Raw genomic sequence first — 57,671 nt, 5'->3', positions numbered from 1 at the left:
TTCACCGTCGTCGTCGGCCTCAAGGAGGTTGTCGATGACGTCGGCCATGCGCCGGCGTTCGGCGGCGACGGAGGCCTCCTGCCGACGCCTGCGGCGGGACGCCTCCGGGTCGCCGAGCCGCTGCCGCGCCGCGTCCAGGAGCGGCAGGTCGGACACCGTCCATGCCTGGGCGTCCTTGCGCCGCAGCCTCCGGACCTCGTCGGGGCCGAGCCAGGGGGCGCACATCCGCAGGTAGGCGGGGACCGACCACAGATCTCCGACGAGGTCGGCGGCCTCGATCAGCGGCCATGCGCGGTTGAAGGCCGTGAGCAGCTCCCTGTTCCGCAGCAGCGACCTGCGGAGCAGGTCGGCCGGGACGTCGACGTCGTCGTGCTTGTCCATCAGGATCGTGAGCAGCTCCTCCCAGATCCGGTCGCGCGCCTCGTTGTGCGGTGTGCCGGGTTCCGGTGACCCGAACGCCTCGGCCCAGTCCTCGGGGCCCAGCCAGACGTCGGACCAGTGGGTCGTGACCACCATCCCCTCGGTGGGCGGGTTCTCGTAGAACCTGACGGCCGTCTCGATCGCCTTCACCAGGTTCGCGGACGACTTCAGCAGGGCCACGTCCGGGTCGTCCTCGATCGTCGCCGCGGCCCCTTCGGCGACGAGGTCCCGCAGGGTGCAGGTCTGCACGCCCTCCTCCCCGAGGCTCGGAAGGACGTCGGAGACGTAGGCCAGGTAGGGCTGGTGCGGGCCGACGAACAGCACACCGCCCCGCCGGTGGCCGAGGCGGGGGTCGGAGTAGAGGAGGTAGGCGGAGCGGTGCAGGGCGACGACGGTCTTGCCGGTGCCCGGTCCGCCGTCGACGACCAGAGCCCCGCGGGAGCCCGCGCGGATGATCGCGTCCTGGTCGGCCTGGATGGTGCCGAGCACGTCGCGCATCCGGGCCGACCGGTTGCCGCCCAGGCTGGCGATGAACGCGGACTGGTCGTCGAGCGCGGCGTGCCCGACGAACCCGTCCGCGGTGAACACCTCGTCCCAGTAGTCGCTGATCCGGCCGCGGGTCCAGCGATACCTGCGGCGGCTCGCCAGCCCCATCGGGTTGGCGTGGGTCGCCCCGAAGAACGGCTCGGCCGCGGGCGAACGCCAGTCGAGCAGCAGCCGGCGACCCGTGCTGTCGGTGAGGCCGAGCCGTCCGATGTACACGGGCTCGGGGTCGTCTTCGCCGACCATGCGCCCGAGACACAGGTCCAGGCCGAAGCGGCGCAGGGTGCGCAGGCGGGAGGTCAGCCGGTGGATCTCCATGTCCCGGTCCAACGCCTTCTGGCCCATGCCGCCGGGCGCCTTGCGCTCGGCGTCGAGACGGTCGGACAGGTCGGCGATCGACCGTTCGAGGCTCTGCGCGATGGCCGCGAAGTGCTGCTCGTCGTCGGCGATCAACGCCGGGTCGGCCTTGGCGGAAAGGTGGTCGGGAAGATCGAAAACGCTGGCGGTCAAAGGATGCACGTCATCGGCTCCGTTCTGGGTTCGGTCGCGACCGTTGCGCACGACCAGGCGTCTGAGGTGGGTTCGCGTGGCTCACGCGGTCATGGGCCGGATCTCCCGGCCGACCGCGCTGAGTAGCGTCCTCGCCCTCGTGTGATCCATGCGTCGACAACGACACCCGCACTGCACTCCCCCCGTTACCGCAGGCTCTGGCCTCGGCCTGCGATTCTGCGGCACGACCCGGGCCTTGCCGCAAGCCCCCCGGTGCGCTATACGTTGAGAGTGGAAAGGAGCGGGTACTCCCCTTTCCCCTCATCGTCCGCGGTGGACGGACGACCCCCTCACGAAGCGCCCCTCACGAAGCGGCGGCGCGCCGCGTACGGCGGCCCCAGGGCGACATGACGGCTGAGGCAACGCCCGTTCGTCCCTGGTGACACCCTTGGGATCCGGCTCACCCTCAGTAAGATCCAGAACGCCGCCGACGAGCCAACGCCCGCTCCCGCACCCGAGCCGGGACAATGGGCGTCGCGGACGGTGCGCACGCGGCACCCGTTCTCACCATCCAGGAGGTCGACGCGATGACGAATCCGGACCAGCCGACCACCAGGGATGCTCGGGTCATCGTCGGCACGGCCGCGGTGCCGCTCGCGCGGGAGGCCGCCCAGCCGCACCCGCGGGAGGACCCCTTCGTCCAGGCCGTCGCGTTGCTGCCCGCCCTTCTGGCCGACGCCCCCGGCGACCGTTACGGCGTGCGGACGTTGACCGCGGCCTGGCTGCGCACCCTGAAGAGCGAGGCGACCCGCCGCGCCTACTACGGTGATCTGGCCGGTTGGCTCGGCTACTGCGACCGCACCCGGCTGGACCCGTTGGCCGCCCGGCGCGCGGACGTCGACGACTGGTCGGCGACGATGACGGTGTCCACCCGGACCGGAGGCACCCGGCCTCCCAGCACCTCGACCCGGGCACGGCGGCTCGCCGCCGTGTCGTCCTGGTACACCTACCTGCAGTCCAACGAGGTCACCGACCGCAATCCGATGCGGCTGGTCGAACGCCCCTCCAGCGCCGAGATCGCCGCGGCCGCCCGCAGGGCGCCCACGCTCAGCCCGGCGGAGACGGCTCTGCTGCTGGACACCTGCGAGTCCCGCGCCGTCGAACGCGACACCGAGGCCGCCTGGCGTGACGCGGCGGTGGTCGCGCTGCTCTTCTACACCGCGCTGCGCGTCTCGGCGATCACCGGAGCCGACGTCACGGACCTGGACAGCGAGGCCGGTTACCGGATCCTGTGGCACGGGCTGAAGGGCAGGGGACCCCACGGCCGCGACTACGTCCGCCTGGACGGCGAGCTGTGCCGGGTCCTGGACGCCTACCTGGCCGTCCGCGCCCGCCGCTCCCCCGACGGCGCTCCCCCGTCCGGGCCCCTGCTCGTGACCACCCCCCACCCCTACGACCCGGCCAAACCCGGCGGAAAGCGCCTCACCCAGCGCGACGTCACCAACATCCTGCGCCGCCAGGCCGAACTCGCCGGGCTGCCCGCCGCGGCCCGGCTCACCCCGCACAGCGGCCGCCGCACCGTCATCACCACCCTGCTGGGCAACGATGTCCCCCTGCCCAAGGTCCAGGACCTCGCCGGTCACGCCGACCCGCGCACGACCCGCCGCTACGACGACACCAACCACAAGCTCGCGGCCTCACCCGTCACCGATCTCACCCGTATCCTCGCCCGCCATCGCACCGCCACCGGCGAACCCGGATCGAGATGACGACGTCGTTCAGAAGGAAGGTTCCGTCGCCGCGCCGTCCGGCACTCGGAGCACTCGGAGCAGGCGTCCATCCCGCGCCGTGATCGGTGAAGTCGCGTTCCGGCAGACCGCACGGGGGCAGACCCCCATATCCCGCCGCGTGACACCGATAGGGCGAGCCGCCGCAGACCCCATCCCAGCGGAGGTTCGGCGGGGCGGCAGAAAGTCGTTGTTCCCTACGGCCGTCGGGTGGCGCTCCGGCCGGGGTCCGGCCGCGCCGGGAGGCGACGCCGGTCCGGGCGTTACCTCGCCGGCGTGTGATGCGTCCTGGTAGTAAGCACCCAGGACGTCAAGGAGAACCGTGACCCAAGAGGAAGAGCTCGCGGCGGAGTTCGAGACCCGGCGTTCCCACCTCCACGCGATCGCCTTTCGCATGCTCGGCTCGCACGCCGACGCGGACGACGCCGTCCAGGAGGCGTGGCTGCGGCTGGCGCGGACCGGCGGTGAGGGCATCGACGAGCTACGAGGCTGGCTCACCACCGTGACCAGCCGGATCTGCCTGGACGCGCTGCGCAGGCGCGGGGTGCGAGGTGAGCAGCCGCTCGAACTCAACGTCGGCGCGCTCCCGCCGGAGACGGTCGGGGGCTCCCGGATCGATCCCGAGGAGGAGGCCGTCCGCACCGACTCCGTCGGCCTCGCGCTGTACGTCGTCATGGACGCCCTCACTCCGGCGGAACGGGTCGCGTTCGTGCTCCACGACGTCTTCGCGGTCCCGTTCGACACGATCGCGGCCGTCCTCGGCCGGAGCACCGCGGCCACCAAGATGCTCGCCAGCCGGGCCCGGGGGCGGCTGCGGCTGGACGCGCCCACGGCCGGTGCCGACGCCGCGGCCCGGGGCGTCATCGACGCGTTCTTCGCGGCGACCGGCAGGGGCGACATCACCGAACTCCTGACCGTGCTCGCGCCCGAGGTCGAACTGCGGGCGCAGGGCCTCAAGGACGTCGCCGTCGTCCGCGGCGCGCGCGAGGTCGCGGCCCAGGCGACGATGTTCGCGCGGCTGGACGCGCTGGCGCACCCGGCGCTCGTGGACGGTGTTCCGGGCGTTCTCATCACCGTCGGCGGACGGCCGGTCACGGTCATGGCCTTCACGGTCGCGGACGGTGCCGTCACCGCGATCCGCGTGCTGACCGCCCCGGCCCACCTGGGCCAGATCGTTCCGTCATGGGTCGCGTGACCGTGCGCGAGAGCCGCAGGTCCTGGCCCGGGGAACGTCAGCCGGCCTGGACATACCGGCCGAATACAACAGACCGGCAAGGGCCGTAGCGGATAGCGCCCACCCGGAAAACCAATGTGCGCGCGGCGGGCCGGCCAGTACGATCGCGGACGTTTGATCATCGCGGCGGGGAAGCGCCGTCCACGGCCGTTCAGGGAAAGGGGCCCCCGACGATGCGGGTTCCACAGCAGCGATCCGACCATCCCGAACTGCTGGAGCGGGGGCATCCTTTCCGGCAGTGGAAGACATGGCGGATCCCCGGCACCGAGTTGACCCTCACCGGCTACTCCCGCGCGAACGACAAGACCTTCTTCCACATCCCCGAGCTGCGATGCGGCCTGGACGCGGGGCTCTGTGAAGGGCGGCAGGTGGACACGGTCTTCCTGACCCACACCCACCACGATCACTCCAAGGACCTCGACTACCTGGCTTCCAAGGCCTCGGGCACGGACATCTACCTGCCCGTCCAGGCCGTGCCGTACGTGGAGTCCTACCTGCGGGCGTCCGCCGAGTTGAACCACGGGGCGGGGTTCGACCCGGCCCTGGCGGGGGGCTACCGCCTGCATGGCGTGCGCCAGGACGACGAGTTCGTCTTCGGGCGCCGCGGACACCACGTGCGGGTGGTGGAGTGCGAGCACAAGGTTCCCTGCGTGGGATATGCCTTCTCGGAACGGCGCAAGGCGCTGCGGCCGGAGTTCGAGGAACTGCGGCGGTCCATGGCGCGAGAGGGACGCGGCGGGGAATTCGGCCGGATCATGGCTCAGCGGCGCAAGGAGGGAATCGAGGTCAACGCCGAGGTCGTCCGGCCGCTGTTCGCCTTTCTCGGCGACACGCACGCGAACGTCTTCGACCGGAACCCGTGGCTTTTCGAGTACCCGGTCATCATCACGGAGTGCACCTTCCTCGACGACGCCGAGGTGGACCGCGCGAACCGGGTCGGGCACACGGTGTGGAGCCATCTGAAGCCCGTGGTCGAGGCGCACCCGGAGACCCTGTTCGTTCTGATCCACTTCAGCCTGCGCTACTCGGACCGGGAAGTCCTCGCGTTCTTCCGGCGGGAGTGGGAGGTTGCGAAGGACGCGCGGCCGGACAACGTGCTGTTGTGGGCGCATCCGGCCAGCCGCCTGCCCGAGCAGCACCAGCACAGCGGGACCTGAACGGGCGGCGGGCGCGCGGCCGGGTCGCGGCGGGCGGTCAGTCCGCCATCCGCCAGGTTCGCCGGGGCTTGCCGTGCATCCGTCCGGGGACGCCGGGGCGTCGCTGCCATGGGTGCGGCCCGCCGGGCGGGCGGTAGCCGACGCCCAGCGCGTCCAGGCGGGCGTAGTGCGCCGCGTTCATCCGGCGCTCGAAGTCGCCGAAATCGCGCTCGTCCGGGTCCGGCAGTTCCGACCAGACCGCCTCGGCGAACGCGACGAGCCGGGGGAACGCCTGGTAGTCCACCCGGCCGCGGTTCTCGACGACCTCGGTCCACAGGTTGGCCTGCGCGCCGATGATGTTGGCCGCGTGGGGCGTCCCGGCCAGCCGGGGCGGTACGGGTTCGAACCGGTAGACGTCCTCCAGGGTGTGCACCCACCCGAACGGCACCGGCTCCTCGGGACCGTGCGCCTGGGCATGGTCGAGGTAGACCTCCTGTTGCGGGCACATCACCACGCTGTGGCCTGCCTCCGCGGCGGCGATCCCGCCCCTGTACCACCGCCAGCACATGACGGCGGCCCCCTCCGCCAGGCCGCCCTCCAGGATCTCGTCCCAGCCGATGAGGCGCCGTCCGCGCGCGGCGAGCCAGCGGTCGAAGTGACGGATCATCCAGGCCTGGAGCCCGTCCTCGTCCCGCAGCCCCAGTTCGCGGATGCGCGCCTGGGCCGTGGGCGATCCGCGCCACTGCTCCTTGGAGCACTCGTCACCGCCGATGTGGACGAACCGGCTGGGGAAGATCGCCAGTACCTCCTCCATGACGCCCTCGTAGAAACGCAGCACCGCGTCGGTGGGAGCCAGCACGTTGCGGTTGACGCCCCAGTCGGTCATCACCTCCAGCGCGGCGGTGTCGACGACGTCGGTGTTTCCCAGCTCGGGGTAGGCGGCGATGGCCGCCTGCGAGTGGCCCGGCAGGTCGATCTCGGGGACGACCGTGACGTGCCGATCCGCCGCGTACGCGACGATCTCGCGCAGGTCGTCCTGGGTGTAGAAGCCGCCGTGCGGTCGCTCGTCCCACAGAACCGGCTCGCCCCAGCCCATGCGGGTCCGCTTCCGCCAGGCGCCGACCCCGGTCAGCCTGGGATGTCGCCGGATCTCGATCCGCCACCCCTGGTCGTCGGTGAGATGCAGGTGCAGCACGTTCAGCTTGTGGGCGGCCAGCAGGTCGACATAGCGCAGCACGTCGTCCTTGGGCAGGAAGTGCCGGGCGACGTCGAGCATGAAGCCTCGCCAGGCGAAACGCGGCTTGTCCTCGATGGTCACGTAGGGCACCGTGACCGGCCCCCGCCCGATGGGGGCACGGCGGAAGGCGTCCAGGCCCATCATCTGCCGCAAGGTCTGGCGGCCCCAGAAGACACCGGCCTCATCACCGCCCACGATCTCGGCGCCGTCGGACGACACGACCAGCCGATACGCCTCCGGTCCGGCTGACGGGTCGACACGGGTGCGCACGTCCCCGCCGAACGGCCCGGAGCCTCCGGTCCGCTCGAACCGGCGCGGAGCGGGAATCAGGTTCACCTCAGCCGTCACACGCCCAGTCTCATCACAGAACCCATCGCCCCGCCAGCCCCGCCCGGACCGACCCGACCAAATGTTCTCATCTCAGATGGTTTGACGTCAGAACAAGTCTCCCATAATCTCCTCATGTCAGACGATCTGAACTCAGAACATTTGGAGTGATCCAGCATGGACGCAGCAACCGACGCGGCGCTCGCCGAGTCCCTGGAGGGCGGCTTCTCCAGCCACCTGGCGGAGGTCAACGGGATTCGCCTGCACTACGTGGAGGGCGGGCAGGGTGACCCGCTGGTGCTGCTGGGCGGCTGGCCGCAGACCTGGTGGCAGTTCAACAAGGTCATGCCCGCGCTGGCGCGCGACCACCGGGTGATCGCGGTCGACCTTCGCGGCATGGGCGGCTCGGACAAGCCCGAAACCGGATACGACAAGAAGACGATGGCCCGGGACATCTACGAGCTGGTGCGCCACCTCGGCCACGACCGGGTCTACGTCGCCGGACACGACATCGGCGCCATGGTCGCCCAGTCCATGGCGGCCAACCACCCGGAGGCCGTGAAGAAGCTCGCGCTGCTGGACGTGCACCACCCCGACGAGACCTTCACCGGACTCACGCTGCTCCCGCAGCCCGACCAGCATGTCGACGGTGATCTCACCGCCGGATCCCGTGTCTACCTGTGGTGGTTCGCCTTCAACCAGGTCCGCGGCCTGCCGGAGAAGCTCCTGGCCGGCCGCGAGCGGGACTGGATCGACGCGCTGTTCGACTCCATGCTCCTGGACCCCCGTTCGATCGGCGACCGCGACCGCGACCTGTACGCGCGGGCCTACTCCTCGCCGGACGCGGTCCGGGCGGGCAACGCCTGGTACCAGACGTTCATGCAGGACATCGAGGACGGGAAGAACCACGGGCCGCTGAGCATGCCGGTCCTGGCGCTGGGTGGCGACCACAGCAACCACTCCTTCCTGGCCTCCGTGCTGCCGGGCAAGGGGACCGACGTGCGGGTGGAGGCGATCAAGGACAGCGGCCACTACCTCCCCGAGGAGCAGCCCGAGGCCGTCGTCCGGTCCCTCACCGAGTTCTTCGCCTGAGCCGGCCCGGGCCGCCCCGCCGTGCCACGGCTCGCAGGCGGGGCGGCCCGGCCTGGACCGACGTTCAGGTAAGGGCCCGTCACCGTCCGACGGGACCGCCACTCGCCCCTGTCCTCCTGGCACGCGCTCCCGTTCGCCCGTCGCGGCCGGTCGGATGTGCGCCCGATCGTGCGGTGTGCGGCGAAGGCGCCGCGCCTACGGTCGTTGACACCGTGTTCCCGCGACAGAACAGGTGGCAGCGATGCGTATCGCGATGCTCGCGTCCGGCACCCGTGGCGACGTCCAGCCCATGGTGGCGATCGGCGACGAGCTGGCACGGCGTGGCCACGAGGTAGTGGTCGCCGTCAACTCCGACCTCGCGGACTGGGTGACGCGGGCCGGGCTGCGGGCCGTGCCGACCGGGGTGGACTTCAAGCGCTTCCTCAACTCGGCCGAGTCGCGGCGCATGCTCGCCCACGGCAAGGTGGACACGACCATCAGGCGCATCGTCGCGGACGAACACCGCGTCAACCAGCAGATCGTGAACGCCTGCGTGCGGGCCGCCGAGAACGCCGACGTGATCCTCACGACGGTGACCATGTCGCTGCGGGGCCTCTGCCTGGAGAAGGCGACCGGCGTGCCGAGCAGGATCCTCTACTCCTTCCCCATCCTGCCGACCGGCGACTTCTCCGGCATCATGCCCCGCGTCCGGGACTTCCGGATGGCGTGGGCCAACCGCGGCGGTTCCCGCCTGCTGAACCAGCTGTACTGGATGCGGAACAAGGCGAACCTCGACGAGATGAGCGACCTCATGGGCGCGCCCCGGGTGTCGAGGATGCCCCGGCAGGAGGAGCGGCCCGGCCTCCACCTGTACAGCCCGCGGGTCGTGCCGGAGCCGAGCGACCTGCCCGGCGGCCACGAGCTGATCGGCTTCCCGGTCCTGTCGGACGGCCTGCGCGACCGGCTCGGGGAACGGACCGTCCCCGCCGAACTCGACCGGTGGCTCGACGCCGGGCCCGAGCCCGTCTACTTCGGGTTCGGCAGCATGCCGGTCCTGGACCCCGAGCGCACGCTGCGCGAGCTCATCGACGTCACGGCGCGGCGCGGCATCCGCGGCCTGGTCGGAGCCGGCTGGAGCGAGCTGGGCAGGTACGCCGACGGCCTGCCCGACCACCTGTTCCTCGCCCGGTCGGAGTTCGACCACGACCGGGTCCTGCCCCGCTGCCGGGCGGCGGTGCACCACGGCGGCGCGGGGACGACGGCGGCGGCACTGCGGGCCGGCCTTCCGTCGGTGGTGGCCAGCTTCTTCGCCGACCAGCCGTTCTGGGGCTGGCGGACCGAACAGCTGCGCGTCGGGACCGCCCTGCCGTTCCGCGGCCTGACGCCCGCGCGGCTGGGACGTGCGCTCGACCGGGTGCTGGACCCGGCGTACCGGACCCGCGCGCGGGCGGTCGGCGCCGACCTGCGCCGGGAGGACCCGGCGAGCCGGGCGGGCGATGTCATCGAGCAGTGGCTTTCCCCTCGGCGCCCCCAGGTGAAGGGGATCTCATGACGCCGTCCGTCGGGCCCGAGGCCGAACCCATGCCGGACGCCGCGGAGGTCCCGCGCGTGTACCGGCAGGAGTGGAACGGCCTGGAGACACCTGAGATCGCACCCGGCCGGTCCGTGAGCATCGAGGCCCTCGGCGCCCGAGGAGGGCCGGTAGGCGCCTCGCCGGTCGTTCGAGCCTGAGCCGGCCCTCGGTTTCATCCCCGCTGAAGCCGCCGGAACGCAGGGCGACGCCGTCCGCGTCGTCCCCGTCGTCGTGAGGATGTGAGCCGTTTGGAAACCCCCCGGAACCCGGAAGCCTCCCCGAGGCCGCGGCCGGCCGACGAGCCGGTGGCGGTGGTGTCGATGGCCTGCCGCCTGCCGGGCGGCGTCACCGACCCGGAACGGTTGTGGCGGTTGCTGGACGAGGGCCGGGACGCGGTCGGCGCGTTCCCGGCCGACCGCTGGGACCTCGGGCCGCTCTACGACCCGGACCCGCAGGCGGTGGGCACCACGTACACGCGCGAGGGCGGCTTCGTCGACGACATCGACGCGTTCGACCCCCGGTTCTTCGGGATCACCACGCGGGAGGCCGCGGCGATGGACCCCCAGCAGCGGCTGCTGCTGGAGACGGCCTGGGAGGCGCTGGAGCGCGCCGGGACCGTGCCCGCCCGGCTCGCCGGGACCCCGACCGGCGTCTACGTCGGCATGCTCGGCAGCGACTACCTGTCCGGGCTGAGCCTCGACCAGTTCAACGGCTATGTCGGGACGGGCTCGGCGCTGAGCGTCGCCTCGGGCCGCCTGGCGTTCACGCTCGGCCTGGTCGGCCCCGCGATCACCGTGGACACCGCCTGCTCCTCGTCGCTGCTGGCGGTGCACCTGGCGGCCACCGCGCTGCGGCGGGGCGAGTGCGGCGCCGCGCTGGTCGGCGGGGCGACGGTGATGACCACGCCGCAGACGTTCGTGGAGTTCAGCCGGTTGCGGGCGCTGTCGCCGAGCGGCCGGTGCCGGTCGTTCTCCGACGACGCCGACGGGACCGGGTTCTCCGAGGGCGTCGTGATGATGGTGCTGAAGCGGCTCGGCGACGCGCGGCGGGACGGCGACCGGGTGCTGGCCGTCCTGCGCGGCACGGCCGCCAACCAGGACGGGCGCAGCCAGGCGCTGCTGGTGCCGCGCGGGTCGTCCCAGGAGGCGCTGATCCGCCGCGCCCTGGAGGCGTCGGCGCTGGACCCGGCCGACATCGACCACGTGGAGGCGCACGGCACCGGCACCAGGGTGGGCGACCGCATCGAGGCGAACGCGCTGTCGCGGGTGTTCGGCGAAGGCCGTCCGGCGGACCGTCCGCTGCTGCTGGGCTCGCTCAAGTCCAACCTCGGGCACACCCAGGCGGCCAGCGGGCTGGCCGCGTTGATGAAGGTGGTGCTGTCGCTGCGGCACGAGCGGCTGCCGCGCACCCTGCACGTCGAGAGGCCGAGCCGCCGGGTCGACTGGGACGGCGGCGGCCTGCGGCTGCTCCGGGAGCCGGTGCCCTGGCGGCGGGGCGGGCGGGTGCGCCGCGCTGGGGTGAACTCGTACGGGATCAGCGGCACGAACGTGCACGTGATCGTCGAGGAGGCCCCGGAGGAGCCGCCCGCGTCCGCGCCGCCGTCCGGTCCGGGGACGGGCCGGCGGATGTTCGTGGTGTCCGCACGCGGTCCCGCGGCGTTGCGCCGCCAGGCGGAGCGCCTCGCCGCGCACCTGGCCGACGACCCCGCCGCCGCGTTGCCCGATGTCGCCCACACCCTCGCGCTGCGCCGGACGCACTTCGACCGCCGGGCGGTCGTGCTGGCCGCGGACCGGGACGAGCTGCTGTCCGGCCTGGGCGCCGTCGCGGCCGACCGGCGGTCCCCGGCCGTGGCGCCCGCGTCCCACGAGCCGCTGGGCGGCAAGGTGGCGTTCGTCTTCCCCGGTCACAGCACGCGCTGGGTCGGGATGGGCACCGACCTGCTGGACCGGTCCCCCGCGTTCGCCGAGGAACTCACGCGGTGCGACGAGGCGATCGGGCGCCATGCGGGCTGGTCGGTGCTGTCGGTGCTGCGCGGCGAGGACGGGGCTCCCGGCCTCGACCAGGTCGAGGTGGTGCAGCCGGTGCTGTTCGCCCTGCACTGCGCGCTGACCGCGATGTGGCGTTCGCTCGGGGTGGAGCCCGGCGCGGTGGTCGGGCACAGCCTCGGTGAGGTCGCCGCCGCGTACACGGCGGGCATGCTCACCCTGGACCAGGCGGCCGCCGTCGTGACCCGGCGCGGCCTCGCCATGCGGGCGGTCGCGGGCCGGGGCGGCGCGGTGTCGGTGGGGCTGCCCGCCGACAGCGTCCGGGAACTGCTGGCCGACTTCGGAACCCGGCTTGAGATCGCGGCCGTCAACAGCGGCCGGTCCGTCACGGTCTCCGGCGACCTGAACGCGTTGTCGGAGCTCAGGGTGACGTTGCAGCAGGGGCAGGTGCCCATGTGGGACGTCCCGGTCGGCTTCGCCGCGCACAGCTTCCACATGGACGCCATCGCCGACGACCTGCGGACCGACCTGGCCGACGTCACCGGCGCCCCCGCCACGACGCCGCTCTACTCGACGGTGCTGGCCGAGCCGCTGCCCGGCGATGCCCTGGACGCCGGCTACTGGGCGCGGAACGCGCGCGAGCCGGTCCGGTTCGCCGACACCGTACGCCGCATGCTCGACGACGGGTTCCGGTACTTCGTGGAGGTCGGGCCGAACCCGACGCTCCTGTCGGCGATCAGGGCCGTCACCGCGGAGGCGGGGACGGCCGCCGTGGCGGTGGGCTCCCTGGCCCGCGGCGAGGACGGCCACGACGCGGTCCTCGGCAACCTCGCGCTCCTGGTCGCCGCCGGTCACGACATCGACTGGTCGAAGGCCGCTCCGGCGGGCTCCCTGGTGGACCTGCCGACCTACGCGTTCGAGCGCGACCGGTACTGGACCTCCCCCACGCCCGCCGCCCGGCCCCGCCCGGACGACCCGCCCCTGCTGCACCGCCGTGTCGAGGACGGCCGCGCTCCCGGTCGCCATCTCTTCGAGGCCGAGATCGACCTGCGCGACGACCGGTTCGCCTACCTCTCCGACCACCGCGTGGGCGGGGAGGTCTGGCTGCCCGGCGCCGTGTACGTGGAGATGGCGCTGGAGGCGTCCGGCGCGCTGGCGCCCGACGGGGACCTGGGCCTGTCCAGGGTGCGGTTCGAACGGCCGCTCCCGCTGGCCGAGGACGAACCGGTCGTCCTGCAACTGGACGTCCAGCCCCTCAACGCCGCCGGAACCCGTGTCTTCACGGTGTCGTCCCGGCCGGCCGGCGACCCGGACGCGGCGTGGACGCGCCACGCCTCCGGCCGGTTCGAGGCCGTCGCGGGCGAGGCGGCGGACGCGCCCGGACCGCTGGGCGAACTGCGGGACCGGTGCGCCGAACCCGTCGCGATCTCCGCGCTCGACGCCGCGATGGCGGAGACCGGGCTCGACTACGGCGAGGCCTTCCAGCTCCTCGAAGCCGGATGGACGGGGCCGGACATGGCGCTGGGGCGTCTGGCCGAGCCGCCTCCGTCGTCCCACGTCCTGCATCCGGCGGTGCTGGACGCGGCCTTCCGCGCGACGGCGCTGCCGGGCGGGGGCCCGGCCGGGGTGACGCTCGTCCCCGCCGGGGCACGGCGCGTACGGCTCAGCGGCCAGCGCACCCGCCCGGCCTGGGTGGCCTGCCGCGTCCGGTCGCTGTCCGCCCGAGGCGCCCTCATGGACCTGTGGCTGCTCGACGAAGCCGGACGCCTCGTCCTCACCGTCGAAGGCTTCGCCCTGGCGGCGCTGCCGCCCCAGGCCCGGCCCGAGGAGTCGCTGTTCGAAGTGGAGTGGCGGCACCGGCCCCCGGCCGAGGGCCCCGCGGGCACCGGCGCCTGGCTGGTGCTGGCCGACGAGTCGGGCGTGGGAGCCGACCTCGCCGGGCGGCTCGGCGCCGGTCCGCACGTGATCGTCCGGCGCGGGGACTCGTTCGAGGCCGAGGCGCCCGGCCGCTACCGGATCGACCCGGCGGACGCCGCGCAGTTCGCGCGCCTGCTCGACGAGGCGTTCCCCGGCGGGCGGCCGGAACGGGTCGTCCAGCTCTTCGGCCTGGACGCGCCGCCCATCACCTCGGCCGAGACCATGGCGGAGGCCGCGCTCCTGTGCTGCGCCTCCACGCTGCACCTGGTCACCGCGCTCCGCGAGCGGTCGTGGAGCCCGCGCCTGTTCCTCGTCGGCCGCGGCGGCCAGGCCGCCGGCGGCAGCGGTGGGGTGACGCATCCACAGACGGCGCTGGGCTGGGGCTTCGGCACCACGGTGACCCATGAGTGCCCCGAGCTGCGGACCACCCTGGTCGACCTCCCGTCCAGCGGCGGGACCGACGCGCTCTGGGAACAACTGCGCCGCGCGGACGACGAGCCGTGGGTCGCGCTCCGCGAGAAGGGCCGCATGGTCCCCCGGCTGCGCAGGGCCCGCGCCGAGACCGCCGAGTCCCCGGTCCGCGCCGACCGGACGTACCTGGTCACGGGCGGCCTCGGCGGTCTCGGCCGGGTGGCGGCCGAACGCCTCGCCGAGCAGGGCGCGCGCCACCTGGCCCTGCTCGGCCGCCGTGAGCCGGACGCCGGGGCCAAGGAGTGGATCGGCACGCTGGAAGGCCGGGGCGTCGAGGTCCACGTCCTGCGCGGGGACGTGGCCGACCGGGCCGAACTGGCGGCGGCGCTCGACGGCCTGCGCGCCCAGGCGCCCCCGGTCGGCGGGATCGTGCACACGGCGGGCGTCCTCGACGACGCGACGCTGCTGACGCTGACCCCCGACCGGATCGGCACCGTCCTGGCGCCCAAGGTGCTGGGCGCGGTGCTGCTCACCGCGCTGGTGCCCGAGGCGGAGTTCCTGGTCCTGTTCTCGTCGGCCGCGGGCCTGCTGGGCTCGGTCGGGCAGAGCTCCTACGCCGCCGCGAACGCCTTCCTCGACGCATGGGCGCACTCGCTGCACGCCGCGCGGCGCCCGGCGCTGAGCCTGGACTGGGGAGCGTGGTCGCAGGTCGGCATGGCGGCGGCCGCCGACCCGACCGGCACGGCGGGCGCGGCCACGCGGACCGGCCTCGGCGCCTTCTCCCCCGACGAGGGCGGCGCCCTGTTCGCGCGGCTCCTCGGCACGGCCCGGCGCCAGCTCGCGCCGATCGTCGTCGACCGGGCGGCACTGGCCCGGCACGCCACGGCGCTCGCGTCGCATCCGCTGCTGTCGGAGCTGGTGCCCAGGCGGGCCGCCCCGCCTCCCAGCCGGCTCGCCGACCGGATCCGGGCCGCGGCCCCGGCGGAACGGACCGGCCTCGCCGAGACGTACCTGCGCGGCGCGGTCGGCGAGATCACCGGCGACGACGCGGCCGAGGTGCCGTCCGGGCGGCCGCTGAAGGAGCTCGGCTTCGACTCGCACACGCTGGTCACGCTGTACACGTCGATCATCCGCGACCTCGGGGTCGAGATGTCCCTCACGGCGCTCGCCGCCTCCGACCTCCGCGAGCTCACCGGACTCGTCCTCCAGGCCCTCGCCGGGACGGACGGCGCGGCGGGCGCGGCCGGCCAGGCGCCCGAGACGGAGGAAGAGGTGCCGGAGGTGACCACGCGGCCCGTGCCGGGCGACGTGACGCGCCTGCTGCGGACCGCGCAGCGGGGAACCCCGGCCGCCGCGCACCACATCGGCCTGGCCGTCCGGCTCGCCTCGCCCGTGACCCGCGAACGGCTGACCGGGATCCTGACCCGGATCGCCGACCGCCACGCCGCCCTGCGCACGGCGATCGTCCAGGACGCCGGGCACGGGCAGATGCTCGAAGTGCGGCGCCGTACCGCCGAGCCGCTCCTTCGCTGGTCGGCCGTCCCCGAGGACGTCGATCCCGGCGAGCGGCTGCGGAGTCTGATGGAGCCCCCGTTCGACCTCGCCACCGCTCCGCTGTGGCGGTTCGAGATGCTGGAGACGCCGTCCGGGGCGCAGTCCCTGCTCTACGGCGCGCACCACGCCGTGAGCGACCTGCAGTCGCTGATGCTGGTGATGGGCGAGATCGGCGCCGAGCTGGCGGGCGCGCCGCCGGACTCCACGCCGTCCAACCGGGACATCGACCTGCTGGTCGAAGCGCAGTCCTCGCGGACGCCCCGCGAACGCGGTGAGGCGATGCGGCGGTGGCGCCGGGAGATCGCCGGTTCCCGGCGCCTCGAACTGACGCTGACGCGCCCGCGACCGGCGGAACGCACCTTCCGCGCCGGAACCGTGGCGGTCGACATCCCCGACGGCCTCATCGACCGGGTGGCCGAGCAGGCGCGGCGGCTCTCCATCACCCCGGCCGCCTTCTGCCTCGGCGCGCTGACGGTGTTCCTCGCCCGGCTCCGGCGCCGCGACCGGTTCGCCCTGGCCGTTCCGGTGGACACGCGCATGCACGCCGGCGCCCTCGGCGCGCTCGGGTTCTTCGGCGTCCCGGTCCCGTTCGCGGCCGAGGTCGCGCCGGACGAACCGATCGCCGACGTGCTCCGCCGCACCGACGACCGGCTCGGCGGTGTCCTGGAGAAGGGCGCCTCGTTCTTCGACGCGATGGCGGCGCTCGCCGAAGAGGGCCTGTACCGGCCGGACGCGCCGCTCGTCGAGGTGTACTTCAACTTCATCAGGGCGCAGGCGCCCCTGGGCGACGCGCTGGAGTTCCTGCCGGTCGGCACCGGCCACTCCGACCTGGACCTGATGGTCACGATGGCCCCCGATCTGAACCTCCTGCGGCTGGACCACAGCCTCGACATCATCGACGAGCCGACCTGCGAGCGCCTCGGGCGGGACTACCTCGACCTGCTGGCCGGGCTCGCCGCGGGTCCGGAGGCGACCGCGGCGTCGACCTCGGTCCCGGTGGAGGCGGACGGGACCGGCGGGCCCGCATCGCGGGTCCCGGCCGTGGCCCGCCCGTCGGTCGCGGTGGCGGCCACGTTCGCCCTCGGCAACCTGCCCGCGCTGCTCGGCGCCGCGCTGGACGACGGGTTCGACATCACCGAGGCGCCGTACCACCAGGTCCTGGCGGGCCTGCGGGATCCGGGCGGCGCCTTCGCGCTGCCCACGGCCGTCGCGGGGGTCGTCCTGCTGAGGGCCGCGGACCTGGCCCGGTTCGGGCCGGTGAGCGACGAGACCCTCGCCGAGCTGGCCGACGACTACCCCGACGCGCTGCGATCGCTCCACGAGCGGACGGGCAACCCCGTCGTCGTCGCGTTCCTCCCCGCCCGGTCCACGGACGAACGCCTCGAACGGTGGGAACGGGAGCTGGCGGCCCGGATGGCGGCGGTTCCCGGAGTCGCCGTCCTGTCCCCCGACGATTGGGCACGCCACCATCCCGGCGGCGACCTGTTCGACGACGAGACCGACGCCCTCGCCCACCTGCCGTTCCGGCCCGAGTTCCAGGCGGCGGCCGCCCTCGCGGCGGCCGAGGTGGTCCAGGCCGCGCGCCGTACCCCGCCCAAGGTGATCGTGGTGGACGGCGACGACACCCTCTGGGGCGGCGTGGCGGCCGAGACCGGCCCCGGCGGCGTCGACCTGGCCGGGCCCTACGCGACCCTGGCCCGGCGGTTGCTGGAGTGGCGCGCCGCGGGCGTCCTGCTGGTGCTGGTCACCAACAACGACGAGGCCACGGTGCGGGAGGTCCTGGCCAGGCCGGACGGCACGCTCCGCGCCGAGCACTTCAGTGTCGTCTCGGCGGACTGGGGGCCCAAGCCCCGGCGGATCGAGGCGGCCGCGGCCGACCTCGGCCTGGGCCTGGACTCCTTCCTGTTCCTCGACGACAACCCCGTCCAGATCGCGGCGGTCCGCGCGGAGCTGCCCGAGGTCCTCTCGGTCACCTGCCCGGCGGCGCACGAGCTGGAGGCGTTCCTGACGCGGCTCTGGCCGGTCACGCCCCGGCCCGCGACCCGTGAGGACGCCGGACGGGCCGACTTCTACCGGCAGGAGCGCGTCCGCCGCCGCGAACGCGAACGCGCCGGCTTCGCCGCGTTCCTCGAACGGCTGGAGCTGGAGGTGGACGTCGTGCCGCTCGACGGGGCCACGGTCGGGCGCACCCTCCAGCTCGGCCGCCGCACCAACCAGTTCAACCTCCGCCCGGCGGCGCTGGACGAGGCCGTGCTGGACGGCTGGCGGCGCGACGGCGAGGTCTGGACGGCCTCGGCCCGCGACCGGTTCGGCGACTACGGGCAGGTCGGCGTCCTGGCCGTCCGGCCGGAGGGCGGCACGCTCGAGGTCGTCGCCTGGATGCTCAGCTGCCGCGCGCTCGGCCGTGGCGTCGAGGAGCGGCTGCTCGGCTGGCTGGCCGACCGCGCGGACGCGCTGGGCTGCGCGAACGTCCGGCTGGTCGCCGGGCACACGGCCCGGAACGTCCCCGCGCGGCGGCTGGTCGCCGCCCTCGGAGGGGTGGGCGCCGACGATCCGGTGCTCGACGTGACGGTGGAACCCTCGCGACTCCGGGCCTACCGCTCATGGGCCGAGGACTCCGGCCCGCAGGACACAGCGACACAGGGAACAGCGACACAGGACACGGCGACACAGGGCATGGCGGCACACGGGGAGGCGCACGGTGACTGACTCCACAGTGGACGAAGCGGGCAGCGGCCCGCCGGCCCGCGGCACCGACCGCGGCCGCGAGGCCGAGCTGATCGAACGCCGCGGCGGGGACGGGTCCGGTGCCGCCGACCTGCTGGCCCGCTTCCGGGAACGGAGCGCCCGAGACGCTCCACCGGTCACCGGCGCCGGGTCCTGGGACCTGGAGCGGCTGGCCGCCGCCATCGCCGAGCGGGCGGGCCGTTTCCTGCGCGGCGCGCGCGTCGACGCCGACACCGACCTCTTCGACGCCGGAGCGACGTCGGTGGACGCCGTGGAGCTGATCGCGGTGCTCGCCCGGGAACTGGGCGTGCGGATCAGCCTCGACGACGTTTTCCTCGACGGACGGCCGCGCCGCCTGGCACAGCTCTGGCTCACCCGCGAGGCGCCCGCGCCGACCGCCGCGCCTCCCGTCCCCCCTCCCGCGACGCCCGTTCCGGCGCCCGACGACGAGCTCGGCTGGGTCAAGGCCGACCTGGCCCGCGCCGACGACCTGCCCTGGGTCGAGCCGCCCGAGACGGCCGAACCCCGCCGGATCCTGCTCACCGGCGCCACCGGCTTCCTCGGCGGCCACCTGCTGCTCGACCTGCTGCGGCGCGGGGACGCGCACGTCGTCTGCCTCGTCCGCGCCGCCGATGAGCGGGAGGGCGAACGGCGGCTCGCCGAGGCGCTGGCCGGCTACCACCTCCCCTGGTCCGCCGAGGTCGCCCGGCGGGTGACCGTGCTGCCCGGCGACGTCCGGCGGCCGAGGCTCGGCCTGGACGAGGACCGCTGGCAGGCCCTGGCCGGCGAGGTGGACGCGATCGTCAGCGTCGCGGCGGCGGTGGACTTCCTGCGCGGCTACCCCTCGCTGCGGCAGACCAACGTGCTCGGCCCGCTGACCCTCGCGGAGCTGGCGACCACCGGCCCGGTCAAGCCGCTGCACCACATCTCGTCGATCGCGGTGTTCAACGAGACCGGTATCGCGGCGATGGACGAGGACAGTCCGCTCGGGCGTGTCGACCGGCTGTTCACCGGCTACGACAAGACCAAGTGGGCGTCGGAGGTGGCGCTGCGCCGCGCCCGTGAGCACGGCCTGACGGTGACCCTCATGCGGCCCGGCGGCATCGGCGGGCACACCCGTACGGGCGCCCACAACCCCAAGGACCTCGGCAGCGGGCTGCTGTCGGCGTTCTCGCGGTTCCGCGCGGTGCCCGCCTTCCGGTACATCAACGTCTCCCCGGTGGACTGGGTGAGCCAGGTGGCGGCCGCGATCGTGTACGAGCCGAGCGCCTGGGGCGCCACGTACAACCTCACCGGCGAGCCGAACGCGTTCCAGGACGTGCTGCGCGACATGCGCCTGGGCGGCATGAACGTCCCGGTGCTGGGCTGGGAGGAGTGGCGGAGCGCCTTTCTGGCCTTCATGGAGGCCGACCCGGTGCCCGAGCTCGAGTTCCTGGTGCAGATCCTGCGCAGCCCCACCGCCGTGAAGCTGTGCGAGGCGGCGCTGCTGAGCCCGGCGGCGTCGGGCCGACGCACCGAGGCGTTCGTGGCCCGCCACGGCCTGCCCGCGCCGGTCCGGTACGGGGCGCGGGCGCAGCTGAAGACCTACGAGCGGCTCGCCGAGGGCGGGCTGGCCCGCCTGCCGGACAAGGACGACCCGCCGTTCCTGTGGTTCCACGAGACGATGCGGGGCGTTCTCGAGGACACCCCGTGCGAGCTGTCGCTGCGGCCGTCCATCGCCAGCATGTACCAGCTGGCCAGGGAACGCAGGCTCGACGTCACCGGCGAGGTGAGGTGTGCCCTGCTGCACCCCGAACCGCTGACCGTCGAGGCCGGGGACATCTGGGTCCGCCCCCTGGACGGGATCCCGCACCGCCACGGCCTGGACCATCCCTTGCTGCGCTACCGGCTGCGGCTGCGCGACGCCGCCGGGCGACGATGGTGGCTGGAGGGGCTGAAGACCGCCCGTGCCCGCCGCGACCTCTGGCGCCAGTCGCGCACGCTGGCGATCCAGGTCGGACGCGAAGGAGAACCGGCGCACCTGGCGGGCGAGGTCGTGGTGCCCCCCGACAGCTACGTCCGCGACCAGATCGACGGCATCGGGGTGAACCCGGCGCTGCCCGCGCCGGAGCAGCGCCTGGCCAAGCTGATGTGGCTCGGCTGGTTCTTCGCCCAGATGGGCTGGGGCCTGCTGGAGCCGTCGCTGCGCGCGGGCGCGGAACTGCTGGACCTGCGCCGCGACGCCACCCGCACCAAGGAGATCCGCTGATGCCCCGACCGATGCCCCGGACACCGCCGCGGCCGCTGCACGCCCGGCTCGACGACGCCACGGTCGAGCAGGTCCCGCTCCGCGTCTCCGACGGGACCGAACTCGCCCTGCACCGGGTGTACCGGGTGGACGACGACCGGCCCGCGGTCCTGCTCCTGCACGGCCACACCGCGTCGGCGGACATGTTCGTCCTGCCCGAGACCCGCAACCTCGTCGAGGCCCTGCTCGACGCCGGGTACGAGCCGTGGCTGCTGGACTGGCGGGGAAGCTGCCGCCTCCCCTACAACGAGGACGGCACGACCTACACCTTCGACGACGTCGCGCTCTACGACATCCCCGAGGCGGTGTCCCTCGTACGGGCCCGCATCGGGACGCGACGCCTGTTCGTCGTCGCGCACTGCCTCGGCGCGCTGTCCCTGTCGATGAGCATGGCGGCGGGTCTCGTGCCGGGGCTGGCGGGCGTGGTGGCGCAGGGCGTCTTCATGACGCCCAAGGTGACCGTGCCGACCCGGTTCCGGATGCACCTCAGCTTCGAGCTGCTGCGCAAACGCGTCCACCACCTTCCGGTGGACTTCCGCAAGGCCGGGTTCCGCTCGAAGTACACCCCGCTGTTCGCGCTGGCGTCCCTGGGCGCGGACTGCCCGGACCCCACCTGCCAGATGCTGCACAACTCCGCGTGGAGCACCGGCGCGTCGCTGTTCGTGCACGACAACCTGCACCCCCGCACCCACGACCGCCTGGCCGACCTGTTCGGGACGGTGCCGCTGTGCGTGCTGCCGCACCTGCGGCGGGTCGAGCTGGCGCACACGGTGGTCCGCTGGAACCTCAGCGACCACCGTTACCGGGCGCTGCCGGAGAACGCCCTGGACAACGCCGACCGCATCGACTGCCCGGTGCTGCTGCTGTCGGGCAGCGAGAACCGGCTCTGGCCGGACGCCAACAGGCTGTGCCATGACGTGCTGAAGGCCCGCCACCCGCGGCTCGACGTCCGGTACGTCGAGGTCCCCGGCTACGGGCACGTCGATCCGTTCATCGGACGCGGCGCAGCACTGGACGTGTTCGGCCACATCATCGACTTCCTCGACGGGCGGAGGTAGGAACGGACGCCGGAAGGAGCCACCGGGTCACGCCTTGACGTTCGGGGACGGCGTCCCCTCGGTCCGTCCCCCCGCCTCTTCCAGCAGGAAGGCGAGGCGTTCGAGCTGGTCGAACTGGTCGTCGGCGTCCAGCGCGGCCAGGCGCAGCAGGATGTGCCGCGCGCCCGCGTCCACGAAGGCGCGCAGCCGCTCGACGACCTGCTCCTCGGTGCCGGTCACGTAGAGCTGGAAGGTCTCCAGGTACGACAGGGGGCGGCCGTAGAAGGCGTCGCAGTAGGCGTCCAGGCGTTCGCGGGCGCGTCCGGGCGACGGCTCCACCAGCACGGTCGCCATCAGCGCCGGGGTCACCTCGCGTTCTCCCGCGTACTCGCCGATCACCGCGAGGCCGTCGGCGAACTCGGCGGGGTCCGGCGGGTAGGGCAGCCATCCGTCGTAGAGGCGGGCGGTACGGCGCAGGGCCGAGGGTGTCGCGCCCGCGAGCCAGACGGGCGGGCCGCCCGGCGTGTGCGGCGGCGGCAGCTCGGGCAGGTCGTCGTAGGAGACGACCCGGCCGTGGAACGATCCGGCGCGCGGCCGCGACCACAGCGTCCGCCACAGGGCCACGACCTCGTCCAGCCAGGCGAAACGCCCCTTCATGGGGACGCCCGCCATCGCGAACTCGCGGTCGGCCGCGCGGGGGAAGCCCCCGCCGACGGTGACGATCAGCCGTCCCCGCGACAGCAGGTCGAGCGAGGCGAGGGTGTGCGCCGCGTTGAGCGGGTCGCGGTAGGCGGGGATCAGCGCGCCCGTACCGAGCCGCAGCCGCGAGGTGACGCTGGCCGCCGCGGCCAGCATGCTCAACGGCTCCACCCGCGTGCTCGCGAGCGAGTCGGTCACCCACGCCGACGCGTAGCCGAGCCGTTCGGCGCGGACGGCGAAGTCGATGAGTCGTCGCGGCGTCCAGCCTTCGCCCACCATGGCTTCGCGGGTGGGGAGGTAGACGCCGATGTCCGGTGTTGTGATCATGGCCGCACTCTCCGGCCGCCGAGGGCGTCGCGGCAATTCCCCGGAGGGAATGGCCACGTCGTGGACAATCGCCCCATGACCTTCGGTGACACGCTCCGCCGGCACCGGCGGCGGCGCAGGTTGAGCCAGCTGGAGTTGGCGATCAGGGCGAACACCACGCAGCGGCATCTGAGCTTCGTCGAGAGCGGCCGTTCGGTCCCGGGACGCGACCTGGTGGTCCGCCTCGCCATGGCGCTGGAGCTGCCCGTGCGGGAGCAGAACGCACTGCTGCTCGCCGCCGGGTTCGCGCCACTCGTCCCGGAGAGCGATCCCGAGGGGCCGGAACTGGAGGCGGTGCGCGACGCGCTACGGCGGCTGCTCCACGGACACCGCCCCTATCCGGCGTTGGTCATCGACCGGTACGGCGACGTGCTCGCCACCAACGACGCGATCGGCGTGCTGACCGACGGGGCGGCCCCCGAGCTGACCGAGGGCCGCTGGAACGCGTACCGGATGGCCCTGCATCCCAAGGGGATGATGCCGCGCGTCCGCAACCCGGCGCACTGGTCGCGGCACGTGCTCGGCAACCTGCGCGCCGAGCTGGACCGCACCCCCGGCGAACGGCTCGCCGCGTTGATCACGGAGCTGGAGTCCTACGCCCCGCCGGTCGCCGACCTCCCGCACCTGGGCCTGGCGGTGCCGCTGGAGCTGTCCTCTCCCCACGGCGACCTGCGCCTTCTCGCGATGATCGCCACCTTCGCCACAGCGCACGACGTCACCGTCGCCGAGCTGCGTCTGGAGACCTTCCTCCCCGCCGACGACGACACCGCCGCCCGGCTGGGCCGCTACTCCCGATCGAAGGGGGCGGCGGTGGGGCCGAGGGGCTGACCGCCGACGCTCACCACATGGTCTAAATTGAGAAGATCTGAACTCATACCTTCACGAGGAGGAGAGGCCATGGCGGTCCGCCCGCTGCGCGACGACCTCATCCTGTTGCTGGCGGTCACCGCACACGTCTCCAAGGAGACCCTGGAGGAGCACCTGGCGACGATGGACCTGAGCGTGCGCGAACACGTCGTCCTCAACGCCATCGCCGAGGGCGCGCCCACCCAGCTCGCCATCGCCCGCAAGGCCGGCCTCGACAAGAGCACCCTCATCCCGGTGCTCGACCAGCTCGAACGCAAAGCGCTCATCGAAAGACACCCCGACCCCGCGGACCGCCGCGCCCGCGTCGTCACCATGACCGACGCCGGACGGCGCTCCCTGATCCGCTCCACCCGGACCGTCACCAAGACCGAGACCGACCTCCTCGCCGACCTGACCCCGGCCGAGCGGACGCAGTTCCTCACCATGCTGCAACGCATCACCGAGGGGCGCATGGCCGACCTGAGCGTTCCCGGATCCTGCCTCTAGCCACCGGCGTCACAGCAAGCTCCCGGGGACGGAAGCCGCGCCTCGCCACGAGCTGAAACGATGGCGATCATGATCAATGACGAGCTCCCCCGTCATCGGACCCTGTACGCCGATCCCGACTGGCTGGACGATCCAATCGCCTCCGAGCTGCCGGACGTCGACACCGAGAACCAGCCGGACTTCAGCTCGGGCATCGAAGCCATCGGGGCGGCCTCGGATCTGGCCCGGTTCGCGCTGACGACCCTGTCCCAGGGAAACACCGAAAGCGGCCGGCTGTGCCTGTTCGACGTGGCGACCGGGACGTGGCACTGGCGCGAGCTGGAGCAGCGTCGCCGCTTCATCGGCGGTGGCCACGAGATCGCGTTCTCTCCCGACGGTTCGCTGGTCGCGGTCGCGACCTCGACGGATCTGAAGGCCGTCGTCTGGCGAACCGAGGACATGACCATGGCCTGGTCCGCCGGCGCGGCCGCCGCCTGGGGTGAGGACAGGCTGTTCACCCACATCAGCTTCAGCGGCGACGGGCGCCTGGTCGTCGCGGTGAGCGCGAACCCGTGGGAGCCCGAACCGGAGCGAGTCCCCTGCGAACGCGTCGTCGTGGCCGACGCCGGGACAGGAGAGATCGTCTTCGCGGAGAACCTCCCGATTCACGGCAGCGCCGGACTGGACCATTCCGGGAAGAGCCTCGCCCGTCTGGCGGCCGACAACCAGGTCGTCATCCACGGCCTGCCTTCGGGTGAGGTCCTCACCCGTCACCGCAGCGGAGTGCCCAACGCCCGCCTCCTCGACTACGCGCCCGACGGTGACGCGGTGGCCGTCGCGGGCGATGGCGCGGTGGAGGTGATCCAGCCCTTGGCCGGGTCCTCGTACAGTTTCCCGATCGGCGGGACATGCCAGGCCATGAACTGGTCCCGGAACGGGTTGCGCGTGCTGGCCACCGATGACGGGCACGCCACCGTGCTGGACGACGATGGCCGCATCCTGTGGACCAGGGAGATGGAAGACGCGCACTTCCTCCTCGGGGCCTTCACCCGCGACGGCCGTGCGCTGGTCACGCTGGATCCTGATACGTACGAGATCGTCGCCTGGTTCCTCACCCCTCCCCAGTGATCCTGTGCGCCTTGGGCCCGTCCGGGTATCGGTGCTGGTCGCGGAACCGCAGGTGGGGTAAGTCAGTGGCGGGCGCGGGCGGCGGTTGCTTGTATGTCCGGGTGGGAAGAGTGGGACCCGGCCTTGGCGGTGCGGGCGTCGGGCGGATGCGGCTGCGCGCCGTCGTCCGGGCGGCGCCGAGCGCGCGGCGGCCGTGGCGTGTCCTCTCGCCCCGGAGGCGACCGAACGGACTTTGGATCTGCCCGCTGGATTCCCACTTCGTCGGCCAGATCGTGGGAACGCGGGAAGCGCTGCTGCATCTCGGCGCCTGGTTCCGGATGGCGGGGATCAGTCCGCACAGCGTGGTCCACGTGCCGGCGGGCGGGCCGCGTCCCTGCGGGGTCCCGTGGTACGGGCCGTCCGAGACCTCGGTGGATCTGGTGGTCATGCGCCGGGACGTCGGGATGCGGGCTTCCGCCTGGTCCGGTATCCGGCGGAGCCTGGCGGGCGGCCGCCCTGTCACGCTCCGACCTCCGCAGGCCCGGCCGGTCCTGACCTATGAGCCGCTCCCGCCCGGCACCGACGGCCTGGTGCTGGCGGAGCACGGTCGGACACTGCTGGTCAGCGGTCCGGCGCCGGCACTGCTGCGCGCCGGGGACGTGATCAGCGCCGTCGGGGAGGCGATCGCGTCCGACCGGCACGTCCACCGGCGGGGATACGCGCACCTCGGCGCGCTGACTCCCCTGCTCCGCGAGCCCGGGACGACCAGGCGGGGACTTGAACTGCTCGTGATGGGCGCAGATCCCCGCTTCCACAAGAAGACCCGTCAGGCCGGGGCGGACGGCGAGTGAGGACACCGAGGCCGTCGCCGAGCGGACGGTCCCGGTAGGCGAAGACCGTGCGGCGGCGGTCCCCTCCCCCACCCGCCTGCGGCTCAGTTCCCTCAAGGTTGCACAGAGTTAGTTATCCGCATAATGTTATGCGCATAACCACCTGAGGGAGAGACCATGGATTTCGAGCAAGCCGACGCTCTCAACCAAGCCATCCGCCTGCTGAGCCTGCGCCACCGGGCCAGGGCCTCGGCGTTGCTGGCCCCGCTCGGCCTGCACCCCGGGCAGGAGGCGCTCCTGCTCGAACTCGCCCGGACCGGCCCGATGATCCAAGCCCAGCTCAGCGAGGCGCTCGGCTGCGAGCCGCCCAGCGTCACGCTCATGACCCGCAAGCTCGAAGCCGCCGGTCACATCCGCCGTTCACCCGCCCCCTCCGACAAGCGCGCCAGCATCGTCGAACTCACCGACAGCGGCAAGGCTCTCGCCGACCAGGTCAAGCAGCTGTGGCGCGTTCTGGCGGAGGAGACCGTGACCGGCCTGCCCGCCGAAACGGTGGACGCGCTGCCCGGCATCCTCAAGACCCTGACCGACAACGTCGACACCAGGCGCCCCGGCCAAGGCGGCCAGCCCGGTCCAGCCACGGAATCGCGACGGCCGGGGAACGTTGATCACAGCGGGGTCCTGGCCGGTGACTACGAGCCGAGCGCGTCGGAGTGGGTGCGCGAGCACGTCGAGCAGATCATGCGCACCGGCACGACCGACGGCGTCACGATCAGTGGCCTTCCCGTCGTGCTGATGACCTACCTGGGCGCCAAGACCGGCAAGGTTCGCAAGACGCCGCTGATGCGTGTCGAGCACGAGGGGTACTACGCGGCCGTCGCGTCCTTGGGTGGCGCGCCGTCCAACCCGCAGTGGTACGCCAGCCTGGTCGCCGAGCCGTTCATCGAGTTGCAGGACGGCACGGTAGTCCGGCGGTACCGGGCCCGTGAGGTGTTCGGGGACGAGAAGGCCCTCTGGTGGCGCCGGGCGGTGGAGGCGTACCCCGCCTATGCCGAATACCAGCGCAAGACCGACCGCCAAATCCCGGTCTTCGTGCTCGAACCGATCAGCGAGGGGGCACCGGCGGACGGCGACGGCACCGAGAACCAGTGACCCTGCCCGAGCCGACCTCGGCCTCCGCCCTTATGGAAGGGCGCCAACCGATCAGCGCGCCTGCGCCCGCCAGCGGGCGCAGGCCGATCCGGCTGACCGGCCGGGGCGTGAGCGGGCGGCCTCCGATGGATGGTCCCGGCCGGGGATGTCACACGACGGCGACGGCGTCGATCTCGACGAGGGATCCGGCGTTCAGGCCGGCGACGGCGTGGACCGTGATGGCCGGCGGCGGGTCGGCCCGGTTCCACACCTGCTGGAAGGCGGCCGCGCCCTCGTCGAACGAGTGGCCGTCCACCACGGCGATGGTCCAGTGCACGATGTTGGCCAGGCTCGCCCCCTCGCTCTCCAGGATGGTCTGGAGGTTGCGCAACGCCTGCAGGGACTGCTCCCCGACCGTGGGACCGACGACCTTTCCGTCGGCGTCGACGCCGTTCTGCCCGCCGACGTAGATCGTCTTCGTCGGCCGCTCGACCACGACGGCCTGGCTGAAGGCCGGGCTGCGGTGGAGTCCCTCGGGGTTGATGTGCCGTACGCCCATATGGGCCTCCTCTGATGATGACACCGGTTATAGCGGTGTCGGCTGTGACACCAGTTATAGTGGTTTCATGCGAGCGAGCACAACCGGCCGGATGCTGCGCGACCCCAAAGGCGGGTCGTTCTGGTTCGACGCCGGCGCCGTCTGCCTGGACTTCGCCCACACCGGCGGCGAGGGCCGGTACGCGGTGTTCGAGTCCCTTCATCAGCCCGCCGACCTGGGTGGATGGCTGGCCCAGCCGCCGCTGGGCGCGGTCGCGACGGTCCCGGTGACGGCCCGTGAGCTGGCCGCGGCCAAGGCCCTGCGCCAGGCGATCTGGGACGCGGCGCAGGCCCGGGCGGCGCGGCGCCCCCTCCCCGCCGAGGCGGTGGCCGCCATCAACCGGGCCGCGGCCATGGCGCCGCTGATCCCCGAGCTGACCGACGACGGCACGGCCGCCGGGTGGGCGCCGCCGGTGCGGGCCACACAGGCGTTGTCGACGCTGGCGCGAGAGATGATCGAGCTGCTGTCCGGGCCGCTGTCCGAACGCATCCGCCAGTGCGCGAGCGACGACTGCCCGCTGGTGTTCGTCGACTCGTCCCGGCCGAACGCCCGGCGCTGGTGCTCGATGGAGCGTTGCGGCAACCGCCACAAGCTCCGGGCACTCCGCGCCCGGCGGGCCACGGAATGACCTTGCGTTGGCCTTCCGCCCTTGCCGGACGGGAAGCGCGCCGATGTCCCGGCCCGTGGTAAGTGATCATGGCTGCCCATGCATCACCGATGGGCCGAGCATGCCGCGGTCGCTTTCCGGTGGCCCTCGGTAGCCTCGCAACCATGGTGTTCGAGTCCACTCGTTTCGATCTCCAGCCGTATGTCGGCTTCGACATGGCTCGTTACGTTCGGCGGACGTACTGCAGTTGGGAGAACTCCGGGTGGCAGTCCCTGCTCGTTCAGCGGTTCGAACATGTCCCCGTCGCCGAGGACATGGAACTGCCGGGCACGGCGGATCTTCACCTGGTGCTTCCGGTCGCCGGGCGGGCGGTGATGGAGACGCGGAGCGGCGGCCGGGAGAGCCGTTCCGCCTGGACGCCGGGACGGCTTGAGCTGGAGATCCCGGAGCGGCCCGTTCTCCGGCGTTATCGCGGCGACGAGTCGATGCGGAGCGTGCAGATCCACATCCCGCGCGGCACCGTCGATGCGGTCGCGGCGCAGCTGGGCGGCCGCGCGGTGGACTTCGAGGCCATGGCCTCGTCCCTGGCCGAGGGAGACCCGCTGATCGAGGAGGCCGTCCGGACGGTCGGCTTCCCGGGCGAGGCCGGCGACCTGTACGCCGAGTCCGCGGCCACCTTCCTGGCCGTGCACCTGCTCACCCGCCATTCGCGGCTGCCCGGCCTCGGAGCGCCGACGCGGGAGGACGCGCGCGTTCGTGCGGCGGTCGCGATGATGCGCGACCGGCTGGCCGACCCGATCACCTTGGCCGACATCGCCGAGGAGGTGCATCTCAGCGTCTACCACCTCGTCAGGGTGTTCAGGGAGGCGACCGGGGTGACGCCGTACCGGTATCTCACCCGGCTGCGGATCGAGGAGGCGAAACGGCTGCTGCGGGACACCGACCTGGTGATCGCCCGGATCGCGACGCGGTGCGGCTTCGCCAGTCCCGGCGCTCTGTCGACGGCCTTCCTGCGGCACACCGGAACGCGTCCCTCGGCCTACCGCAATTCCTGATCGCCGCACCACAATCTCGCGCATGGGCCCGGCGACAACCGGTACCTAGGGTTTTGCCCCATGACCGACCTCCCCGTCGGTGAGGTGGCGGCGATGCCCGAGATCGAGCCCTTCACCGTCCACGTCCCCGACCACCATCTGACCGACCTGAGTGCTCGTCTGGAACGGGTGCGGCTTCCCGAACCCGAGACGGTGCCGGACGCGACGCAGGGAATCGAGCTGCGGCGGCTGACGGCGTTGTTGGACGCGTGGCGGCGGCACGACTGGCGCGCGAGGGAAGCGCGGTGGAACGCGATCCCGCACTACCGGATACGCCTTGACGGACTGGGAATCGCGTTCTGGCACGTCCGCTCACCAGAGCCGACGGCGCTGCCCCTGCTGCTGACGCATGGCTGGCCCGGGTCGGTGCTCGAGTTCGAGAACGTGCTCGGACCGCTCAGCGATCCGGTCGCCCACGGCGGTTCCGCGCGGGACGCCTTCCATGTGGTCGTCCCGGCGCTGCCGGGGTTCGGATTCAGCGACCGCCCGCGTGAGCGGGGCTGGCACCCTGGCCGCACCGCCCGGGCGTGGGCCGAGCTGATGACCGCGCTCGGCTACCGGCGTTTCGGAGCGCACGGCGGGGACTGGGGTGCTCACGTGAGCACCGAGCTGGCGCGCCTTGCTCCGGAACGCGTCGCGGCCCTGCACCTGACGATGCCGCCGGCGTCCCCGCTGCCAGAGGACCGGACCGCGCCGGACCCGGCCGAACGGCGCATGCTGGACCGGCGTGACCTGCACCTGACGGACGGCTACGGCTTCGGGATGCTGATGGGCACGCGCCCGCAGACGCTCGGCTACTCCCTGCTCGACTCGCCCGCCGGGCTGGCCGCGTGGCTCGGCGAGAAGCTCACCGCCTACGCCGACACCCGGCCCGAGGTCGGTGGCGGCGTGAGCATGTCGCAGCAGGTCGACACCATCGCGCTCTACTGGCTGACCGGCACGGGCGCCTCCACGTCCCGGTGGTACTGGGAGGCGATGAGGTGGGTGCCGCGCAGCGCGGAGGAGGAGAACGCGCGACCGGTGACCGTCCCCACCGCCTGCTCGCTGTTCCCGGCCGACCCGTGGCCGACCGCCCGCCGCTGGGCCGAGCGTCGCTACCGCGACCTCCGCTCGTGGAACGAGCTGGATCGCGGCGGGCACTTTCCCGGCCTGGAACAGCCGGACCTGCTGGTGTCCGAGATCAGGAACGCGTTCCGCCAGGTGCGGGACCAACCGGCCCCGTCCGGCGGCCGGACGGCGTGAGGAGCCCTGGAATGCAGTCGTACGACGTCACCGCCGACTCGACGGCGCCACCGGCCGTGGTGTGGGCGTTGCTGCTCAACCCGCGGAGCTGGCCCGAATGGTCGCGTATCGACGCGCTGGAACCCGGTCGGTCGCGGAATCTCTCGTCCGACGGCCGAGACGGCGTCGGAGCGATCCGCGCCTTCCGCCTGGGGAAGGGCGTCACCAAGGAGCGGATCACCGCCCTCGACCCCGAGCGCCGATTCGCGTACGAGGGCGTGGAAATCCCGCAGATGGCCGACTACCGCGCCGCCGTCGAGCTGCACGAACTCCCCGGCGGCGGAACACGGATTCACTGGCATGGCACGTATCGGGCGCGCCGGGGGATGCGCTGGTTCTTCCAGTGGTACCTCCGCCGCTTCATGCAGGCCATGGCGACCGGCCTCGCCGAACACGCCGCCGGCCTGCACGCTCCGCCAGCCGGCTCTGACTAGCGGAACGAGCCGGTGGGTGGCCGCCGAGGGTGTACCGGCGGCCACCCACCGGCGAGCGCGCCAGGATGGAACCGGCTCTTCCTGTCCGGCCGCGCTGGCGGGGCCGCTACCGCCTCACGACAGCGCGTCCAGGGGGACGTCCGGATCGGCCCAGCGCTGGTTGGGCACCGTGGGGTACCAGCCTTCGCGGCCCGGGTCGCGGTCGTAGGGGTAGTCGCCCAGCTCCCGGTACAGCTCGGCGTACTCGGCGAGCTTGCCGCGGTCCAGCCGGACGCCCAGGCCGGGCCCGGACGGCACCGCGATCCGGCCGTCGCGGTACGGCAGCGGCCCGCCCTCGATGACGTCGTCGGCGAGCTGGTGGTAGTGCGCGTCGGCGGCGTAGGTGAGGTTCGGCAGGACCGCCCCCAGGTGCAGCATCGTGGCCAGCTGCACGCCCAGCTCGCCCGAGGAGTGCACCGCCACGCCGACCTGGAAGGTCTCGCACACCCCGGCCGCCTTCACGCACGGCCGGATGCCGCCCCAGAAGGTGGTGTCGAGCAGCACCACGTCCACGCTGCGCCGCAGCACGTTGGCGGCGAGCTGCTCGAAGTTCACCACGACGGTGTTGGTGGCCAGCGGCATCGCGACCCGCTCGCGGACCTGCCGCAGCCCCTCCAGCCCCCACACGGGGTCCTCGAGGTAGTCGTTGTTCAGGTCCTCGATCGCCCTGCCGAACCGCACGCCCTCGTCCAGGCTCAGCACGGCGTTGGGGTCGTAGCGCAGCCGGTCCTGCGGGAACGCGGCGGCCAGCGCCCGGTAGCACTCCAGCTCGTAGTCGGGGGGGAAGACCCCGCCCTTCAGCTTGTGCACGGTGAACCCGTGCCGCTCCTTGAGGGCCCTGGCGTGCTCGACGAGCTGGCCGGGGGTGCGGACCTCGGCGTGTGCCCCGGAGGCGTACCGGTAGAACAGGTACGAGGCGAACGGCACGCTGTCGCGCACCCGGCCGCCCAGCAGGTCGTGGGCGGGCACGCCCAAGTGCTGCCCGATCAGGTCGATGCAGGCGAACTCGATCGCGGCCAGCAGCTGGGTGCGGTTGTTGTAGAGCGACGCCGTCGGGTTGGCGATCTTGAAGCGGAGGTTCTCCAGCTCGAACGGGTCGTGCCCGCGCAGGTAGGCGGTCAGGGCGGTCACCGCGCGTTCGGCGCTCTGCCCGCCGCCGCCCAGCTCGCCGAGCCCGACCAGCCCGTTGTCGGCCTCGACCTCCACGATCGTGCGCACGAACCGGCCCCAGTGCGCGCCGTTGCTGTGCAGCAGCGGCGCCTCCAGCGGCACCGCCACGGTGGTGGCCCGGATGTCTGTGATCTTCATGGGCATTGTCCGATCGGTGGTCAGAGCTCGACGGCGACGGCGGCGATCCCGCAGCCGGGCAGCCGGACGGTCATGGCGGCGTCGCGGACCGGCAGCTCGGCCGGGTCGTGCTCCAGGCCGTCGCTGACCCAGGCGCGGCGCGCCCCGGGCACCCGCAGCCCGGTCTCCACCGGGTCGGCGGACAGCGACTGGAGCCGCACCAGCAGGGGGTGGCCGTGCCGGGAGCGGCCGACGGAGGTGACCAGCACGTCCGGGTCGTCCACCGCCAGCAGCACGCCGGAGGCCGGGCCCGGCTCGGGGCCGGTGGCCAGGGTCGCGACGAACGCGTCGGTGAGCCCGGCGGCGGTGATCGCGCCCAGGCGGCGGCCACCGGTCCCGGCGGAGGAGGAGACCGCGTACCGGAAGGTGGTCTCGCCCTGCTGCTGGGAGGGGAAGTTGGTGTCCCAGATGTTGTTCAGCGCCCACGAGTAGACGGTGGCCGGCTCCTCCTCCAGCGTCGGCGGGAACGGCGCGTACGGCATGTGGATGGAGCCGAACTGCACGAGCGGCGCCTCCAGCGTCGCCCACGCCACCGACAGGTCCGGGTCCTCGAACGCCACCCAGTGCCGGATCGGGCGCATGTGCTCGGCGGACCCCGGCACGCTCGGCACCTCGGTGCCGCCCACCCCACCGGTCAGCTCCCACGCGCTCGGCGCGCCCCCGGCCGCGAACGGGAAGGAGAAGAACACCGCCTCCTTGGCCGGGGTCGGCTGCTTGGCGAGCTGGTAGCGCAGGTCCAGGCGCGGCACCCCGGCGTACAGCTCGATCGTGGTGCGCACCCAGTCGGTGCCCTTGCCGTGCAGCTCGACCACCAGCCGCTCCCCCGCCGGGGTGCGCTCGGCCCGCACGATGCTGGCGTGGCCGCCGATGGCGCGGTCGCCGAGCAGCGTCTTGTCGTGCACCAGCATGTGCCCGGACATGTGGTTGAAGTGCGGCGCGGTGGCGTACCGGTCGTAGATGTACTGGCCGAAGCCGCCCGCGGCGTCGGGGTTGACCAGCTCGCGCCCGGCGGACTTGTCGAACACCGAGACCAGGTGGCCCTTACGCACGTCGTAGGCCACCCGGTAGTACTCGTTCTCGATGGTGCCGTCCAGGCCGAGGTCCTGCGGAGCGGCCGCCGGGGCGTCGCCGGGCAGCACGTCCAGGCGGACGTGGCCGAGGCCCGGCACGTCGGGCAGCACGGCCTCCAGGTGGCGGCCGATGGGGCGGGTCGGCCACTCGTCGGGGTCGACCTCCCGCTCGTGGTGCGGCACCCGCTCGCCCGTCCGGGCGTCCACCAGGGCGATGGGGACGTCCACCGCGACCACGTCGCGCGGCAGGAAGGCGCGCACCACGTCGGTGCGGGCGGCGGTGCCGGGGTTGACCACGACGAACGAGGCCAGCGCGCCGGGCGCGGGCCCGAACGTCGCGCCGAACCGGTGCGCGCCCGCGTGCAGCAGGTCGGCGGCGTCGTCGTGGGCCTGGTAGGCGAACGAGGACTTGCGTCCCCACTGCAGGCCGCCGGAGTCGCCGGCCTCCTCGGCGTCCTCCCAGGGGTTGGCCGCGCCCCAGGTGTGCTCGTCGAACAGCGCCGCCAGGTCGTAGGCGTCGTCGATCGCCCCGGTGGCGCCGCCGTCCTCGCCCGCACGCACGTCGGCGAACGCGTGCAGCGTCTCGGCGGCGCGCAGCGTGCTCTGGGCGCGCCGCACGTAACCCAGCGGGCGGGCCCCGGAGCCGAGGCCGTCGGCCCACCAGTCGGTCCAGTCGCCCTCGTGGGTCTGGAGCCGGTCGCCGTGCTCGCGCTCGACGTGCTCGAAGAACTCGGAGTTGGTGGCCGTGCGCAGCCGCGGGTAGTCCCAGGTCTGGTTCCAGCGGCGGACGATCTGCGCCGGCACGATCGACGGCCCGGCGTTGTCGGCGTGCGCGCCCTGCACCCGCAGGTGGACCGCGTCCAGCACGTCCGGGGCCTTGGCGGCGCCGACCTGGCCCGGCGCGGCGTACCAGCCGAACGTCCCCGGGCCGTAGGGGTAGGGCCGCTCGGCCAGCGCCTCCAGGTAGCGCGGCAGCAGGTCCTCGGCGAGGTCGTAGCCGTCCACCAGGCCGACGGTGTTGCCCTCCATGTAGGCCATGCCGTGCGGGGTGTCGGTGAACCAGACGATCAGCTCGCGGCCGCTGGGGGCGCGCCACCGGAACGGGCGGCCGAGGCCGTCGCCGCCGGTCACGTACGGGACCGACCGCCCGGCCCAGTTGTGCGCGGCCGACAGGTAGCGCACCCCGGCGGCGCTGAGCGCGTCCACGACGCCGACGACCGCGCCGGGGATGTCGGTGTGCATCGCCGACCGCACCTGGATGCCGTGCCGTTCGCGCAGGTCGGCGACGTGCCGCAGCTGCCGGTACAGCTCCTCGGCCGAGCACGCCTCGGTGTGCAGCTGCATCGGGAAGGCGGTGACCTCGATCTGCCCGGCCCGGGAACGGTCCACGAACTCGGCGACGGTCGCCTCCGGCCGGGCCTCCAGCCAGCGCAGCGCGGGCAGCGACGACTCCACCGACCAGCGGAACCGCGCGTCGTCGGGCCAGTCGGCGGTCTCCCGGCTCAGCCGCAGCGCCGCGTCCAGGTAGTCCAGGTGGTGGCGCAGCACGACGCCCTGCGGGTCGGTGTAGCCGATGTCCAGGTGGGAGTGGTGGACGACGAAGACGTTCCACTTGCGCTGCGGGGTGACCTCCACCTGGGCCGCGCCGACCAGGCCGGTGACGTCGCGCACCTCCAGGGTGACCCGGCGCGGCGCGTGCACCTCGGGCACCAGCAGGTCGACCTGGCCGTTCCCGCCGGGACGGCCGGCGGCCAGCACCGGGCCGTCCGGCTCGCGCAGCGTCAGTTCCAGGTCCGGCCCGTGCTCCCCGGACACCGAGAGCCGGACGGCCTGCCGCAGCCGCCCGGCGTCGTCGCGGCGGAACAGGGGCAGCACGGCGGCGCGGACGCTCAGCCCGCGCACCGCCAGCACCTCGGCGGAGGTGTCCTGGCGCAGGGCCTCGCGGATGCCGTCGTAGTCGGGCGAGCCGAGGCTGGCCTGGAGGAGGCGACTCGTCATCGTTACTCGTCGAACCTTTCGGTGCGGGGGCCGGATCTGCGGGAGGGTCAGACCTGGGTGAGCGTGAGACCGCGGGTGAACAGCCGCTGGGTGAGCAGGAACAGCGCCACGGTGGGGACCGAGACCACCAGGCCGGCGGCGAGCGCGACCGGCACCGGGGTCCCGGCGTAGACGTCGGTGGTCAGCGCGGCCAGCTCGGTCATCGCCGGGCGGACGGTCTCGGACTGGGTGAGGGTGAGCCCGAACAGCAGGTCGTTCCAGACGAAGGTGAACTCCAGCACGAACACCGCCGCCAGCGCCGTCCACGACAGCGGCAGGTGGATGCGCCAGAAGATGCCGAAGGTGGAGGCGCCGTCCATCCGGGCCGCCTCGAAGACCGAGATCGCGATGCCGCCGAAAAAGTTGCGCATCACCAGCGCCGCCAGCGGCACGTTGATCGCGGTGTAGACCAGCACCATGCCGAGCCGGCCGTCGTAGAGCCCGAACCGGCTGTAGCCGACGAACAGCGGCACCAGCAGCATCTGCAGCGGGAAGATCGTCCCGCCGAAGATCAGCATGAACCAGGCGAACCCGTGCCGCAGCCGCAGCACGACGATCGCGTACGCGGCCAGCGCTCCGACCAGCACCGCCAGCGCCGGGGAGACCAGGCTGTACAGCAGCGAGCTGAGCAGGCCCTGCTCCAGGTCGGTGCGCTCCCAGACCTCGCCGATGTTGGCGAGCAGCGCGAAGTCGGTCGGCGGCCTGACCGCGTCGTCGGGCCGGTAGCCGTCGGCGGGCCGCAGCGCGTTGGCCACGATGAGGTAGGTGGGGAACAGCCACAGCAGGCCGAGGGCGACCAGAACGGCCCGCCGCAGCGTCCCGGCGGCGCGCGGTGCGCTCATCAGAAGTCCTCCCTGCGGGTCTGCCGGCGCATGTAGGCGTAGGAGGAGAGCCCGGTGACGGTGGTCAGCAGCACCGCGATCGCCGATCCGTAGCCGTACTCGTCGGCGACGAACACGTCCCGGTACATCGTCACCGCCAGGGTCTCGGAGGTGCGGCCGGGACCGCCCTGGGTCATCACCCAGACGATGTCGAAGGTCTTCAGGCTGGCCACCAGCGCCAGGCCGACCACCACCGTGGTCAGCGGGCGCATCAGCGGCCAGATCACGTGCCGGAACAGCCGCCAGCCGGACGCGCCGTCCAGCCGGGCCGCCTCGATCGGCGCCCGCGGGATCGACTGGAGGCCGACCACGAACAGCAGCATGTTGACGCCGAGCTGCTGCCAGGTCCACACCACGATCATGGCCAGGGTGTTCTCCGGCCCGTCGTTGAGGAAGGCCGTCTCGCCGCCCGGCATCCCGAGGAATCCCAGCACCTTGTTGGCCACGCCGTCGGGCTGGAGGATGAAGCCCCACACCAGGCCGAGGCCCGCGCCCGACATCGCGTAGGGCAGCAGGAACGGCAGCCGGTACCAGCCGCCGCCCCTGATGTCGTAGGACAGCACCGCCACCAGCAGGCCCAGGCCGACCGGCAGGACCGTGGTGCCCAGCACCCACAGCAGGGTGTTGCGGATCGAGGTGAGCATCGCCGGGTCGTCCAGCAGCCGGGTGTAGTTCTCCAGGCCGGTGAACACCGGCGAGCCGAGCCCGTCGTAGCGGGTCATGCTCAGGTAGACCGTCCACAGGAACGGCAGGTAGAGCAGGACGGCCACGACCAGCACGGCCGGCGAGAGGTAGCCGAAGCGGAACCGGCCGAACAGCCGGAATCCGGTGCCGCGCGGCGCGCGGGGTGGGGAGTCCCCGCCCCCGGCGGCGGACCGGGGGCGGGGAAGGGTCTCGTGGGCGCTCATGACCGGGTCAGCTTCCGCTTCCCTGCGTCTTCCAGTACTGATCGTTGGCCTTCTGGATGTCCTGGAGCACCTTCATGTAGGTGCCGGGCTTGACCAGGAAGCCGCTGAGGCCGTCCAGCACGGCGGTCAGCACCGGCGCCGGTGCCGCCTCGAAGTAGCGCAGCGCCAGCCGGTACCTGTCGGACGCCGCCTCCTTGGTGATCGCGCCCAGTTCCGGGTCGGCGGCCTTGACCTTGGGGTTGCCCGACACGTCGCCGCGCGAGTTGGCCCAGGTCTCCTGCGCCTTGGGGGTGATCCACCACTTGAGGAACCTCGTGCTGGCCTCGGGGTCGGGCGCCTTGCGCAGCGAGCACAGCGGGCCGCTCTCGAAGATCAGCGAGGTCTTGGGCAGCGACGGCTCGACGTTGGGCACGAAGAAGAACCCGTAGTCGGTGCCCTGCTTCAGCCCGCGCTGGGTCATGCTGGTGTTGAACCAGGTGCCCGACATGACCATGGCGGCCTTGCCGGACTTGAAGTGGTCGGCGGGGTCGGCCTTGTCGCCGGGCTCGCTGAAGTAGCCGCCCTCGATCAGGCCCTTCCAGCGCTCCATCACCTTGACCACGCCGGGGTCGGTGTAGGACGCCTTGCCGGTGTTCAGCCGCTCGTACAGGTCGGGGTCGGTGCCGGCCAGCAGCTGCCCGAACCAGACGAACGAGAACAGCGAGGTCGGGGTGGTGTGGTGGAAGGGCACCTGCCCCTTGCTCTTCAGGGTGTCGGCGACCCTCATCAGCTCGGCCCAGGTCGTGGGCGGCTTCAGCCGGTGCTCGGCGAAGATCTTCTTGTTGTAGAACATGCCCCAGTAGGCGGTGTTCAGCGGCACGCAGTACTGCTTGCCGTCGATGGTGTAGTAGTCCTGCAACGACCGGGGCAGGTCGCCGCTGCCGACGGCCTCCTGCCAGATCGCCGAGGTGTCGGCCACCTGGTTCTGCTTGACGATCTCGCGGAGCCGGCCGCCGGTGGTCCAGGTGAACAGGTCCGGCTTGACCTTGGTGCGGAACGAGGCCTTGATGAAGGCGGTGTAGGACGGCTCGTCGGTGTAGCCCACCGGCTTCACGCCGAGTCCGATCTCCCGCTTGGACAGCGTCCCCATCTCGTAGAAGTACTTCGACCAGGCCCCCTTGTCGTTGTAGAGCTTGATCTCGGTCTTCTTCCCGGCCGAGTCCCCGCCCGAGTCGCCGCCCGAGGAGCAGCCCGCCAGCGCGAGCAGTACGGCGGCGGCGGAGAGCGCGGTGACCCGCGAAGGCATCGTCGGCTTCATGGAGGGGCCTCCTTGAGGGGAGTGGGGGTGGGTGCCCTTGGAGGAGTGGGATCGGAGTCGGAGGGACGGTTCGGGGAGGGTTCGGGGAGGTTCGAGGGGACGCCTGCAGGGCCGCCGGAGGGGGTGCGGGCGGCGGTGGCGGACGGTGGTGGCGGACGGCGGTGGCGGACGGTGGTCAGTCCAGGCGCTTCTCTATGACGCGTTTGACGTCGGTGAGATGCGTCCGCATCAGCTCCTCGGCGGCCCGGGCGTCGCCGTCCTCGATGGCCGCCAGGATCGCCAGGTGCTCCTCGTGGTCGCGGACGCGGTCGTCGAACAGCCGCAGGATCTCCCGCTGCTCGGTGGCGTGCAGCGACAGCAGCGAGGCGATGACCTCGTCCAGCACGTCGTTGCCGGCCGCGTGCGCGGCGGCGCGGTGGAAGGTCATGTTGATCTGGTTCAGCTCGGCGTCCTCGCCGCGTAGGTGCTGCCCGGCCTGCTCCAGGATCGACCGGAGCCGGGCCAGGTCCGCCGGGTCGGCCCGGCGGGCGGCCATCGCCGCCAGCGGCGGCTCGATCAGCAGCCGCGCGTCCAGCAGTTGCAGCAGCTGGCCGCCGGCCAGCCGCCGCACGTTCGGGTTGGGGATGACCACCCGCTCCAGCCCGGCGCCCACGTAGACACCCGAGCCGTGCCGCATGCGCACCGCGCCGGTGGCCTCCAGCCGCCGCAGCGCCTCGCGCAGCGTCGGGGCGGTCACCGCGAACCGCTCGGCCAGCTCGCGCACCGAGGGGAGCCGGTCCCCGGCGCGCAGGCCGTCGGACCGGATCAGCTCCAGCACGCGCTCGGTCAGCGCGTCCGACAGGCTCGGCCGGGTCAGGTCCTGGGTCATCGCCACCTCGTTCAGCAAAGTAGTCAAGTCATCTAATCACTTGCCGTCGGGGCTGTCCAGAGCCCGGTGCAGGGCCCGGCGCAGCGCCCGGTGCTGGCCGGCGACCGCGTGGCGGGCCACCTCGGCGGAGGTGACCCCGTCGAAGCCGTGGTAGACGCCCGGCACGTGGTGCAGCTCGGTCGGGACGCCCGCCTCGATGAGCCGCCGCGCGTAGCCGAGGGCCTCGTCGCGCAGCGGGTCGATCTCGGCGACCAGGAGGTAGGCGGGCGGCAGCCCGGCCAGGTCCGCCGCGCGGGCCGGGGCGGCGTACACCGGCGCGGCGGCGCGTCCGGGGCCGGGCCCGGAGCCCAGGTAGTGCCGCCACATGTGCTCCACGTCGGTCCGGTTGAACAGCGGCGGTTCGGTGTAGGCACGCATCGACGGGGTGTCCATGCGGTCGTCCAGGACGGGGTAGAGCAGGAACTGGAACACCAGCGGCGGCCCCGCCTCGTCCCGGGCGCGCAGCGCGACCCCGGCGGCCAGCGCCCCGCCCGCGCTGCCGCCGCCGACCGCGACCCGTTCCGGGTCGCCGCCGAGCCGCGCCGCGTTCTCCCAGGCCCACGCGGTCGCGGCGTGGCAGTCGTCGAACGCCGCCGGGAAGGGGTGCTCGGGGGCCAGCCGGTATTCCACCGACACCACCAGCACTCCGGCCTCGGCGGCGAAGCCGAGGCAGCGCTCCTGCTCGTTGTCCAGGTCGCCGGTGCAGAAGCCGCCGCCGTGGAAGTAGACCAGCACCGGCAGCGGCCCCGGCGCGTTCCGGGGCCGGTAGAGGCGGACGGGCACCGGCGGCGCGCCCGGCGGGCCGGGGATCTCCCGGTCGGCGACCTCGACGTGCCCGGGGGCTTCGGGCACGCCGAGGAACGCCACCAGCTCGCGCATCGCGGCGCGGGCCCGGACCGGGTCGGCCAGCCCGACGTGGGGCATGTCGGGCAGCGCGGCGGCGAGCTGGGGGTCCATCAGCCGCTGACCGGGACGTCGATGAAGCGGGGGCGGTAGATGGTGACGTCGCGGTAGACGTCCTTCTGCGCGTTCGCCTGGTCGTCGAGGCTGTTGACGTTGTAGGACACCACCAGCTTGCCGGAGGAGCTCAGCGACGCGTGGGCGTGGGCGTTGTAGGTGTAGACGTCGGGGTCGCCGTAGCTGCCCCACGGGCCGCCCTCGGGGGTGTTGTAGACGGTGCGCTCGTCGGTGAACGCCCCTTCGGGCGAGCACGACAGGTAGGTGTCGATCTCACCGCTGAACGCCTGCTTGGTGTCCTGGGTGAGCAGGATGTAGAAGTTGCCGCGCTTGGTGACGCTCAGCTCGTTGGAGACCCCGCTCATCACCCGCACCGAGTCGGTCTCGTTCTTCGACCACGTCCCGCCCGAGGCCAGGTACTCCCAGGTGCCGGCGAGGTCGGTGCCCTCGACCCGGGCGACGCGCAGGTACTTGGTGCCGCCGAGGTCCTCGGTGCCGTAGATGTAGGTCTTGCCGCCGTCCTTCAGCAGCGCCGAGCCCCACATCGTGCCGGTCGCCGACGGCAGCGGCGTCACGCTGGTCGGCGCCTTCAGGTTGCCGGTGGAGAACTTGGCGAGGACGTTGCGCTCCCACTTGATGTCCCAGGCGCTCGTCCCGGTCTTGACGTACTCGCGGTAGGGCTGCTGGAGCTGGGTACCGTTCATGGTCATGTCGCCCGCCCAGTACAGGTGCTTGTCGTCGCGCGGCGGCAGCAGCGCGGTCGGGGCGGTGGCGGTGCCGCCGTGCGCGGTGGTCAGGGCGCCGGTGGTGGACTGGACGACGAAGGTGTTGTTGAGGAACGGGGTGTCGCCGCCCTCGATGGGCACCGGCGGGCGCGAGGGCGGGGAGCCCGCGTTGACCTTGCCGAGGAAGGTGTCGGAGAACCCGAACACGACGCGGCCGTCGGGCAGCTTCACCGAGTAGGTGCTGTCGGCGCCGGTCCAGTCGTCGAGCAGGGCGTTGCTGTTGCCGTAGCTGTTGAACCTGGAGTTGAGCGTCGTGTTCTGCTGGGCGGGGCCGAACGTGGGCGCGGCGCTGCCGCCGCACACCAGCGCGGCGGCGGCCCCGGCCTGGGCCGGGACGGCGGCGACCCCGGTCGCCAGCAGGGCGGAGACGAGAACGGTACGGACGGTACGGACGGCGCGGGTGGATCGGGGGGATCGGTGCATCGGGACCTCCTGGACGGGGACTGCCGGACGGGGTTGGACGGGGACTTCGGGCATCAGGTCTCGGGGAGCGCGGCGGGGTTGCGGGCGAGCAGGCCGCCGTCCACCCGGTGCTCGGCTCCGGTGACGAACGACGAGCGGGGCCCGGCGAGGAAGGCGACCACCTCGGCGACCTCGGCGGCCCGCGCCACCCGGCCGAGCGGGTGCGCGCGCCCCCACTCGGCGATCTGCTCCTCCCGCGGCGTCTCGCCGCGGAACAGGTCGGCGGCCCAGCGCAGCATCGGCGTCTCCACCGAGCCGGGGCACACCACGTTGGCGCGGATGCCGTCGGCGGCGTGGTCGAGCGCGATGGCGCGGGTCAGCCCGTTGATGGCGGCCTTGCTGGCGGTGTAGGCGGCCACGCCCTGCTGGGAGGCGAACGCCTGGACCGAGGAGACGGTCACGATCGTGCCGCCGCCCCGGGCGCGCAGCGCGGGCACCGCCGCCCTGCAGGCCAGGAAGACGCCCTTGAGGTTGACCGACAGGACCTCGTCCCACAGCTCCTCGGAGGTGTCCTCGACGGTGCCGTAACGCTGGACGCCGGCGGAGGTGACCAGGGTGTCCAGGCCGCCGTGCCGCTCGACCGCCAGGGCGACCAGGTCCCGCATCGCGGCGGCGTCGGTGACGTCGGCGACCACGCCGGTGACGCGGTGGCCGCGTTCGCGGGACTCCTGCTCGGCCGCGCGCACGGCGTCGTCCTCGACGCCGCAGAAGACCACCTCGGCCCCGTCGGCGGCCAGCCGCTCCACCACCGCGCGGCCGATGCCGAGCGATCCGCCGGTCACCACCGCGACCTTGCCGTCGAACTCCCTCATCCGGTCTCCTCGTCGTCGATGACGTTCGCGCTGAGCCACAGGGCCCGTTCGCCGTGCGGCTCCAAGGTGAGGGCCGTCCCGTTCCGCGCCGCCCCGGCCAGGCCGTCGGTGGGCAGGCCCGCGAACGGCTCCAGCCCCACCACGTACGCCTGGCCCCACCAGGGGTAGTCGCGGGAGGCGCCGAGCTCCTGCCACATCCACAGGTGCGGCAGGACCGACGCGTCCCAGCGGACTCCCAGGCCGACGCGGCGCGCCGGGTCGGTGACCTCGTAGCGCCCGGTCGGCAGGCCGGTGAGGTAGACCATCTCGCTGGGCTCCTCGTAACCGGGCACCACGCTGAGGTCCACCTCGCCGCCCCCGTCGGCGGGGACGACCGGCCACCGGTGCGGGCCGCCCGCGCGCACGCGGCGGCCGCCGGGGCCGACCGGGGTGTCGTGCGGGATCACCTCGGCGCCGCCGGGCAGCGTGATGCGGTGTCCCGGCCGCAGGAACGGCGCGCCGAAGACGATGTGGTGGCCCCACATCACCTCCAGCGCGACCCCGGACTCGTTGGTCAGCTCCTCCTCGACCAGCAGTTCGGGCGAACCGCACAGCAGCCGGAAGGTCTTGGCCACCCGCAGCGGGAACCGCCGGGCCCGCACGGTCAGCCGCACCGCGACCTCCGCGGGCTCGTCGGCGACGATCCGCACGTCCCAGGGCAGCCCGGCGACCTCGCCGTGCTGGGCGAGCGCCGCGCCCCGGTGCGTGCCCGGCGCGCCGCCGTTGGGCAGGACCTCCTGCCAGCCGCCCTGGTAGTGGTCGTGGAAGGCCGCGACGTCGTCGGCCGCGCCCCCGGCGACGTCGCGCGGGTCGCGGGCGCCGCCGGGGGCCAGCCAGACGAAGTCCAGGTCGCGCCGCTTGTACAGCAGCTCCACCACGTCGCCGCCCTTGCCCGCCAGGACGGTGACGCGCAGCAGTTCGTTCTCCAGGACCACCGCGCGCATCCCCCACCAGAGGGTCTCGTGCAGGCGGGCGCCCCAGTTGCGGGCCGGGCGGTGGCGCGTGTGCGTCATCGCCCTATCCGAATCGCACGTCGACGAAGCGCGGACGGTAGATGCTGGTGTCCCGGTAGTGGTCGGTGTTGACGAGGCTGTTGACGTTGTAGGACACCACGATCCGGCCGCCCCTGCTCAGCTCGGGGTGGGCGTGCGCGTTGTAGGTGAAGACGTTGGGGTTGCCGTAGCTGCCCGCCGCCCCGGTCTCGGGGGTGGTGTAGACGGTGGTCTTGCCGGTGAACGGCCCGCGCGGCGAGCAGGAGAAGTAGGCGACGATGCGGGCGCTGAACAGCTCGGTGGTGTCCTGGGTGATGAGCACGTAGCCGGGGCCGAGCCTGCTGACGCTGTACTCGTTGGCGACGCCGCTCATGACGCGCGCCGAGTCGGCCTCGCGGCGCGACCAGGAGCCGTCGGCGGCGGCGTACTCCCACCGGCCGGTCAGGCTGGTCCCCTTCACCCGGGCCAGGTGCATGTACTTGGTGCCGCCCAGGTCCTCCACTCCGTAGACGTAGATGTGGCCGCCGGCGCGTTCGAGCCAGGACGCCCAGGAGATCCCCCGGGACGACGGCAGCGGCGTCACGCTGAACGGCCTGCCGAGGCGGCCGGGCCTGAAGCGGGCCAGCACGTTGCGGGACCAGCGCCAGTCCCAGGCGCCGGTGCCGAACCGCTCGTACTCCTGGTAGGTGACCTGGACGACGCCGCCGGCGGTCACCGCGTCCCCGGCCCAGTACCAGTGCTTGGAGTCGCGCGGCGGCATGACGGCCGCCGGCTTCCCGGCCGTGCCGCCGGTGACGGTGGTGAGCCGCCTGCCGTCCTTGACCACGAAGGTGTTGTTCAGGAACGGCGTGGTGCCGCCCTCCTCGATGACCGGGAACCGCGACCCGTCGGCGTTCACCTTGCCGAGGAAGGTGTCGGAGAAGACGAAGGCGAGCCGCCCGTCCGGCAGCGTGGTGGAGTAGGTGCCGTCGGCGCCGGTCCAGTCGTCGGTCCGCCGGTTGTCGGTGCCGTACCTGGTGAACAGGCCGTTGAGCTCGGCGTTGGGTCCCGAGCCCTGGAAGGCCGGGAGGGGCTTGCCCGCGCATTTTCTCGGCGCGGGCGCGTTGCGCGGGTCGGGGGCCGCGGCGGGAGCCGCGCCCGGCCGGGGCGGCGCGGCCTGGGCCGCGGGCGCGGTGAGCGCGGCCGAGGACAGGACGAGGGACAGGGCACCGGCCGCCAGGCCGCTCCAGAGGGGTCTTCTCCGCACGGGCACCTCCTGTGCACGATGGGACGGGGGTGACCGATGTGAGACGATCACCCGCCTAGAAGTCTGGTCATTAGATGACTTGCTGTCTAGATGTATCGTCGGCGCTGTGGATTTTCTGACGGGACGCCCCCCGGCCCGCGTGGCGATGATCGGCGAGTGCATGGTCGAGCTGCGCCACCTGTCGCCCGACCGGCTGGCCCTCGGCTACGCGGGCGACGTGTTCAACACCGCGGCCTACCTGGTGCGCGCGGCCGCCCCGGGCGCGGTCGACGTGCAGTTCGTGACGGTGACCGGCGACGACCCCTACAGCGCCGCGATGCGCGGGCGCTGGCGCGACTACGGCGTGGGCGACGCCCTGGCCCGCGTTCTGCCGGGCCGCCGGTGCGGGCTGTACCTGATCCGCACCGACGAGCACGGCGAGCGCACCTTCCAGCACTACCGGGGCGAGTCGGCGGCGCGCGAGCTGTTCGGCCCGGGCCAGCCCGCCGCGGTCGACGAGGCGATCGCCGGCCACGACCTGGTGTACCTGTCGGGGATCACCCTGTCGATCCTCACCGGCGCGGCCCGCGCCCGCCTGCTGGAGACCCTCGCCGAGACCCGGCGGCGCGGCGGCCGGGTCGTCTACGACGGCAACCACCGTCCCGGCGGCTGGCCCTCCCCCGCCGCCGCGCGCCGCGCCGCCGAGCAGGTGCTCGCGCACACCGACCTGGCGCTGCCGACGCTGGACGACGAGCGCCAGGTGCACGGCGACCGGGACGCCATGGCGTGCGTGGAGCGGCTGCACGCCGCCGGTGTCGGCGAGGTGGCGGTGAAGCTCGGCGCCGACGGCTGCCTGGTCTCCGACGGCCGGACCGCGCGGGCGGTGCCGGCGGTGCCGGACGTGCGCGTCGTCGACACCACCTCCGCGGGCGACGCCTTCAACGGCGCCTACCTGGCCGTCCGGCTGGCCGGCGGCGCGCCGCGCGCCGCGGCCGAGGCCGGCTGCCGCCTGGCCGCCGAGGTCGTCGGCAGCCCCGGCGCGCTGCTGCCACCGCTCCCCTGCCCGGAGTCAGACCCAGCGCTCTGACCCGGCGAACGGGAAGTGCTCCCCCTCCCGGTAGCGGGGCCGCTCCCGGTAGAGGTTGACGCCGGGCTCGCCGCGCAGCAGCAGCGCGCTGGGGAACGGCTGCGGCTCGGCGGTGATCCGGGTCGAGGTCGGGATGTAGCGGATCGTCAGGCCGCAGCGCCGGTGCGGCGAGGTGTTGGCGTTGCTGCCGTGCATGATGTTCGGGTGGTGGACCTCCACGTCGCCGGGTTCCAGGACCATGTCCACCGCGCGCGACTCGTCCACGGCCACGTCGCTCTCCACGCCGAACACCGCGTCCTGCCCCTCACGCTCCCGCACGCCGTGCAGACCCTGCCGGTGGCTGCCGGGGATGACGCGCAGGCAACCGTTCTCGGGCGTCGAGCGGTCCACCGCCAGCCAGAGGGTGACCACCCGCATCGGATCCAGCGGCCAGAACGCGCCGTCCTGATGCCACAGCACGGCCTTGCCGGTGTACGGCGGCTTGGCGATGTAGTGCGAGGCGAACAGAGCGATGTCGGGCCCGACGAACAGCTGCGCGATGTCCAGCAGCCGGTCGTCGGAGACCAGCCGCACCCAGAACGGGTCGGTGGCCACCAGCTCGGTGGACAGGTCCTCGCCGCTGCGACCGGGGTGGTGCTCCTGGAGCCAGCGGACGTGCGCGTCGGCCTCGGCGACCAGGTCGGCGTCCAGCACGTTGCGGAAGATCGCGTACCCGTCGGTCTCGTACTTCTCCATGACATCCATGCCGCCGAATATCTAGACATCAAGTGATTTAGTCAATAGTTCGGAGCAGACCAGGTCCGCGACGAGAGCGAAGCCGGACCCAGCACCACGAGCCCCAGCGCGCCCCAACGGCCACGCCACACGGGACTGTGCGGCGGCAGCGCTCCAAGCGACTCAGCAGAGCGCGAGCGCGGCGCTCACCTGTGGGCGGCGTCCGGGGTGGCGCTGCGGGTGCAGGTGCTACCACCCGGGCAGCAGGTCGAATTCATGGACGAGCCGTATGCGCGTAGGAAGAGCGCAGCTCTTTGGGAGGGAGCGGCCGAGCCGGAAGGTCATTGATGATCAATTCGCTCATCTTGTGCAGCCGGAGAAAGTATCCGAACGCCGTGTAGTGAGGCGAGGAGCATCCCAGGCGGGCGACCTGTCCGGCGAGTTCGGCGTGGCGGCTTCGGACGATGTTCTGACGGCCCGAGTCGATCGTGCCGCCGTTGCGCAGGTAGGTCGAAACACATCCGGCCACGGTCGCGCCGAGGTGAACGAGCTCCCCCCTCGGCTTCAGCCGGGACCTCGGGGAAGGGCTCGTCGAGATGCGGCGCCCACAGGCGGCCGACCTCGTGGAACATCGCCTCGTGCGCGTCGGGACCAGGCCACCTCCAGGCGGTCCAAGGCCCGGGTCAACGCCTCTTCGTCGGCTCTCAGGACAGCGCTCCTCAGCGAAAGGTGACGCGCCCCATGAGAAAGACCGCTGTCACACACATTTCTGGCATAGGTCCCAAAACTCATGTTCCGATCATCCCTGGAACGCCGGGAATGACGCGCCCCGAAAAAATCGCGGGGCTGGCGTCTGCCCTGGGCGATGGAGGCCGGGCAGGGTGGCGTGCGGGAGGTCTCGTTCAGTGGCCGGAGAATCGGGAAGGGGCTCATCTGGAACAACAGGGGGGGAATCATGGATCGTTCCGGGATCAGGCACACCGGTCGGCGGCACCTGGTGATGTGCCCGCCCGAGTACTACGAGATCACCGGCGACAACCCGTGGACGCCGCCGGACGCCAAGACCGACCGGGCCGCCGCCATGGAGGAGTGGGAGCGGCTGCGCGGGATCTACCTGGATCTGGGGCACCGGGTTCATGTGATCGAGCCGCACCCGGAGCTGACGCAGATGACGTTCGCCGCCAACGGGGCCCTGGCCATCGACGGCAAGGCGTTCGTCGCCCGCCCGCACAGCCAGGAGCGCGCCGGGGAGGGGCCCGCGCACGCCGAGTGGTTCCGGCGGCGGGGCTATGACGTCAAGGTGTCGCGGGCCCGCAGCGAGGGGGAAGGCGACTTCCTGGTCACCGAACGGTTCGTGCTGGCCGGGACCGGTTTCCGCACCGACCAGCCCGCCCACTTCGAGGCGCAGGAGTTCCTCTCCCGGCCCGTGCTGAGCCTCCAGCTGGTCCACGAGAAGTTCTACCACCTGGACACCGCCGTCTGCGTGCTGGACGAACGCACCATCGCCTACTACCCGGGTGCGTTCTCGCCCGGAAGCCGGCGGCTGCTGGAGCGCGTGTTCCCCGACGCGGTCATCGCCACCGACGACGACGCCGACGAGCTGGGGCTGAACGCCGTGTCCGACGGCAAGAACGTGGTGCTGCACAGCTCGGCCCGCCACCTGGCCGACGCGCTCGCCGAACGCGGCTACCACCCGATCGGCATCGACATGCCCCAGCTCCAGATGGGCGGCGGTGGCCCCAAGTGCTGCACCATGGGCCTGTACGGAGAGCCACCGAAAACCATCGACACGGCTGGTTCCCAGTGAGCCGCTCCCGACCTCAGCTTGTTGTCTAACTTGGGTGCAGTGCGTTCTCAGGGACGCATCCGCCCAGCTCACAGGGCTAGAGCGGGTCACGTCCGCTGAAACGGCTACGGGGTGAGGGCGCAACAGCCGGACGCCTCCGGCGGGCTGTGTTGGAATGCGGTGTATGGATCTTGAGAGTGCGTTGGCCGCCAGCCGGATGCTGTGTACCGAGCACCTCGGGGAGAGGCTCGGGCGGCAGCTCGCCGAGCTGGCTCGGCCCGGGTTCGGGTTGTGGCCCGCCACGGCCGGGCGTGCGGCCACGGGTCGGTGCCGGCTCGGCGGGCCGGCGCTGCTGGAGCCGGGTGTGGCCTGGCCGGAGGTGGATGGGCTTGCGCTCAGCCTGTTCGCCGTCCTGGACATGGATGAGCTGGCGTCCTGGGCCGGGGACCAGGCTCCGGTGCGGGCCGGGGTGCTCAACTTCTTCTACCTGGACCTGCCGCACCGCTTCGAGCTGAGTGACCGCCGGATCTGCACGGTCGTTGCGGCGGATCCGACACGGGCCCTTGAGGTCGCGCCACCGGAGCCGCTGACGCAGTTGGAGGTCGTGTCGTTGCACGCCCGGGGCGGGGTCTCGGTCCCCAGCCCCTACGCCGAGTACTCGCGGCTGGTGTGGGAGCGATTGGAGCCCGATGACGAGGTGTGCGAGGAGTTCGAGTGCGACCCGTCCGGGTTCGTGGCCGAGCGGTTCGGAGAGGCCTGGCTGCAGGATCCAGGGCGGTTGCGAGCCGATGCCCAAGCGTTCGGGTGGCCGCTGATGGAGACCTCTGCGCTGAAGGCGCGGCCGGAGGACGGCGACCGGCATCTGCTCACGCTCTCCAGCAATCACGGGTCGTGGAGCTTCCCCAACGGCGGATCGTTGATGTTCTTCATCCCCAAACCGGCGCTACGGGAAGGCGACCTCAGTCAGGTGTTCACCGAACCAGACGCGTGGTAACCCCCAGGGCTTGGTCAGCCTACGACGGTTCGACAGGACCCGGCGATCCCACTGTCCTGATGGGACGGTTCTCCCAGAGGACCCCAGTGAACTGGGCGGATACCTCCCCGAGAACGTTCTGCACCCAGCACCGGCAGCGCGGGCACCTTGTGGTGGGAGGGGCGTCCGGCCGCGCAGGCGAGGCGGCCTCGGGACGTCTCGGTGACGTCGCCGGTCGCCACGCGCGGCAAGGGCCGGTTCTCGATCAGCTCGCGCGGGACCGCGGCGTAGTGGTCGGGGAACGCGGTCTGGCGGCACACCGCCGTCGCGCCCGGTCCCCTGGCCGCGGGCGCGAGCAGGAAGACCGCCACGTTGGCGAGGACGAGCAGCACCGGGGTCCGCCGGAGAGGGGTGACGTCATGGATGGGGATCACCACGCCTCCCCGGCGCCCGCCTCGTCCCGAACCACACCCGGTCGCCCGGACCGGCCACGATCGGATCGCGGACGGTCCGGGCCCGGAGCGGGCAGGGCCGCGTCAGGTGTAGTAGCCGACGATCGGGACCCGCGCCTCCTCGAAGAGGGCGGGGCCCTCCTGCGGGACGCGCGGGAAACCGCCCTCGGGGTAGATCTCGGTGTGCTGCTCGGCGGACAGCGCGTACACGACGCGGCCCAGGCCGGAGCGGTCGATCGCCCCGGTGCACATCATGCAGGGCTGGCAGCTGGTGAACATCGTCGTGGCGGCGGCGGTGCCGGGGTCGAGCTCCCGGGCCGCCCAGCGCGCCAGCTTCAGCTCGGGATGGGCGGAGATGTCGCGGTCGGCGCGGACGGTGTTGTGCGCCTCGACGAGGATCGTCCCGTCCGGGGCCGCCAGCAGGGAACCGTAGGGGGCGTGCCCGGTGGCGCGCGACTCGTTGGCCAGCTCGATGGCCCTGCGCAGCAGGCGCTCGTCCTGGGGGGTCATGCGAGGTCCTTTCGCAGGGCGGCCACGGCGGCGAGGTCCCGCCAGGCGGTCTCGGGGTGCCGGGTCTCCTCGGGGTCGCCCAGGTAGGGGTCGAGCAGGACGCTCTCGGCGCCCAGCGCCCGCAGCCGCTTCAGATCGTCCATCACCTGGTCGGCCGTCCCCTCCCCCGCGCGGCGCTCGGTGAGCGGCTCGTCGGTGAGGCGCAGGACGATGCGCGGGGCCAGTGGAGGGACGGGGCTTCCCTCTGCCGCGGCGATCGTCCGGAGCCGTTCCACGGCCTCCTCCAGCCAGGGCATGGTGAAGCGGAGGGGATGCCAGGCGTCGCCGAACCGCACGGCGCGGCGCCGCGCGGCGTCACTGTGGCCGCCGACCCACAGGGGGATCGGGCCGTTGCGGTAGTCGTCGGTGTTCCGCCAGGCGTCCTTGAGGGTCCGCAGGAAGTCCTCGGTCAGCTCACCGCGGCGCTCGAAGGGGACGCCGAGCGCCGCGAACTCCTGCCGGGCCCAGCCGACGCCCACACCGAGGACCAGCCGTCCGTCGCTGAGCCGGTCGAGGTTCGCGGCCATCCGCGCGACCAGCAGGGGGTGCCGGTACGGCGCGACCAGCACCGTCGTTCCGAGCGCGACCCGGCGGGTGACGCCCGCCAACCAGGACAGCGTGGTGAACGGCTCGTAGAAGGGCGCCGGGTACTGCGCGGCCACGTCAGGCGTGACGGCGATGTGGTCGGACACCATGAGCAGGTCGTATCCCAGGCCCTCGACGGCCTGTGCCCAGCGGCGCAGCGTCTCCGGGCCGGTGCCGGGCCCGAAGTTCGGAACGTTCACTCCCAGTTTCACGGCGCTCAGGCTATCCAGCCGGTTCGGCGCGACAGAAGGGATTCTTCACGGCACATCGGCCCGTCCCCCGTGGATTCAGCGGTATTTTGCCCAGATGGCCGGGAACCTCGACGACACCGACTGGGCGATCCTCACCGAGCTGCAGCGCGACGGCCGCGTGTCCCTCACCGAGCTGGGCAGACGCGTCAACCTCAGCGCGTCCGCGGTGACCGAGCGGGTGCGGCGGCTGGAGGCGGAGGGCGTGGTCACCGGCTATCACGCCCGCGTCGACCTGGCCAAGGCCGGGCTGCCGGTGCTGGCCGTCGTCCGGCTGAAGTACCCCGGCAACCGGCACGCCCCGCTGCACGACCTGCTGCGCGAGCGCGAGGAGATCCTTGAGTGCCTGCGCACCACCGGCGAGGACTGCTACGTCCTGAAGATCGCCGCGTCCACGATGGCCCACCTGGAGGAGATCGTGGACGAGCTGCTGGAACTCGGCAGCACCACCACCAACCTCGTCTACAGTGAGCCCCTCCCCAGCCGTGGTCTACCCACCCGACCCCCCGCGCCGTAACGGCCCCGGACTCCTACAGCTACGGCGAGCCGCCACTCGGCCCGGCGAGGCCCTGAATGTCGGTAGCTGCGGTGAGCGGTGGCTCGGATGGGCCCGCGAGACTCGCGATTACGGATTGTTACGGGCGTTGGTGCGGTAAGAGGACGCACCGGAGAGACCAGAAATTCTGTCCGGTTACCCGAACGGTGTTTCCGCAGGTCTCCACGCTGGCGTCTGGTTGTGGGGGATTTAGCGCCCTGGCCCCGTGCGGTGCGACGGTGTGCGGCGATGTGCGGCCGTGGGTTCTGCTGTCAGGTGCCGTCATCGGACCGCCCAGGCGACAGCAACCTTCCGCAATGAAGCGTGCTCGTAGACCAGAACCGGTGCGGTAGCGCGGACCTTCGTTCCTGCGCTCCTCATCTCCCACACCCCACCGCCCTGAACACCCTCTCGGCCGCCGCCCGACCACGAGCGGCCTAAGTAGCCCTGGTGAAGTTCGCTGCTGATCCTCAATCCGGGCTCGTTGGCGGTTCAGGGCCTGGTCCACTGCGGTGCCGATGTCGTCGGCGTTGGTGTGGGCGCGGGTGGGATGGTCCTCGTACTTGGCGTGACGCCAGACGAGCTCGCGGCGACTTGTGCTCAAGGCGTCCAGGTTGCGACTGTGGTCGGCCCGCTGTGATCCCTGGCGTCAGATTCGGGCCAGGGCGAGACGGCCGGTGTGTTCCGCGGTGCGCCAGGCGTTAAGCAGGTTGTCCGACAGGCCGGCCAGCGTCGCGCCACCGCACCGCGGCGAGGCCAGATGAGTCCAACCCGCAGCCGCCACGGACACCGCCCAGGCAGACGGCGAGCCGATCACACTGTCATCGGCATGAGCGGATGCCCCCACAGACCTGTGTGCCGAACAGCACGCGTCACGGCAACACACATGCCGGAGCGTTGACCTCTGGTCATGGCGTGTCGGCTTGCTGGGTGCAGAGAAGCCACCGCCACCAACGCAGCAGGTCGTAGGCGTAGCCGCGCACACTGCCCGCACTGCGCACACTGCCCGCACCCCGGCCTGACGCCGCCGCGCCCGGCTGTTCCCGGAAGGGTCCACCACCTTCGGCGCGTTCTGCCGGATCCGCTCTTCGCGTTCGGTGCGTATCGGTCAGGTCCTGGACTGGCAGTTCTCGACCCGTCGCGGGTGGGTGGCGTGTCCGCGGTCTCAGCGGGAGGTGGCGCCGATGATCGCGTCGAGCATGGTCCGGGCCGTGTGAAGCTCGGTGATCGATCTGCTGATCCGGTCGCGTTCGCGCCGCAGGTCGGTCACTAGGTCAGGGCACGCTGCGGCGAGGCCGTCGCCGGTTTCAACGGTGCAGGGCAGCACGTAGGCGATGGTGGTGGTGTTGAGCCCGGCGGCGAGCAGGGTGCGGATGCGCCGCACGAGTTCGACGTCGGCGTCGTCGTACTCGCGGTATCCGCTCGGCCGCCGCAGCGGCTGCAGGAGTCCTTGCTCTTCGTAGTAGCGCAACAGCCGCTGGCTGACGCCGGTCCGCTGAGCCAGCTCGCCTATGCGCACGGCCATCTCCCGAGTTGACTCTCACATAGATGTGAAGGTCTAGCTTAGCGACGCAGATACCGCGTGACAGCGCGGATCCCCCGAGTGCAGGAGGAACTATGAGCCATCGGATGGACTCCGTGACCGTGATAGGGCTGAACTCGCGGGGCACGGCACTGGCCCAAGCGCTCGCAGCGGCAGGCGCCACAGTGGTGGCCTGGGACGAGGTCGGCCCCGAGCCCAACCCCTCGGCCGAGACATCGCCGGTCAAGGGCGTACCGCGAGCCGAGTCGTTGCAGACGGCATTCACCACCGCCTCTTTGGTCCTGGTGTGTCTTGACGACTACGACGGTGTCCAACGCGTCCTCGGCCAGGCCGAGCCGTACGTCACCGCCGCCGACGTGGTCAATTTGACGTCCGGAACGAGCGCGCAGGCCGAGCAGGTCGCCGCCTGGATGAACGCCCGCAGCGGCCACTATCTTGACGGCGCGTTGATGGCCCATCCCGAGCATGTCGGCGACCCGGAGACAGTGCTGGTGTACAGCGGCTCGGCCGAGGTGTTCGAGCGTCACCGGACTGTGCTCACCCACCTGGGCGACGCCACGTACTTGGGTGCGGCCCCCGGCACCGCGGCCCTGTATGACGTGGCGATGCTCAACTTCGCCTGGGCCACCCTGATCGGCTTCCTGCAGACTGCCGCACTACTCGGCACGGCCCAGATCCCAGCCACCACTGTGGCGCCACTGCTGACCCGCTGGCTGTCGACCACCGTCACAGACGTGATCACTGAGTACGCCCGCCAGATCGACGACCGCCACTACCCAGGCGATCAGGAATGGCTCGAACTGGACGCCCCGCTCATGGATCACCTCATCGAGGCCGGAAGGGCCCGCGGACTCGACACCGCCCTGCCCGAGCTCATCCAGTCCCTGACCGCCCGGGGCATCGACGCCGGCCACGGCAAGGACAGCTTCGCCAGCCTGACCGAGATCATCCGCGCCAGGCAGTGATGGTCAGCCCACGTCGGCGCGGCCGCTGTCTGGGCTGACATTCTTGTCAGATAGGCGATTGCAGCTGTTTCGGTACGGTGCGTCGCCGCGACGGTGGGCGGCCACCGTCCTCGTTGCGACGCAGACGTGCTGGGGCCAAGGAGACCCAGAACGCTCGTCTGGTGCATGTCGGGGTTCCAGGGTCCGAGTGCAAGGAGCAGGTGGCCGGCGCCACTACTGGCGGCGGACGCGTTGCCGGGCTGACGAGGAGGGAACGTTCGCCCTGGGACCGGGACCGGCCTGATCGTGAGGCCTAAACGTTATCCAAGGAACGCATGAGGCAGGTGCTCGCGGGCAGACAAGGGCGCGAACGTAAGTGTGAGCCGGGGGTGACGGGAATGCAGAACGCTGCCGTAAAGCTCGACGTGTACGACCCGCCGTCCTCTCCCCCGACATGGTCCGGCAAGCCCGCCAGGAACCTCACGGCGGCGGAGGCACTCGACGTGCTGGTCTACATGGAGGCCAACCGGCTGGGCGACGAGACGTTGGCGCAGGTCCTCGCGGGCATTCTGGTCAGCCGTTCCACTTCCTGCTGAGATCGCCGGGACCCCCATCGCCGCAGACATGCTGAAGACCGCTCCGCTGCGGTCGGTGATCCGGTGGGGCGAACGCCACCCGTCGGAGCAGACATCCAGCCGGGCTCGGTCATCCGGCAGTCCGCGCCTCGCGTGCGTGGTCAGAGGGGCGAGCGGCTGCTCAGCCGACCACGGCGGTGGGGGCGTCCGGCTCCGATCCGGGCCGGGCGTGGGGCATGTCGTCGGTGCCGGGGGTGGCGCTGGCGGCGGGCAGGCTGTCGTGCACGGGGAGGAAACGGTCCAGTCCGGTGATGGCCAGGAGCGAGGCCACGCGTCCGGTCGGGTGGAGCAGCAGCAGGTTCCCTCCGCCGGCCTGCAGGCGTTTCCACCAGCGGATCAGCACGTTCAGGCCGGAGGAGTCGGCGAAGCTCAACCCTGACAGCTCCAACGCCACCCACGTCACCGCGACCCGACCCGTCACCGGAGTGGTGGCCTGCGACAGTTCGTCCTCCAGGATCGGCGCGGTGGCGATGTCCAACTCCCCGGCGACCTCGATCACCAGCCAGCCGCCCCGCCGCACCGAACGGGTCCGCAATGTCGGCCCTTGCACTCCCATCGCCAACCCACCTGCTTTTCTCTTTCCCAAGTCTGGGAGGACTCTACTGGCAGCGGCACCGCCCGTCACGGCCTGCCGCACCATCGAACGCCGTGACGCAGAGGCTCGGAAGGCTCCGGGTCGGCCGAGCAATTCGTTCCCCGTTCGAGGACATGGCGAACTGCTCCCTGGTGACACCGGTGGTAAGCGGATAACGGCCTGCTTCGGAGCACCGTCGGCCCAACACCGGTGACGGCGCAACAGGAAGGGACGCCAGCGCCACGGATCTCGCCACAAGAGTCCATGTCACGCGACATACACATCGACAGCCGGTAGTGAGAACATCACGCCACGGGAGCGCCGCCCGCTGACGGTCCTCCACCGCCACCTGATGAATCCGCACTGCCGCCATGACCTGTCCCCCACCCTTTCCGCCGCTCAACGACCCTCCGGAGCCGCCGCCGGAACGCCCCTGGCTGTACCAGGTCGTGTGCCTGGAGACCACCGATGCGCATCCGGCGCCGCACCCGCTCAGCCCTCGCTTCCGCAACCGCATGATCGCGTGCCGCTGGTTGGGCAACTACCTGGCCTACTCGGCCGACAACCTGGAACACGACGGGGCCCTCGCCCAGGCCGCCGCTTTTCGCGGCGCCGCCGAGAGCGCCCGCGCCAACGGGTGGGCCGACGTCGGCACCGTGCACTACCAGGTCCTGCCGATACCCGCCTGGTGACGTCCCACGCGACCACTCGATGCGATCACGATGGGGTCAGGAGGACTGGATCCGGCAGTTAACCGCCGGACCGAAGACGTACCGACGCGGCGCGGGGGTCGAAATCGTCCTGGCGCCGCACCCCCACCACGGCCGGTTCGTCGCAGGCCCACCGAATGCCGGCCCGCCGGGCGCGCCCGTGGGTCAGGAAGCCGGATGACGTGCGGCTTTGCAACCCTGAGCAGAATGTCGGTTCTGCTCCTGGTCGCCGAGCGAGCCGTCCGTTGGCCACGGTTTCCGCTCACCGCATTTGGCGAACGTCGGCTCCCGTTACGCCGTCGGCCCGAGCGCCGCCGCTTGTCCGGGCGGGCGGTGCTCGGGCCGGGTCGTCGTCCGTTTCCTAGATGTCGTCCACGTTCATCGCGCCCTCATTGGGGCGGCGGGAGAGGTCGATGCCGAGCTCTTCCGCCGCGCGGAAGACGTCCTCGTCGGTGTCGCGCATCTCGATGGACATGCCGTCGGTCGAGAGCACCTCGACGTTGAGGCACAGCGACTGCATCTCCTTGATGAGGACCTTGAAGGACTCGGGGATGCCGGGCTCGGGGATGTTCTCGCCCTTGACGATGGCCTCGTAGACCTTGACGCGGCCAAGGACGTCGTCGGACTTGATGGTCAGCAGCTCCTGCAGCGCGTAGGCGGCGCCGTAGGCCTCCAGGGCCCACACCTCCATCTCGCCGAAGCGCTGGCCGCCGAACTGCGCCTTGCCGCCCAGCGGCTGCTGGGTGATCATCGAGTACGGGCCGGTCGAGCGCGCGTGGATCTTGTCGTCGACCAGGTGCAGCAGCTTCAGGATGTAGATGTAGCCGACCGAGATCGGGTCCTTGTACGGCTCACCGGTACGACCGTCGAACAGCCGCGCCTTGCCGCTGGGCTTCACCATCCGGTCGCCGTCGCGGTTGACGAGGGTGTTGCCCAGAAGGCCGATGATCTCCTGTTCGCTGGCGCCGTCGAACACCGGGGTGGCGACGTTGGTGCGCGGCTCGACGCGGGCGGAGTCCTTCTCGCGCAGCTGCTCGGCCCACTCCTCCTCCACACCGCCGATGTCCCATCCCTGGGCGGCGATCCAGCCCAGGTGGGTTTCCAGGACCTGGCCGACGTTCATGCGGCCGGGCACGCCCAGCGGGTTGAGCACGATGTCGACCGGGGTGCCGTCCTCCAGGAAGGGCATGTCCTCCACCGGCAGGACCTTGGAGATGACGCCCTTGTTGCCGTGGCGGCCGGCCAGCTTGTCCCCGTCGGTGATCTTGCGCTTCTGCGCCACGTACACCCGGACCAGCTCGTTGACGCCCGGGGGCAGCTCGTCGCCGTCCTCGCGGGAGAACACCCGCACCCCGATGACCTTG

The 57,671-nt window shown here is 72.3% G+C and carries 46 protein-coding genes (1 of these 46 running past the window's edge); 24 read left to right on the top strand and 22 right to left on the bottom strand.

What is annotated here, in order from left to right; all coding sequences use genetic code 11:
• Positions 1-1,482: the 5' portion of an RNA polymerase recycling motor ATPase HelR gene (helR, locus tag AKI01S_RS09925; protein ID WP_067814213.1), read on the bottom strand. It extends 669 nt beyond the left edge of the window; only the first 1,482 of its 2,151 coding nucleotides appear in the window; its start codon is at positions 1,480-1,482; its stop codon lies off the left edge, out of view.
• 557 nt (positions 1,483-2,039) lie between these two features.
• Here helR and AKI01S_RS09920 point away from each other — a divergent pair.
• The 3 genes from AKI01S_RS09920 (at position 2,040) to AKI01S_RS09910 (ending at position 5,630) form a co-directional block, all read left to right on the top strand.
• Positions 2,040-3,221, top strand: coding sequence for a tyrosine-type recombinase/integrase (locus AKI01S_RS09920; protein ID WP_169813936.1), 1,182 nt, complete (start codon positions 2,040-2,042; stop codon positions 3,219-3,221).
• Positions 3,222-3,561: 340 nt separating this feature from the next.
• A complete protein-coding gene (locus AKI01S_RS09915; protein ID WP_067814208.1) occupies positions 3,562-4,434 on the top strand; it encodes a sigma-70 family RNA polymerase sigma factor in 873 nt (290 codons plus the stop codon).
• A 308-nt stretch (positions 4,435-4,742) separates the two neighbouring features.
• Complete coding sequence (locus AKI01S_RS09910; RefSeq protein ID WP_218009619.1) at positions 4,743-5,630, top strand: MBL fold metallo-hydrolase; 888 nt, start codon at positions 4,743-4,745, stop codon at positions 5,628-5,630.
• A 37-nt stretch (positions 5,631-5,667) separates the two neighbouring features.
• Here AKI01S_RS09910 and AKI01S_RS09905 read toward each other — a convergent pair whose 3' ends face one another.
• Positions 5,668-7,194 (bottom strand): beta-N-acetylhexosaminidase, encoded by a 1,527-nt coding sequence (locus AKI01S_RS09905; RefSeq protein ID WP_067814204.1) that lies wholly within the window; start codon positions 7,192-7,194, stop codon positions 5,668-5,670.
• Between the two features lie 156 nt (positions 7,195-7,350).
• Between AKI01S_RS09905 and AKI01S_RS09900 the strand changes: the two genes are divergently transcribed.
• The 5 genes from AKI01S_RS09900 to AKI01S_RS09880 all read left to right on the top strand — a co-directional run bounded on the left by AKI01S_RS09900 (position 7,351) and on the right by AKI01S_RS09880 (position 21,756).
• Complete coding sequence (locus tag AKI01S_RS09900) at positions 7,351-8,265, top strand: alpha/beta fold hydrolase (RefSeq protein WP_067814202.1); 915 nt, start codon at positions 7,351-7,353, stop codon at positions 8,263-8,265.
• Between the two features lie 241 nt (positions 8,266-8,506).
• Positions 8,507-9,796, top strand: coding sequence for a glycosyltransferase (locus AKI01S_RS09895; RefSeq protein ID WP_067814200.1), 1,290 nt, complete (start codon positions 8,507-8,509; stop codon positions 9,794-9,796).
• A 269-nt stretch (positions 9,797-10,065) separates the two neighbouring features.
• The gene (locus tag AKI01S_RS09890) at positions 10,066-18,393 is read left to right on the top strand and encodes a type I polyketide synthase (RefSeq protein ID WP_218009618.1); all 8,328 of its coding nucleotides are present in this window, start codon (positions 10,066-10,068) and stop codon (positions 18,391-18,393) included.
• On the top strand, positions 18,386-20,659 hold the full coding sequence (locus tag AKI01S_RS09885; protein WP_245681548.1) for a thioester reductase domain-containing protein: 2,274 nt from the start codon (positions 18,386-18,388) through the stop codon (positions 20,657-20,659). Before AKI01S_RS09890 ends, AKI01S_RS09885 begins: the two co-directional genes overlap by 8 nt.
• Positions 20,659-21,756, top strand: a complete 1,098-nt coding sequence (locus AKI01S_RS09880; protein ID WP_067814194.1) for an alpha/beta hydrolase — start codon at positions 20,659-20,661, stop codon at positions 21,754-21,756. Before AKI01S_RS09885 ends, AKI01S_RS09880 begins: the two co-directional genes overlap by 1 nt.
• A 27-nt stretch (positions 21,757-21,783) precedes the next feature.
• Here AKI01S_RS09880 and AKI01S_RS09875 read toward each other — a convergent pair whose 3' ends face one another.
• Positions 21,784-22,761 (bottom strand): LLM class flavin-dependent oxidoreductase, encoded by a 978-nt coding sequence (locus tag AKI01S_RS09875; RefSeq protein WP_067814192.1) that lies wholly within the window; start codon positions 22,759-22,761, stop codon positions 21,784-21,786.
• Between the two features lie 75 nt (positions 22,762-22,836).
• Here AKI01S_RS09875 and AKI01S_RS09870 point away from each other — a divergent pair, with 75 nt between their 5' ends.
• The 5 genes from AKI01S_RS09870 (at position 22,837) to AKI01S_RS54640 (ending at position 27,221) form a co-directional block, all read left to right on the top strand.
• Positions 22,837-23,628, top strand: a complete 792-nt coding sequence (locus AKI01S_RS09870) for a helix-turn-helix domain-containing protein (RefSeq protein ID WP_067814190.1) — start codon at positions 22,837-22,839, stop codon at positions 23,626-23,628.
• Positions 23,629-23,697: 69 nt separating this feature from the next.
• The gene (locus AKI01S_RS09865) at positions 23,698-24,153 is read left to right on the top strand and encodes a MarR family winged helix-turn-helix transcriptional regulator (protein WP_067814187.1); all 456 of its coding nucleotides are present in this window, start codon (positions 23,698-23,700) and stop codon (positions 24,151-24,153) included.
• 60 nt (positions 24,154-24,213) lie between these two features.
• Positions 24,214-25,260 (top strand): WD40 repeat domain-containing protein, encoded by a 1,047-nt coding sequence (locus AKI01S_RS09860; RefSeq protein ID WP_067814184.1) that lies wholly within the window; start codon positions 24,214-24,216, stop codon positions 25,258-25,260.
• Between the two features lie 272 nt (positions 25,261-25,532).
• The gene (locus tag AKI01S_RS09855) at positions 25,533-26,090 is read left to right on the top strand and encodes a hypothetical protein (RefSeq protein WP_067814183.1); all 558 of its coding nucleotides are present in this window, start codon (positions 25,533-25,535) and stop codon (positions 26,088-26,090) included.
• Positions 26,091-26,246: 156 nt separating this feature from the next.
• Positions 26,247-27,221, top strand: coding sequence for a nitroreductase/quinone reductase family protein (locus tag AKI01S_RS54640; protein ID WP_067814181.1), 975 nt, complete (start codon positions 26,247-26,249; stop codon positions 27,219-27,221).
• A gap of 148 nt (positions 27,222-27,369) precedes the next feature.
• Here AKI01S_RS54640 and AKI01S_RS09845 read toward each other — a convergent pair whose 3' ends face one another.
• Positions 27,370-27,759 (bottom strand): RidA family protein, encoded by a 390-nt coding sequence (locus tag AKI01S_RS09845; RefSeq protein WP_067814179.1) that lies wholly within the window; start codon positions 27,757-27,759, stop codon positions 27,370-27,372.
• 67 nt (positions 27,760-27,826) lie between these two features.
• Between AKI01S_RS09845 and AKI01S_RS09840 the strand changes: the two genes are divergently transcribed.
• From AKI01S_RS09840 to AKI01S_RS09825, 4 genes are all read left to right on the top strand, one after another.
• The gene (locus AKI01S_RS09840) at positions 27,827-28,426 is read left to right on the top strand and encodes a CGNR zinc finger domain-containing protein (protein WP_067814178.1); all 600 of its coding nucleotides are present in this window, start codon (positions 27,827-27,829) and stop codon (positions 28,424-28,426) included.
• 143 nt (positions 28,427-28,569) lie between these two features.
• On the top strand, positions 28,570-29,460 hold the full coding sequence (locus tag AKI01S_RS09835) for an AraC family transcriptional regulator (RefSeq protein ID WP_067814176.1): 891 nt from the start codon (positions 28,570-28,572) through the stop codon (positions 29,458-29,460).
• A gap of 60 nt (positions 29,461-29,520) precedes the next feature.
• Entirely contained in the window at positions 29,521-30,741 is a 1,221-nt protein-coding gene (locus tag AKI01S_RS09830; protein ID WP_218009617.1) for an epoxide hydrolase family protein, read from the top strand.
• A gap of 11 nt (positions 30,742-30,752) precedes the next feature.
• Entirely contained in the window at positions 30,753-31,214 is a 462-nt protein-coding gene (locus AKI01S_RS09825) for an SRPBCC family protein (protein ID WP_067814174.1), read from the top strand.
• A gap of 114 nt (positions 31,215-31,328) precedes the next feature.
• Here AKI01S_RS09825 and AKI01S_RS09820 read toward each other — a convergent pair whose 3' ends face one another.
• From AKI01S_RS09820 to AKI01S_RS09770, 11 genes are all read right to left on the bottom strand, one after another.
• Complete coding sequence (locus AKI01S_RS09820) at positions 31,329-32,561, bottom strand: enolase C-terminal domain-like protein (RefSeq protein WP_067814171.1); 1,233 nt, start codon at positions 32,559-32,561, stop codon at positions 31,329-31,331.
• Positions 32,562-32,581: 20 nt separating this feature from the next.
• The gene (locus tag AKI01S_RS09815; RefSeq protein WP_067814169.1) at positions 32,582-35,668 is read right to left on the bottom strand and encodes a glycoside hydrolase family 38 N-terminal domain-containing protein; all 3,087 of its coding nucleotides are present in this window, start codon (positions 35,666-35,668) and stop codon (positions 32,582-32,584) included.
• Positions 35,669-35,715: 47 nt separating this feature from the next.
• Positions 35,716-36,549 (bottom strand): carbohydrate ABC transporter permease, encoded by an 834-nt coding sequence (locus AKI01S_RS09810; RefSeq protein WP_067814166.1) that lies wholly within the window; start codon positions 36,547-36,549, stop codon positions 35,716-35,718.
• On the bottom strand, positions 36,549-37,496 hold the full coding sequence (locus AKI01S_RS09805) for a carbohydrate ABC transporter permease (RefSeq protein WP_083999264.1): 948 nt from the start codon (positions 37,494-37,496) through the stop codon (positions 36,549-36,551). Before AKI01S_RS09805 ends, AKI01S_RS09810 begins: the two co-directional genes overlap by 1 nt.
• A gap of 7 nt (positions 37,497-37,503) precedes the next feature.
• Complete coding sequence (locus AKI01S_RS09800) at positions 37,504-38,793, bottom strand: ABC transporter substrate-binding protein (protein WP_067814164.1); 1,290 nt, start codon at positions 38,791-38,793, stop codon at positions 37,504-37,506.
• 175 nt (positions 38,794-38,968) lie between these two features.
• Positions 38,969-39,661 carry a FadR/GntR family transcriptional regulator gene (locus AKI01S_RS09795; protein WP_083999263.1) on the bottom strand — a complete coding sequence of 231 codons (693 nt, stop codon included), beginning with the start codon at positions 39,659-39,661 and terminating at the stop codon, positions 38,969-38,971.
• A gap of 36 nt (positions 39,662-39,697) precedes the next feature.
• Entirely contained in the window at positions 39,698-40,657 is a 960-nt protein-coding gene (locus AKI01S_RS09790; RefSeq protein WP_067814162.1) for an alpha/beta hydrolase, read from the bottom strand.
• Positions 40,657-41,865 carry a DUF5005 domain-containing protein gene (locus AKI01S_RS09785; protein WP_067814160.1) on the bottom strand — a complete coding sequence of 403 codons (1,209 nt, stop codon included), beginning with the start codon at positions 41,863-41,865 and terminating at the stop codon, positions 40,657-40,659. Before AKI01S_RS09785 ends, AKI01S_RS09790 begins: the two co-directional genes overlap by 1 nt.
• A 53-nt stretch (positions 41,866-41,918) precedes the next feature.
• The gene (locus AKI01S_RS09780; protein ID WP_067814157.1) at positions 41,919-42,716 is read right to left on the bottom strand and encodes an SDR family NAD(P)-dependent oxidoreductase; all 798 of its coding nucleotides are present in this window, start codon (positions 42,714-42,716) and stop codon (positions 41,919-41,921) included.
• Positions 42,713-43,768, bottom strand: coding sequence for an aldose 1-epimerase (locus AKI01S_RS09775; RefSeq protein WP_067814155.1), 1,056 nt, complete (start codon positions 43,766-43,768; stop codon positions 42,713-42,715). The genes AKI01S_RS09780 and AKI01S_RS09775 overlap by 4 nt, the downstream gene beginning before the upstream one ends.
• A gap of 4 nt (positions 43,769-43,772) precedes the next feature.
• The gene (locus tag AKI01S_RS09770; RefSeq protein ID WP_083999261.1) at positions 43,773-44,993 is read right to left on the bottom strand and encodes a DUF5005 domain-containing protein; all 1,221 of its coding nucleotides are present in this window, start codon (positions 44,991-44,993) and stop codon (positions 43,773-43,775) included.
• Between the two features lie 106 nt (positions 44,994-45,099).
• Here AKI01S_RS09770 and AKI01S_RS09765 point away from each other — a divergent pair, with 106 nt between their 5' ends.
• Complete coding sequence (locus AKI01S_RS09765) at positions 45,100-46,059, top strand: sugar kinase (protein ID WP_218009616.1); 960 nt, start codon at positions 45,100-45,102, stop codon at positions 46,057-46,059.
• Here AKI01S_RS09765 and AKI01S_RS09760 read toward each other — a convergent pair.
• Positions 46,042-46,803, bottom strand: a complete 762-nt coding sequence (locus tag AKI01S_RS09760) for a phytanoyl-CoA dioxygenase family protein (RefSeq protein WP_067814151.1) — start codon at positions 46,801-46,803, stop codon at positions 46,042-46,044. The two genes, AKI01S_RS09765 and AKI01S_RS09760, sit on opposite strands and share 18 nt — an antisense overlap.
• Positions 46,804-47,728: 925 nt before the next feature.
• Here AKI01S_RS09760 and ddaH point away from each other — a divergent pair.
• Both ddaH and AKI01S_RS09750 read left to right on the top strand, forming a co-directional pair.
• A complete protein-coding gene (ddaH, locus tag AKI01S_RS09755) occupies positions 47,729-48,580 on the top strand; it encodes a dimethylargininase (protein WP_067814149.1) in 852 nt (283 codons plus the stop codon).
• A gap of 163 nt (positions 48,581-48,743) precedes the next feature.
• Positions 48,744-49,553 carry a DUF1963 domain-containing protein gene (locus tag AKI01S_RS09750; RefSeq protein WP_067814147.1) on the top strand — a complete coding sequence of 270 codons (810 nt, stop codon included), beginning with the start codon at positions 48,744-48,746 and terminating at the stop codon, positions 49,551-49,553.
• A 14-nt stretch (positions 49,554-49,567) separates the two neighbouring features.
• Here the strand turns inward: AKI01S_RS09750 and AKI01S_RS09745 are convergent, their stop codons facing one another.
• The 3 genes from AKI01S_RS09745 to AKI01S_RS09735 all read right to left on the bottom strand — a co-directional run bounded on the left by AKI01S_RS09745 (position 49,568) and on the right by AKI01S_RS09735 (position 51,330).
• Positions 49,568-49,966, bottom strand: coding sequence for a hypothetical protein (locus AKI01S_RS09745; protein ID WP_067814145.1), 399 nt, complete (start codon positions 49,964-49,966; stop codon positions 49,568-49,570).
• 102 nt (positions 49,967-50,068) lie between these two features.
• The gene (locus AKI01S_RS09740; RefSeq protein ID WP_067814144.1) at positions 50,069-50,494 is read right to left on the bottom strand and encodes a nucleoside deaminase; all 426 of its coding nucleotides are present in this window, start codon (positions 50,492-50,494) and stop codon (positions 50,069-50,071) included.
• Positions 50,491-51,330: an LLM class flavin-dependent oxidoreductase gene (locus tag AKI01S_RS09735; RefSeq protein ID WP_067814142.1), complete on the bottom strand. Its 840-nt coding sequence runs from the start codon at positions 51,328-51,330 to the stop codon at positions 50,491-50,493. The genes AKI01S_RS09740 and AKI01S_RS09735 overlap by 4 nt, the downstream gene beginning before the upstream one ends.
• 94 nt (positions 51,331-51,424) lie before the next feature.
• On the opposite strand from AKI01S_RS09735, the gene AKI01S_RS09730 reads away from it, so the two are divergent.
• On the top strand, positions 51,425-51,883 hold the full coding sequence (locus tag AKI01S_RS09730; protein ID WP_067814140.1) for an Lrp/AsnC family transcriptional regulator: 459 nt from the start codon (positions 51,425-51,427) through the stop codon (positions 51,881-51,883).
• A 1,183-nt stretch (positions 51,884-53,066) separates the two neighbouring features.
• On the opposite strand, the gene AKI01S_RS09725 is transcribed toward AKI01S_RS09730, so the two are convergent.
• Entirely contained in the window at positions 53,067-53,426 is a 360-nt protein-coding gene (locus AKI01S_RS09725) for a MerR family transcriptional regulator (RefSeq protein WP_245681547.1), read from the bottom strand.
• Between the two features lie 92 nt (positions 53,427-53,518).
• Between AKI01S_RS09725 and AKI01S_RS09720 the strand changes: the two genes are divergently transcribed.
• Together AKI01S_RS09720 and AKI01S_RS09715 are read left to right on the top strand one after the other, a co-directional pair.
• On the top strand, positions 53,519-54,409 hold the full coding sequence (locus AKI01S_RS09720; RefSeq protein WP_067814138.1) for an imine reductase family protein: 891 nt from the start codon (positions 53,519-53,521) through the stop codon (positions 54,407-54,409).
• Between the two features lie 377 nt (positions 54,410-54,786).
• Positions 54,787-54,984: a hypothetical protein gene (locus AKI01S_RS09715; RefSeq protein ID WP_157419750.1), complete on the top strand. Its 198-nt coding sequence runs from the start codon at positions 54,787-54,789 to the stop codon at positions 54,982-54,984.
• 160 nt (positions 54,985-55,144) lie between these two features.
• Here AKI01S_RS09715 and AKI01S_RS09710 read toward each other — a convergent pair whose 3' ends face one another.
• On the bottom strand, positions 55,145-55,579 hold the full coding sequence (locus AKI01S_RS09710; RefSeq protein WP_169813934.1) for an STAS domain-containing protein: 435 nt from the start codon (positions 55,577-55,579) through the stop codon (positions 55,145-55,147).
• A gap of 389 nt (positions 55,580-55,968) precedes the next feature.
• Here AKI01S_RS09710 and AKI01S_RS09705 point away from each other — a divergent pair, with 389 nt between their 5' ends.
• A complete protein-coding gene (locus AKI01S_RS09705) occupies positions 55,969-56,289 on the top strand; it encodes a hypothetical protein (protein WP_067814132.1) in 321 nt (106 codons plus the stop codon).
• A 379-nt stretch (positions 56,290-56,668) separates the two neighbouring features.
• On the opposite strand, the gene AKI01S_RS09700 is transcribed toward AKI01S_RS09705, so the two are convergent.
• On the bottom strand, positions 56,669-57,671 hold a 1,003-nt coding region (locus AKI01S_RS09700), incomplete at its 5' end, for a DNA-directed RNA polymerase subunit beta (protein ID WP_501162086.1).

This window comes from Actinomadura kijaniata NBRC 14229, from assembly GCF_001552175.1.
GTDB classification, from domain to species: Bacteria; Actinomycetota; Actinomycetes; order Streptosporangiales; family Streptosporangiaceae; genus Spirillospora; species Spirillospora kijaniata.
Note: the sequence above shows the minus strand (reverse complement) of the source record. Positions and strands in the feature narration are given on the sequence as shown.

Excerpts from the sequence above, each read along its gene's own strand:
- AKI01S_RS09800 (WP_067814164.1), bottom strand. The coding sequence starts at position 38,793 with ATGAAGCCGACGATGCCTTCGCGGGTCACCGCGCTCTCCGCCGCCGCC.
- AKI01S_RS09820 (WP_067814171.1), bottom strand. The coding sequence starts at position 32,561 with ATGAAGATCACAGACATCCGGGCCACCACCGTGGCGGTGCCGCTGGAG.
- AKI01S_RS09795 (WP_083999263.1), bottom strand. The coding sequence starts at position 39,661 with ATGACCCAGGACCTGACCCGGCCGAGCCTGTCGGACGCGCTGACCGAG.
- AKI01S_RS09780 (WP_067814157.1), bottom strand. The coding sequence starts at position 42,716 with ATGAGGGAGTTCGACGGCAAGGTCGCGGTGGTGACCGGCGGATCGCTC.
- AKI01S_RS09705 (WP_067814132.1), top strand. The coding sequence starts at position 55,969 with ATGACCTGTCCCCCACCCTTTCCGCCGCTCAACGACCCTCCGGAGCCG.
- AKI01S_RS09710 (WP_169813934.1), bottom strand. The coding sequence starts at position 55,579 with ATGGGAGTGCAAGGGCCGACATTGCGGACCCGTTCGGTGCGGCGGGGC.
- AKI01S_RS09870 (WP_067814190.1), top strand. The coding sequence starts at position 22,837 with ATGACCTTCGGTGACACGCTCCGCCGGCACCGGCGGCGGCGCAGGTTG.
- AKI01S_RS09715 (WP_157419750.1), top strand. The coding sequence starts at position 54,787 with ATGCAGAACGCTGCCGTAAAGCTCGACGTGTACGACCCGCCGTCCTCT.
- AKI01S_RS09815 (WP_067814169.1), bottom strand. The coding sequence starts at position 35,668 with ATGACGAGTCGCCTCCTCCAGGCCAGCCTCGGCTCGCCCGACTACGAC.
- AKI01S_RS09830 (WP_218009617.1), top strand. The coding sequence starts at position 29,521 with ATGACCGACCTCCCCGTCGGTGAGGTGGCGGCGATGCCCGAGATCGAG.
- AKI01S_RS09730 (WP_067814140.1), top strand. The coding sequence starts at position 51,425 with ATGGCCGGGAACCTCGACGACACCGACTGGGCGATCCTCACCGAGCTG.
- AKI01S_RS09900 (WP_067814202.1), top strand. The coding sequence starts at position 7,351 with ATGGACGCAGCAACCGACGCGGCGCTCGCCGAGTCCCTGGAGGGCGGC.
- AKI01S_RS09825 (WP_067814174.1), top strand. The coding sequence starts at position 30,753 with ATGCAGTCGTACGACGTCACCGCCGACTCGACGGCGCCACCGGCCGTG.
- ddaH (WP_067814149.1), top strand. The coding sequence starts at position 47,729 with ATGGATCGTTCCGGGATCAGGCACACCGGTCGGCGGCACCTGGTGATG.
- AKI01S_RS09880 (WP_067814194.1), top strand. The coding sequence starts at position 20,659 with ATGCCCCGACCGATGCCCCGGACACCGCCGCGGCCGCTGCACGCCCGG.
- AKI01S_RS09760 (WP_067814151.1), bottom strand. The coding sequence starts at position 46,803 with ATGGATGTCATGGAGAAGTACGAGACCGACGGGTACGCGATCTTCCGC.
- AKI01S_RS09750 (WP_067814147.1), top strand. The coding sequence starts at position 48,744 with ATGGATCTTGAGAGTGCGTTGGCCGCCAGCCGGATGCTGTGTACCGAG.
- AKI01S_RS09920 (WP_169813936.1), top strand. The coding sequence starts at position 2,040 with ATGACGAATCCGGACCAGCCGACCACCAGGGATGCTCGGGTCATCGTC.
- AKI01S_RS09790 (WP_067814162.1), bottom strand. The coding sequence starts at position 40,657 with ATGGACCCCCAGCTCGCCGCCGCGCTGCCCGACATGCCCCACGTCGGG.
- AKI01S_RS09740 (WP_067814144.1), bottom strand. The coding sequence starts at position 50,494 with ATGACCCCCCAGGACGAGCGCCTGCTGCGCAGGGCCATCGAGCTGGCC.
- AKI01S_RS09810 (WP_067814166.1), bottom strand. The coding sequence starts at position 36,549 with ATGAGCGCACCGCGCGCCGCCGGGACGCTGCGGCGGGCCGTTCTGGTC.
- AKI01S_RS09835 (WP_067814176.1), top strand. The coding sequence starts at position 28,570 with ATGGTGTTCGAGTCCACTCGTTTCGATCTCCAGCCGTATGTCGGCTTC.
- AKI01S_RS09865 (WP_067814187.1), top strand. The coding sequence starts at position 23,698 with ATGGCGGTCCGCCCGCTGCGCGACGACCTCATCCTGTTGCTGGCGGTC.
- AKI01S_RS09725 (WP_245681547.1), bottom strand. The coding sequence starts at position 53,426 with ATGGCCGTGCGCATAGGCGAGCTGGCTCAGCGGACCGGCGTCAGCCAG.
- AKI01S_RS54640 (WP_067814181.1), top strand. The coding sequence starts at position 26,247 with ATGGATTTCGAGCAAGCCGACGCTCTCAACCAAGCCATCCGCCTGCTG.
- AKI01S_RS09785 (WP_067814160.1), bottom strand. The coding sequence starts at position 41,865 with ATGCACCGATCCCCCCGATCCACCCGCGCCGTCCGTACCGTCCGTACC.
- AKI01S_RS09840 (WP_067814178.1), top strand. The coding sequence starts at position 27,827 with ATGCGAGCGAGCACAACCGGCCGGATGCTGCGCGACCCCAAAGGCGGG.
- AKI01S_RS09875 (WP_067814192.1), bottom strand. The coding sequence starts at position 22,761 with ATGATCACAACACCGGACATCGGCGTCTACCTCCCCACCCGCGAAGCC.
- AKI01S_RS09720 (WP_067814138.1), top strand. The coding sequence starts at position 53,519 with ATGAGCCATCGGATGGACTCCGTGACCGTGATAGGGCTGAACTCGCGG.
- AKI01S_RS09860 (WP_067814184.1), top strand. The coding sequence starts at position 24,214 with ATGGCGATCATGATCAATGACGAGCTCCCCCGTCATCGGACCCTGTAC.
- AKI01S_RS09805 (WP_083999264.1), bottom strand. The coding sequence starts at position 37,496 with ATGAGCGCCCACGAGACCCTTCCCCGCCCCCGGTCCGCCGCCGGGGGC.
- AKI01S_RS09845 (WP_067814179.1), bottom strand. The coding sequence starts at position 27,759 with ATGGGCGTACGGCACATCAACCCCGAGGGACTCCACCGCAGCCCGGCC.
- AKI01S_RS09895 (WP_067814200.1), top strand. The coding sequence starts at position 8,507 with ATGCGTATCGCGATGCTCGCGTCCGGCACCCGTGGCGACGTCCAGCCC.
- AKI01S_RS09775 (WP_067814155.1), bottom strand. The coding sequence starts at position 43,768 with ATGACGCACACGCGCCACCGCCCGGCCCGCAACTGGGGCGCCCGCCTG.